Consider the following 50042-nt stretch of genomic DNA (forward strand, 5'->3'; position numbering starts at 1 on the left):
CCGATTCAGACAGGATAACGAGGAATAGAGAATGTTAGACAACACCCGCTTACGCATAGCTATGCAGAAATCAGGCCGTTTAAGCGATGACTCACGCGAATTGCTGGCCCGCTGTGGTATTAAAATTAATCTTCACACCCAGCGCCTGATTGCGATGGCAGAAAATATGCCAATTGATATTCTGCGCGTACGCGATGACGATATCCCGGGTCTGGTCATGGATGGCGTCGTTGATCTCGGCATCATCGGTGAAAACGTGCTGGAAGAAGAACTGCTCAACCGCCGCGCACAGGGTGAAGATCCTCGTTACTTTACGTTACGTCGTCTGGACTTCGGCGGCTGTCGTCTTTCGCTGGCGACCCCAGTAGACGAAGCCTGGGACGGTCCGTCGGCACTGAACGGCAAACGCATCGCCACCTCTTATCCGCACCTGCTCAAACGCTATCTCGACCAGAAAGGAGTGTTGTTCAAATCCTGTTTGTTAAACGGCTCTGTCGAAGTTGCTCCCCGTGCAGGACTTGCTGATGCAATCTGCGATCTGGTCTCTACCGGTGCAACGCTTGAAGCCAACGGCCTGCGTGAAGTGGAAGTCATTTACCGCTCCAAAGCCTGTCTGATTCAGCGTGACGGAGAAATGGCCGATGCTAAGCAACAACTGATCGATAAGCTGCTGACCCGTATTCAGGGGGTTATTCAGGCGCGCGAATCTAAATACATCATGATGCACGCGCCAAGTGAACGTCTGGACGACGTTATCGCCTTGCTGCCAGGCGCTGAACGCCCAACGATTTTGCCACTGGCCGGCGATCAGCAGCGCGTGGCAATGCACATGGTTAGCAGCGAAACCCTGTTCTGGGAAACGATGGAAAAACTGAAAGCGCTTGGCGCCAGCTCCATCCTGGTGCTGCCTATTGAGAAGATGATGGAGTAATTCCACTTATGCTGCCCGGTAGCGCTTCGCTAGCCGGGCCTACAAGACCCGTAGGCCGGATAAACAACGTGCCATCCGGCAAAAAAAGGAAGACGATTATGAGCTTTAATACCATCATCGACTGGAATAGCTGTACTGAAGAGCAGCAAAGTGAATTACTGATGCGCCCGGCAATCTCGGCGTCAGATAGCATCACCCGTACCGTGAGCGAAATTCTGCATAACGTAAAGTCGCGCGGTGACGCAGCGCTACGTGAATACAGCGCAAAGTTTGATAAAACTAACGTGAGTGCGCTGAAAGTCAGCGCTGAAGAGATTGCCGCCGCCGGCGCACGTCTTGGCAATGACCTGAAACAGGCCATGGCAGTCGCCGTGAAAAACATCGAAACGTTTCATAACGCGCAACAACTGCCGGTAGTCGATATTGAAACGCAGCCCGGTGTACGCTGCCAGCAGGTTACCCGCCCGGTAAATTCTGTTGGACTGTACATTCCCGGGGGCTCCGCGCCACTCTTCTCAACAGTGTTAATGCTCGCCACCCCGGCCCACATTGCAGGCTGTAAAAAAGTGGTGTTGTGCTCTCCCCCACCTATCGCCGATGAAATTCTGTATGCCGCACAACTCTGCGGCGTACAGGAGGTGTTTAACGTTGGGGGCGCACAAGCTATTGCCGCGCTGGCATTTGGCAGTGAATCCGTGCCGAAAGTGGACAAAATTTTTGGCCCCGGTAATGCCTTTGTGACCGAAGCCAAACGTCAGGTGAGTCAGCGTCTGGACGGTGCCGCCATCGATATGCCAGCAGGTCCGTCTGAAGTGCTGGTGATTGCCGACAGCGGCGCCACGCCGGATTTCGTTGCCTCTGACTTACTCTCGCAGGCCGAACACGGCCCCGATTCCCAAGTGATCCTGCTGACGCCGGATGCCGGTATGGCCAGCCGGGTTGCTGAAGCAGTAGAACGCCAGCTTGCAGCGCTGCCACGCGCTGAAACCGCGCGGCAGGCGTTAAGCGCCAGTCGTCTGATTGTCACCCGCTCCCTTGCGCAATGCGTAGCGATTTCTAATGCGTACGGCCCGGAGCACCTGATCATTCAGACCCGCAATGCTCGCGAACTTGTCGATGACATCACCAGTGCGGGCTCTGTCTTTCTCGGTGACTGGTCACCGGAATCTGCCGGTGACTATGCCTCCGGGACTAACCACGTGCTGCCTACCTACGGCTATACCGCAACCTGCTCAAGTCTTGGACTGGCCGATTTCCAGAAGCGGATGACCGTACAGGAATTATCGCCGCAAGGTTTCTCTGCCCTGGCCGCAACCATCGAAACGCTGGCCGCAGCAGAACGACTGACAGCCCACAAAAATGCCGTTACCCTGCGCGTTAACGCCCTGAAGGAGCAAGCATGAGCACTGACAACATTCTCAGCGTTACTGATTTAGCCCGTAAAAATGTCCGTGAGCTAACACCGTATCAGTCTGCCCGCCGTCTGGGCGGAAATGGCGACGTCTGGCTCAATGCCAATGAGTTTCCCACCGCCGTTGAATTCCAGCTAACTCAGCAAACACTGAACCGTTATCCGGAGTGCCAGCCGAAGGCGGTGATCGAGAACTACGCACAGTATGCGGGCGTTAAGCCAGAGCAGGTACTGGTCAGCCGCGGTGCTGATGAAGGTATCGAGTTGCTGGTACGTGCTTTTTGCGAGCCGGGTAAAGATGCGATTCTCTACTGCCCGCCGACCTATGGTATGTATAGCGTCAGTGCGGAAACCATTGGCGTTGAATGTCGCACCGTGCCGACTCTTGCCGACTGGCAACTGGATTTACAGGGCATCGCTGACAAGCTTGATGGCGTGAAAGTGGTTTACGTTTGCAGCCCCAATAACCCGACGGGCCAGTTAATTAACCCGCAGGATCTGCGTTCACTGCTCGACATGACGCAGGGCAAAGCCATCGTGGTCGCCGATGAAGCGTATATCGAGTTTTGCCCGCAGGCCACACTGGCGGGTTGGCTATCGGAATACCCAAACCTGGTGGTACTGCGCACCCTGTCTAAGGCGTTTGCCCTTGCCGGTTTGCGCTGCGGATTTACGCTAGCTAATGAAGATGTCATCAACCTGTTGTTGAAAGTGATCGCGCCTTACCCGCTCTCTACACCTGTGGCAGATATCGCCGCTCAGGCACTAACGCCGCAAGGCATTTCCGCCATGCGTGAGCGCGTGGCACAGATTCTGCAAGAGCGTCAGTACCTGGTTGATAGCCTGAAAACCATCCGCTGCGTAGAACAGGTTTTCGATTCTGAAACCAACTATGTTCTGGCGCGCTTCACAGCATCAAGCAGCGTATTTAAATCTTTGTGGGATCAGGGCATTATCTTACGAGACCAGAACAAACAACCTTCATTGAGCGGCTGCCTGCGTATTACTGTCGGAACCCGTGAAGAGAGCCAGCGCGTCATTGACGCCTTACGTGCGGAGCAAGTATGAGCAAGAAGTATCTTTTTATTGACCGTGATGGAACCCTGATTTCCGAGCCGCCCAGTGACTTTCAGGTTGATCGCTTCGACAAACTTGCCTTTGAGCCGGAGGTTGTCCCGGTCTTGCTAAAACTACAAAAAGCTGGTTTTAAGCTGGTGATGATCACCAACCAGGATGGACTGGGAACACAGAGCTTCCCGCAGGCGGATTTTGACGGTCCACACAACCTGATGATGCAAGTTTTCACCTCGCAGGGCGTCATATTTGATGAAGTACTGATCTGTCCGCACCTGCCGGCAGACGCGTGTGATTGTCGTAAACCCAAAGTGAAGCTGGTCGAGCAATACCTGATTGAACAGGCGCTGGATACCGAGAACAGCTACGTGATCGGCGATCGCGTAACCGATATTCAACTGGCGGAAAACATGGGCATCACCGGGTTACGCTATCACCGCGATACGCTGAACTGGGCAATGATCGGTGAGCAACTAACCAAACGAGATCGTTACGCCCACGTTGAGCGTAATACCAAAGAAACGCAGATTGACGTTAAAGTCTGGCTGGACCGCGAAGGCCGCAGCAAAATTAATACCGGCGTCGGCTTCTTTGACCACATGCTGGATCAAATCTCGACCCACGGTGGTTTTCGTATGGAAATAGCCGTCAAAGGCGATCTGTATATTGACGATCACCACACCGTTGAGGATACAGGGCTGGCTCTGGGCGAAGCCTTAAAACTGGCGTTGGGCGATAAACGCGGCATCAACCGTTTTGGTTTTGTGCTGCCGATGGACGAGTGCCTGGCACGCTGCGCCCTGGATATCTCCGGGCGTCCACACCTGGAGTACCGGGCTGAGTTTACCTACCAGCGCGTCGGCGATCTGAGTACGGAGATGATCGAACACTTCTTCCGTTCGCTCTCTTACACCATGGGCGTCACGTTACACCTTAAAACCAAAGGTAAAAATGACCACCACCGCGTGGAAAGTCTGTTCAAAGCCTTTGGCCGCACGCTGCGCCAGGCTATTCGCGTAGAAGGCGACACGCTTCCTTCTTCAAAAGGGGTGCTGTGATGAACGTGGTGATCCTCGACACCGGCTGTGCCAACCTGAACTCGGTGAAATCCGCCGTCGCACGCCACGGCTACGATCCGGTAGTTAGCCGCGATGCGGATGTTGTGCTGCGCGCCGATAAACTGTTTCTGCCGGGTGTCGGTACCGCCCAGGCGGCAATGGATCAGCTACACGAGCGTGAGCTGATTGAACTGATCAAAGCCTGCACACAGCCTGTACTGGGGATTTGCTTAGGTATGCAGCTGCTTGGTCGACGCAGTGAAGAAAGTAACGGTGTCTCCCTGCTGGGGATTGTTGATCAAGACGTACCCAAAATGACCGATTTTGGTCTGCCGTTGCCGCATATGGGCTGGAACCGTGTCTATCCACAGGCCGGAAACCGCCTTTTCCAGGGCATTGAGGATGGGGCGTATTTCTATTTTGTACACAGCTACGCCATGCCGGTGAACCCATGGACTATTGCGCAATGCAACTACGGTGAGCCCTTCACCGCAGCGGTACAAAAAGATAATTTCTTTGGCGTGCAGTTCCACCCGGAGCGTTCAGGTGCCGCTGGCGCGAAGTTGCTGAAAAACTTTCTGGAGATGTAATGATTATTCCGGCATTAGATTTAATCGACGGCACGGTTGTGCGTCTTCATCAGGGCGATTACGCAACGCAGCGTGATTACGGTAACGATCCCCTGACCCGTTTACAAAGCTATGCCGCACAAGGCGCAAAGGTGTTGCACCTGGTGGATCTGACCGGGGCAAAAGATCCGCAGAAACGGCAAATACCGCTGATTAAAACACTGGTGGCTGGCGTAAACGTGCCGGTGCAGGTAGGGGGTGGCGTACGTACCGAAGCAGATGTTGAAGCGCTGCTTAACGCTGGCGTCGCCCGCGTAGTGGTGGGTTCGACTGCGGTAAAATATCCCGAAGTCGTCAGGAACTGGTTTGCCCGTTTTGGTGCCGACGCGCTGGTTCTGGCTCTGGATGTGCGGATTGACGAGCACGGGAATAAACAGGTTGCAGTTAGCGGCTGGCAGGAAAATTCCGGGGTTTCACTGGAAGAACTGGTTGAGACCTATTTACCCGTCGGTCTGAAGCACGTGCTATGCACCGATATCTCCCGCGACGGCACGCTGGCGGGTTCAAACGTTGCACTGTACGAAGAAGTGTGTGCGAAATATCCGCAGGTGGCATTTCAATCATCCGGCGGGATTGGTGGGATTGAAGATGTCGCCGCCCTGCGCGGAACCGGCGTTGGCGGCGTCATTGTGGGTCGTGCTTTGCTGGAAGGTAAATTCACCGTTGAGGAGGCCATCCAATGCTGGCAAAACGCATAATCCCTTGCCTTGATGTTCGTGACGGACAGGTTGTCAAAGGTGTTCAATTCCGCAATCACGAGATTATTGGCGATATCGTTCCGCTGGCGAAACGCTATGCCGATGAAGGCGCAGATGAGCTGGTTTTTTACGATATCACCGCATCGAGCGATGGTCGCGTGGTGGACAAAAGCTGGGTATCACGCGTGGCAGAAGTGATCGACATTCCGTTCTGTGTCGCCGGTGGGATTAAATCACCAGAGGATGCCGCAAAGATACTGTCTTTCGGCGCAGATAAAATTTCTATCAACTCCCCGGCTCTGGCTGACCCAACGTTGATCACCCGCCTGGCGGATCGCTTTGGCGTGCAGTGTATCGTGGTGGGCATTGATACGTGGTATGACGCAGAAACCGGCAAATATCACGTTAACCAATATACCGGGGATGAAAGCCGTACCCGCGTCACGCAGTGGGAAACGATCGACTGGGTAACAGAGGTGCAAAAACTGGGCGCTGGTGAAATCGTTCTTAATATGATGAACCAGGACGGCGTGCGTAACGGCTACGATCTCGAGCAGTTGAAAAAAGTGCGCGAAGTTTGCCACGTTCCGCTGATCGCCTCAGGCGGTGCCGGAACGATGGAGCACTTTCTCGAAGCCTTCAGGGATGCGGATGTCGATGGCGCGCTTGCCGCCTCGGTCTTCCACAAGCAAATTATCAATATTGGCGAATTAAAAGCGTACCTGGCAACACAGGGCGTGGAGATCAGGATATGTTAACCAAGCAACAATGCCGCGAGCTGGACTGGGAAAAAACCGATGGGATGATGCCGGTCGTCGTGCAGCATGCAGTTTCCGGTGAGGTGCTGATGCTCGGGTATATGAACCCGGAAGCGCTGGATAAAACGATCGAAAGCGGGAAAGTGACCTTTTTCTCGCGTACTAAACAGCGCCTGTGGACCAAAGGTGAAACCTCTGGCAACTTTCTTAATGTCGTCAGCATTTCCGCTGATTGCGACAACGACACCCTGCTGGCGCTGGTTAACCCTATTGGGCCAACCTGTCACAAAGGCACCAGCAGTTGTTTTGGTGAGTCCAGCCACCAATGGTTGTTCCTGTATCAACTGGAGCAACTCCTGGCTGAGCGTAAAACGGCAGATCCCGCCAGCTCCTATACCGCAAAATTGTACGCCAGCGGTACGAAGCGAATTGCCCAGAAAGTTGGAGAGGAAGGTGTTGAGACAGCACTGGCCGCGACCGTGCATGACCGTTTCGAGTTGACCAATGAGGCATCGGATCTGATGTATCACCTGCTGGTTCTGCTGCAGGACCAGGATCTCGATCTGACGACAGTGATTGAGAATTTACGCAAGCGCCATCAGTAATAGACTGATACCGGCATGATGCCGGTATCAATTATTTCGCCGAGCGTTTAATCGTTACCGAATAAATCGCGGGTATACACCTTATCAGCGACATCCTGCAGTTCTTCTGCCATGCGGTTAGAGATAATCACATCGGCCTCACTTTTAAATTTAACCAGATCACGCTCAACCCGTGAATGGAAGAAACTCTCTTCTGCTATTACCGGTTCATAAATTATGACCGGGATACCTTTCGCTTTAATGCGTTTCATGATGCCCTGAATAGACGATGCCCTGAAATTATCCGAGCCGCTTTTCATAATCAGGCGATAGATACCGACAACTTTGGGTTTACGCGAAAGAATGGCATCAGCAATAAAATCTTTTCGTGTGCGGTTAGCATCAACGATGGCTGAAATAATATTATTAGGTACAGATTGATAGTTGGCAAGTAATTGCTTCGTGTCTTTTGGCAGACAATATCCACCATAACCGAATGAAGGATTGTTGTAATGGTTACCAATACGCGGGTCCAGACAAACCCCCTCGATGATCTGTCGTGCATTAAGCCCCAGGCTTTCTGCATAGCTATCAAGTTCGTTAAAATAAGCAACACGCATTGCCAGATAGGTATTTGCAAAAAGCTTAATGGCTTCAGCTTCAGTAGAATCAGTGAACAGCACCGGGATATCCTGCTTTATCGCCCCTTCCTGTAATAAGGCAGCAAAACGCTCAGCACGAGCAGATCGTTCGCCGATGACAATTCGTGAAGGGTATAAGTTATCATACAGTGCCTTCCCTTCGCGCAGGAACTCAGGAGAAAAGATAATATTATCCGAGTTAAATTTCTGTCGCATAGTCTGCGTAAAACCAACAGGTACTGTTGATTTAATCACCATGAGTGCATCAGGATTTATTGCAATCACATCTCTGATAACTGATTCAACGCTGGAGGTATCAAAATAGTTTGTTTTCGGGTCGTAATCTGTAGGCGTTGCAATAATAACAAAATCTGCATTCTGGTAGGCGTCGTACTTATCCAGCGTGGCTTTAAAATTTATATCGCTTGATTGTAGATACTGTTCAATTTCTTTATCGACTATCGGAGACATCCGATTATTTAGCATCTCGACACGTGAAGGGACAATGTCCAGAGCAATGACCTGATGATGTTGGGCGATAAGAAGACCATTTGACAGGCCAACATATCCGGTACCAGAAATGGTAATTTTCATTTCATGCTCTCAGTATTAACTTAATATTTAATCATGATGTTGGACATCCTGATAAGAGAATAATGTTTTAACGTTTTGTTGAATATTGTGTCAACGAAGGTTAAAACAATTCAGATTTTCTTTATCAGGGTACGCCAGAAATATTAAGTAAAGATTAAGCAATCAACGCAAATCAATCAGATTTAAGATAAAAAAAAGCCCGGTTAGAGAACCGGGCCAGTGACTATCAGAAGACTTATTCCATCCATTCGGTATGGAAAACACCTTCTTTATCAGTACGTTTGTAGGTATGCGCACCGAAGTAATCACGCTGAGCCTGAATCAGGTTAGCGGGCAATACTTCTGCACGATAACTGTCGTAATAAGCGACAGCAGCAGAGAATGTCGGTACCGGGATACCATTCTGCACAGCATACGCTACAACATCACGCAGTGCCTGTTGATATTCATCGGCAATGTTCTTGAAGTACGGGTCGAGCAACAGGTTCGCGATACCCGGATTTTTAGCGTAGGCATCGGTGATTTTCTGCAGGAATTGCGCGCGAATAATACAGCCCGCACGGAAGATTTTTGCAATCTCGCCGTAATTCAGATCCCAGTTATGCTCGTCGGATGCGGCACGCAGCTGTGAGAAGCCCTGAGCATAAGAAACGATCTTACCGAGGTACAGTGCACGACGTACTTTCTCAATAAATCCTGCCTTATCACCCGCAAGCTGAGCTTTAGGTCCAGACAGGACTTTAGAGGCAGCGACACGCTGATCTTTCAGCGAAGAGATGTAACGTGCAAACACAGATTCAGTGATCAGAGACAGCGGTTCACCAAGATCCAGAGAGCTTTGACTGGTCCATTTACCGGTACCTTTGTTCGCCGCTTCATCCAGAATGAAATCCACCAGATATTTACCATCTTCATCTTTTTTGGTGAAGATATCTTTGGTGATGTCGATCAGATAGCTGCTCAGCTCACCGTTATTCCACTCGGTAAAGGTGCTGGCCAGTTCTTCATTGCTCAGGTTCAGACCCCCTTTCAACAATGAATAGGCTTCGGCAATCAGCTGCATGTCACCATATTCAATGCCGTTGTGCACCATCTTCACATAGTGGCCTGCACCGTCGGCACCAATATACGTCACACACGGCTCACCATCTTCAGCAACCGCTGCGATTTTAGTCAGGATTGGCGCTACCAGTTCATAAGCTTCTTTCTGGCCACCCGGCATGATGGATGGGCCTTTCAGCGCACCTTCTTCACCACCAGAGACGCCGGTTCCGATGAAGTTAAAACCTTCAGCGGAGAGCTCACGGTTACGACGGATAGTGTCCTGGAAGAACGTATTACCGCCATCAATGATGATGTCACCTTTATCCAGATAAGGTTTCAGGGAGTCGATAGCAGCATCAGTGCCAGCACCCGCTTTCACCATTAACAGGATACGACGAGGTGTTTCAAGGGATTCAACAAACTCTTTTACCGTATAGTAAGGAACCAGTTTTTTCCCCGGATTCTCGGCGATAACCTCTTCCGTTTTTTCACGTGAGCGGTTGAAAACGGACACGGTGTAACCACGGCTTTCGATGTTGAGCGCCAGGTTGCGCCCCATCACAGCCATACCAACGACGCCGATTTGTTGCTTAGACATTATGTACTCCTGTCAGGTGATCTAACGAGCAGATGCATTACTCGCATAATTTCTAACATACTATCGCAAAACCCTGCATCGAAGCCATAACCTGATCTCAACAAGCACAGTTGGGTAAACATTAACTTATAGGCTATGTCTTTCATTAAGCAACAGAGATGGTTCAGAAACGTATTGATTAACACTCACAAATTCAGGTTATTTTTCTGAAGACCACCGGGGAATACGAAAAATCAATCCGGAACATAAAAATTAACAATATGCCCACGAAATATGCTATAGGTAATTATTTCTTTGAAACAATGCTTCGATATATATCATTATAATCAGATAACATCTTCTTCGATGTGAATAAACTTTTAAATCTGGCATATGCATTTGAGCCGTATCGTTTAGCCAATTCAGGATTCGAGTATAGTTCTTGCATTACCTGCCTTAATCTCACGGGGTCGTTAGGTGGAATAACAAAACCAGAGTAGCCATCAAGATTAATAAAGCTTGTACCTGTACCTATTTCACATGAGATTAGCGGCTTTCCATACATAGCACCTTCAAGTAAAGTAATCCCAAAGGCTTCCGATCTAAGATGTGAAGGAAAAACAATAGCAGTACATAGCTTTAGTAGTGCAGCCTTGTCTTCATCGGGTAATGAGCCAACAAAATGCACATTAGTAAGATTAAGTTCTTCTGCTTTAGCTTTTATATCACTTTCGATCCCTCCGCCACCAACAATAACTACGGGTAACGAAGTAGTGTGTGCTGCTTCCAGAAGAGTGTGTAACCCTTTATAATAACGAAATGCACCAATGAACAGGAAAAACCCCCCGTCAAATCTGTCTTGCCAAAATTTGAGTTTTTCGTTACTAATACTTGGATAAGATTTCTCATTTAAACCATAAGGTATGACTTTTACCTTGGATTCAAACTTCTGCAATACAATACTAGTTTTTACATAGTTTGGCGAAGCAGCAACAATACAATCAACTGATTTGAGAAAATGGTTCATTAGTGGCGAATATAGCCGAGAAAAAAACTTCTGTTTGACAATATCAGAATGATAACTGACAATTGTTGGTTTATTGATTCGACATAAAAAATGCAGCATATCCATAAAGGGAAATGGATAATGGTAATGGATGATGTCTGCTTGCTTTGCTAATTCTTTAAATTTTTTAATGCAAGATAGAGAGAATGGTGTTGAGGCTATTTCAAAATTAGTTTTTGCGTAGAAGACACGCTGCTTACCAATTTTTTGATTATCAATATCCCCGCGTTTACTTAGAGAAAGTACGGTTGATTCAACATCATATTCAGCCCCAGACTCACTTAGCTGGTAGATAACTTGCTCGATGCCACCAAAAGTATCTGGATAGTATGTCTTATAAAAATGCAGTACTTTCAACATTAATCTTACTTCACCTGTTTATATGCAGCAACCGTTTCAGTTGCACATCGTTTCCATGAAAATTGGTTAACATGTGATAATCCACTTTTAGTGGCATTATCCTGCCATTCCGTATCAGTAAGACTCTTCATAATTAAAGACGTAAGTGTCTCAACATCCATAGCATCACACATTAAAGCGCTGCTACCTGCAACCTCAGGAAGTGAAGAGCTGTTTGAACAAACAACCGGAGTCCCAGATGCCATTGCCTCCAATACTGGTAGCCCAAATCCCTCATAGACTGATGGAAATAAAAAACTAACAGCGCCTGCATAGAGTGCAGGTAAATCGCTTGACGGTGTAAATCCCAGGTAGCGCAGCCACCCTTCTCGTTTACCTTGTTCAAATCGACGATGTAAAGTATCACTGTTCCAGCCTTTGAATCCGCTAATAACGAGAGGAGTCTGCTTTCTCAGTGACAGTGGCAGGCGTTCGTAGGCATCAAGCAAAGTCGCAATATTCTTTCTCGGCTCAATCGAGCCAGTAAATAGGGAATATTTTTTAAAGGTAAGTTCGTATTTTCCGAGAACAGGAGTTATATCTTCTTCACGGCGGGGCTTAAATTCACCACTACATGCTAACTTTGCAGTAAACACCCTACTTTCAGAAATATTAAAATAATTAATCAGTTCCAATCTGGTAAAATCAGAGTCTGTAATAAATACTGATGCTCGCTTTACCGTTTGTAAAAGCTCTTTACGCATATACCTAACTCTCTCAGGAGGATGGCATTGCGGTAAAGTAAAAACAGAAAGATCATGAAACGTGACAACACAGCGCTCTACCTTAGGTGGCAGATAAAAATTCGGCCCATGATAAATCGCATCCTTATGATTTCTCAAAACATTAGTCTTCAACCACGGAGCTGTGAGCCTATATACTTCCGAAGCCAGTCGACTCTTTTTTATTAAACTTTTAAGCCCCTCTGTTGAAGAGCTATTTTCTTTAGCCACGGGCATTTGCTGAGTAAGTCGATGCCCATTTAAAAAAAGTAATTCGGATATTTCTGGATCATCAGATAAACATTTAGCCAACTCAAATGCATAGCGACCGATACCTGTTAATGGGTATTTTATTGCATCAGTTCCAAATATGACTTTCATTACTCGTTTTCCAACATCCAGCGCAGAGTATCTTCGAGTGGTGGGACATTCCAATCTGGAATAAATGATTGTAATTTAGATGGATCCCCACTAAGTGTCTTAACTTCATTTGCCCGGACAAATTCTGGATTAATCTGGATGGTCAGATGGTGTCCGGTTATTTTTTCACAAAGTTCAATAACTTTTCTCAGTGAATATGTGCGGCCAGAGCAGATGTTAATAACTTCACCAACTGGTTTCGCCTGTAATAACTTGACATAAGCATGGCTTAATGCACGAACATCTGTAAAATCACGCCAAACATCAATGTTTCCTAACTCGATCGTCGGTGATTTTGATTTAAAGTGTTTAACTATCTTTGGCAGAAGGAAGTTTTCCGCCTGACCAACACCTGTATAGTTAAATGGTCTCGTAATGAATACGGGTAGTTTATCCATCCACAATCGAGACATATATTCCATGGCCAACTTGCTGACGGCATAATCGTTCGCTGGATTTGCTGTCGCAGATTCATTCAGTTGCCCTGCGGTACCATTTCCATAAATGTTTGCACTACTGGCGAGAAGCACACCATCCAGGATGGTGCTGCAGGTACTCAAAGCCTGCAATAAATTGCGCGTTCCAAGTAAATTGACGTTATAGAAAGCATCTGCATCACCATGTCCAACATAAGCGATAGCGGCCAAATGTATAACAACGTTTGGTTGTATGAGCTGAATAACCTCCCGCAATCTCGCAGTATCCATTAGATCAACCTGGTAATAATCAGGCCCATCAAAAGGCATTGCGCCAATACCAAATACCCGATATCCGGCAGCGGATAATTCCGCTGCCACATAGCGGCCGGTAAAACCATTAATCCCTGTCACCAGAGCATGTTTGCCGGCGCCGAACATCAGAATGAAAACCCTTGCTGGTTACGACGTAAATCAGCCTCAACCATCAACTGGCACAACTGCTCCAGCGAGGTTTTTGGTTCCCACCCCAGAATTTCTTTGGCACGAGCTGGATTACCGATTAGTAGATCGACTTCAGCAGGACGGAAGAATTTTGGATTTACACGAACCAACGTCTTCCCAGTTGCTGTGTCAATACCCACTTCTTCCTCGTCCTTACCCTCAAAACGCAGTGTAAATCCAGCAGCTTTGAAAGCCATGCTGACGAAGTCGCGCACAGTCTCTGTACGGTTAGTTGCCAGTACGAAGGTATCGGGTTTTTCTGCCTGCAGAATACGCCACATCCCTTCTACATACTCTTTGGCATAACCCCAGTCACGCTTGGCGTCCATGTTACCGAGTTCAAGAACGTCAAGTTTTCCAAGCTTAATTTTTGCAACAGAATCAGTGATTTTACGCGTTACAAATTCCTGACCACGTAATGGTGATTCGTGGTTAAACAGAATTCCACTTGATGCAAAAATATTATAGCTCTCACGGTAGTTCACGGTCATCCAGTGAGCATACAGTTTAGCTACGCCATATGGGCTGCGCGGATAGAACGGAGTATCTTCTTTCTGCGGAACGGCCTGGACCAGACCAAACATTTCTGACGTTGATGCCTGGTAAAAGCGAATTTTAGGATTAACAATACGAATAGCTTCCAGAAGATTTACAGGGCCGAGACCGGTGATTTCTGCTGTAGTAATCGGTTGTTCGAAAGATACACCGACGAAGCTCTGCGCAGCTAAGTTATAAACCTCAGTAGCTTCAGTTTGCTGCAGCAAGCGGATACTAGCAGACAGGTCAGTCAGATCGTATTCAACCAAAGTCAAGTTTGGGTGCTGTGCAATGCCCAACTCTTCAATACGCCAGAAATTGACAGAGCTGGTACGTCGGTATGTTCCGTATACTTTATACCCTTTACCAAGCAGCAGTTCTGCCAGATAAGCACCATCTTGACCCGTAATACCAGTAACAATCGCTATATTCATAATAATCTATCAATCTCTTATTAATAATTAGTGACAATGTAACAATGTAAAGAGAAGTCTTATCGAACTACTTTACGACAAATATTCACAAAGTCGTTTTCAACCACTTTCCAGCTAAATTTTTGAGCTGTTTCAAAACCATTACTCCCCAGGCGCTCGCACAAAGCCGGGTCGTTTCTTAAGCGCACCAAAGCATCCTGTAGCTCTTCGTGACCCACCATCAGGGCATTTTCTTGATCAATAGCCATATCATGAAAAGCCACACAAGATTTATTGGCTACCACCGGCTTTCTGGCCAGCCAGGCTTCGAGCAACACTATACCAAAGCTTTCGCTTGAACTCATATTTACCAGAGCCAGGCAAGACATCAATGCACCACGCACCACTGAACGCGGCTGCCTCCCCAAATAAGAAACGTGTGGGGATGTGATCACCAATCCGTCATCATCTGGACCAATCATTACTAATCGAAGTTTTTTACCAGACTGGTTAATAGATTCAACAGCCTGGATTACTGAACGATAACCCTTAGCTCCGGATTTACGCCCCAGGACCAGAACGAATTCATCATCGCTGCCGTACACGCTTTCAAACTCATGGCGATCGCTCTCCAGGAACTCTTCATCAGTATCGGCACCAGCCGGAAGATATTCAGAGCAGCACCCTTTTTCAGCATAGAAAGCATTCGCAGCTTTAGGCACAGCGAGGACTTTTGTTGCATTTCGTGCAGCATGAATTAAATCTGGGAAATGGTAATAGTCATCATCCAGATGCGCGTGCGGTATCAATAATGAAGGCACATTATGCTGTCTCGCTAACTCAAGAGCAAATACCGCTGGTTTGAAAACAATGTTGTGCGTTACTACCAAATCGTACTTACCAATGTTAGTAGCAATATAATGTTCCATCGACGAAGAGTGCGGACCTCTGATATCTGTCAGGTTGACACCTAATGGAAAACGTGTTTTCTCTGCAGCCGCAGACAGTACATCAAAAACAGTCTCTGGTGGTATCGACTTAGCGTCGGCAAGCGTTGGCTGGGCGAGGTCGATAGATACGTTATCGATTATCAATCCATTCAGAATAAAACCTAACGGTCGAGGGTCCTGCCCCCCAATAAATCTGCTGGATGTGACAATTTCTAGTAGACCTGCGTCAGCTTCAAATTCAAGTATAAAGTTATGCTCTATTTCCTGACTAAGATAAATGCATCCACTTGTAGACTGTAAAGTAACTAATGATTTTTCCGGAGAATAGCCGGTCAATTTTACCTTACTCGTTTTTACAACATTGATTGCACAGGAAGAGTAGCTCCAGCGATAATGGTTTGGTACCTCCCCTTCCAGATCTGCCCATCCCCATGCAAGTCCATCCAACGACAATTTATTGGTATGCTGAACAATAGCCTTCTCAAATGCAGGCTGAACACGCCACGCCAAATTCAATGCCTCACTTAAGTCTGAGGCAGGAACATTATCTACAGGGAATCTAGCAAAGCGAAGGTTAGGCATTTCAATTGGTGCGCCAACCCCAGCATCAAACTCATATTGCTCAGCGAAACGTGCATGGTTATTTGTTTTGCTAACCTCGGTGGTGACGACATCAATTTCGAATTCTTGTGTATCACCAAGCGCCTTCAGGAAGCGTTTTAAATGTGCCTCTGCACCGCCCAATTCAGGATAAGTATAGCGATAAGTGACGAAAAGCACTCTACGCTTTGGCTTCTCCAGATTCACGAGCAAATCAACAAATTTCTTAGCAATACCCACCATTGAGAGCTCGTCAAGGAAAATGGCTTTGCGCTCATCTTTCATTTCATCAGTGAAAACTCCATCTGAAATAGATAAAGTATTTATCACATCTGGAAAACCTTCAGGCTCTGCAAGAGCGATATGTTTTTGAATACTGTCAGGGTAACCACGCAAACCGAATTTTGAGCTAACAACAAACAATCCATTAGCAAAGAAATCTGCCAGTTTAATATTAGAACCGCTTCCGGAAATAACAGGGTTTACCGCAAATAGACTATTTTGAAGGATAGCGCATTTCGTTTCTTCATCAACGATGCCCCACATAACTACATTCTTACCCGGCACAACACTGATAGAATTACAAACCGAACCAACAATATTAAACTGAACATCAGGACATTTAGGTGCCACTTCTTTTAATAAAAAGTTGACTGCATCCACATTAGGCATATGTGCTGAGCCAAGGAACACTGCTGACTTTTTCGAAATTTTAGACGTTACATGTTTATAGACACTATCGGTGATATCTACCGGCAGTTGAGAGCCATTGCGCACAACGATCATTGGCCCTGCTGTTTTTTTACCAACTAAAAGACTATATGCATCATCATCAGAAACGGCGATTGTTGCAGCAGAATACTCAACTGCTTTCTTTTCAACCGACGTAACGATATCAATTAAATAGTCTTTCTTAGGATGCCATTCTAATAGAGAAGTCTTTAGATTTCTTTCATCATTCTGTGAGGAATGAATAAATCTGTCATGATAAAAAATGGGCAACGGTGCCATATATGGATGTTCGACAATAATGAACCGAGCCGATTTTTTAAGAATATTATAGATAGCAACTAATAGGTTATTTTGAGCACAGTGCACACTTGCAATAATATCATCACAAGCAATATGAAATTGTGCATTTAGCTCATCAACCTCTCTACGATGATCTGGCGATTTAGGAACAGCTATTACATGGGTATGTTCGTTGTATTCACTAACAGACAACCTGTTATCGTCTGAAAAACAAAGAAAAACGACTGGAGAAATACTATTAACAGCTTGATAGAGTCCCCGTGTACGAGTTCCTCCACCACCAACAGTTGCAAACGAGTTATAATCGTTAAGGACTAAGGTGTAACTGCCTGGCTGCGATACCAACCTATCGAGTTCAGGAAGGAAGTTAGTAACAATCGCATCCCACGTATATTTTTCACTAGCAAGTGACTTTCCTGCAAGACCGATCTCGACGGTATTCTCAAAATTTTCATCGGCGAGATACTTATTCAATAACGCCGGAAAATCATTCAGTGAGCCCTCAATGACATTTTTGCCTGACTCAGTATTAAACCCTCGCATACCAAAAGGAGTCGATAAGATCGGAAGTGCATAAGAAAAATAGTCTAATGCTTTGATATTAGAACCACTACCAGACTCCATCGGGTTCAATGCAATACTTGCATTTTCAAATAGCCGATTTTTTTCAGCATCAGAAACACGGCCATGTCTTATAACATTTGGGACGTAATCGCCCGTTGGCAAACAGTTTCCGATAATATCAAATATAATATTAGGACATTTAGGTGCGATTTCATTTGCAATGTAAGTTGCAGCTCTCACATTTGGTAAATGTGCGCTGCCGACAAATACAGCCGAATGTTTGCTTCTTTTTATTCGACGGGGTATAGTTCGGTGATGGTCTACCATGCCATTGGGTGAATAAAACATTACAGATTCTTTATGTGGCGCGATTTTCTTAAATGATTCATAATCACTTTCACCGCAATACATAATCAAATCGGCATTACTTAAAAGCCTTTTTTCGGCTTTAGCGACTAGTTCAACTATAGGCTGTGATTTTTTAGATTGATGAAGTGTATGATAAAGATCCGTTTCACAATTTTGAGAATTATAAATCCTCGGTTTATTATCAATACCTATAAAAATATCGTAATCAATAGTAAATGGGCAGTCATGAATAATAATATCTGCTGAATCATATTCATTAAGATACGCAGCCAGAAAAGCCGTAGGATATTTTGCGCTAGCAGCTATAGCAGGTGCTGAAAGATCTCCGTGCCCTTCAGAAATATAATTCTTCAGCTCACTCCAGCATTGATCAAAATAATTATCTTTTGGAATTCTTTTCTCAACAAATGTCGCTGTATGATAAATTATTTCGACACTTCCGCCTGGATGAGTTGAAGTGAGTAAGGTTATATGGTGATAATTACTTAATGTTTTATAAAAATTATAAAGTTTAGACTCACCACCATTAGAGATTGGTACAAATGCCGGATAAAAATTAAGAGCAAGTATTTTTTTCATTGTCTATGCAACCATCAATTAATAGAACCATGATTCAAGTACTGATTTTTTATTTTCATGGATACCATTCTTTTTAAGAACAAAAGAGACTTCTTGCTCTGCTACTTTATCGTGTTCTTTAGGTGAAGCCTCATTCAAAAAAAATGTTAAAGAGGGAGTGTTATCATAGTTCCCTTGCACTTTCCTCTTTATTCTACTTTTTAATTTTGGATAGCGATTCAAAAAAAGCACAACACGTTGCTTCAGCAGTGGACGATTTTCGAAAAATATTCTCGCAGCAGAAATTATGTTTTTACTTATCTTTTGCAACATGATTTTCTCCTGAAATCACCCACGGAACCGTAACAATTTTCTTACTAATTTTGATAGCAACCTCACAGGATAAGTTATTTTCCAGGAGGTACTAGCATAGACTAAATTAAGCTCGTTCCGTAATTGGTTTTCAATATGATTCTTATCTATTATTCCAGCGATACTATTATTAGTATCATCAATTTTCTCACAAAGATTATCGATTTTAGCTGAAAGTTTCACATCCAGTTCATGATTATGAATAGATGAGTTAGTGTCACAAGTATCAATTCTATTCTGGATAAGCTTAATTTGCCAATTCATATGGTTTAGTGCTGATGACATATAGCTTTCCAGAATGGCAGAGACAGGGATATCTTCATTAGCCTCACTCTCATCAAGGAAGGCTGCATATATATTCTTAAAACTCCATTGATGACTCGGCAGAAGCCACACCTTTGCGATCCAGTTTTTATATTTTTCTGGGAAATCATGAGGAGATATAAACTGTGGCCGCTGACTCCCTTGTTCCCGAATGCTATGATGTGCAATTTCTTTAATAAGGGCAAAGAATGACAGTATTTGTCCATAGAGATCATCACCATCAGAAATTCGAGTAGAGATAGAACCATAATCGATTACATGAACCTTCCCATCATCCCCCAATAAAATATTCCAGGGACGAAGATCGTTATGATATAAACCATTTTCCTCAAGAAGACTTATCTGTTCAAGAATATCTGCAACAATCTTCTCATCATCGTATTCATCACCTGCCATAATAATATCTAATAACAGACGACCTGGTGTTGAAGTTCTAACTAACCATGACTCACTCTCATTGCTACCATAGCAGAGCAAATCTGAAGAACGAAACCCTTCGATTTTTCTTTCCAGGAAAACTGACTCATTCTTTAACTCATTAAAATTACAATTGGTAGAGTCTTTTAGAAAAATCTTGATAATTTTGTTATCTGAGAAATAGTAACGCCGTTTGTCCCCGTGATAATAATTATCCAACTGGTGTGATCTACGCATTGCGTGCTCAATAACGCCGTAGTTTCCACCAACGCTCCAGTATTTATTACTGGCGAAATATAAAGGACGCTCTACTACCGATAAATGTGTACCGTGCATCGATAAATTATGGTTAAAGGTGTAACTCTCAATCAGTTGACGAGGTTCTTCTGGTTGAGCGTCTGCCCAGTACAATGGTTCGGAATTTAATGCAAACTCGAAAATGCCAGTTTCAATCTTACTGGACAACTCTTCAAAAAGTCCAAAAACATAATCAGCTCCATGCTCATAGACTAAATGATGGAATACGCTTAACCCAAGAACAAGATCGTATTCTTGTTCTTTAACGCTTTCCCGGATAATTGTTTCGATGCTACCTAGCAAGAACTCAATATTAAGACCATTGTTCTCATCTGCTAATTTATTGCAGACATTAATATTTGGTTGGCTGTAATCTACAGCTGTAACACTAGCTCCTCGAGCAGCTAAGTTCAGACTAAAGAATCCTTGCGCACAGCCTAAATCGAGTACTTTTAAAGGGCGTCCTTTATCCTTGGAAATATAGTCATAAAACGATGTTATAGTTTCTAATCTATCGAAGCAGGCACGAGTTCGAGATGCTTGCGCATTAAATTCAGGATGCTTAAAAATTGGCTGATAAACCTCTGGTAATTGCTCTACCAGTTCTGAAATTGATTGTTCTTTATATGTCATTAAATAAATTCCTCGATTTGTTCAAAATCAGCCTGCATATCAACCAATCCCCACATATGGACACGGTTTGTAACTTTTAATAATATTGAATCGTATCTTCTATCGATAGGATCCGTTGTTTTTGTCGGATCCCCTGACGAAAGTCCTAATGAGAGTAGGTAGGCACCTTCATTTAAGCATAAGTTCATACTGAATTTATAAACTACAATATGACCAGACTTCCCAGTAGGTAATATTTTCCCTTTTGTGGAAAGATATGAATTACTTCCATAGATAAATACACCTTCAAGACTTTTGAGTAAAATCCCCGGAGTAACATGCTCAAAATCGTCTTCAAAAAGTACTTTCACATAAACATCTAATTTATCATTAGTATTGATTACAGTTGGATATTCTACACCACCGCTTACCGTCAGGTAATCGATGATTTTTGCACCACCTTGTCCCCAGCGATGCTCATCTTTCAGGTATCCAGGGCGTGTATGATAGAGATCTTCTGAATCTTGATTGATTTTAATTACATTGCTTACGTTATCTTTATTATTTGCAATATTCTCTTTCTTTTTACCAAACAAGTCATCCATATATAGATTAACGACTTCTCTGGAAGGACCATCAGCATAAACTTTGCCTGCTTTTAAAAAGATAGCTCTGTCACATTGCTTGGAGATGTCCATTACAGCATGGGAAACAAGTAACAGAGTCATACCCTGTTTTTTGTACTCCGCAATCCTCGAATAACATTTCGCCTGAAAATACACATCGCCCACTGATAAAGCTTCATCGACAATAAGTATATCCGGTTTTGTCGCTGTGGCTACCGAGAATGCAAGACGGGCTTGCATCCCAGAAGAATACATTCTTAGTGGTTGATCAATATATTCTCCGATCTCTGCAAATGCTTCAATCTCAGGAAATAAACTATCAATTTCTTCAGTGGAATAGCCCAGCAGTTGACCAGCCATATACACATTCTGGCGACCTGAAAAATCTGGGTGGAACCCAATACCTAGCTCTAGTAGTGCTGCTATGCGTCCATTTACTTTTATTTCACCACTGCTAGGTTGCGTAGTGCCAGTGATTAACTTTAGTAATGTACTTTTACCTGCGCCATTTACGCCAATGATTCCTACTGACTCGCCGGCTTCGATTGTAAAGTTAATATCATTAAGGACAGACTTGGTTTTGTGCCTCTTTTTCTTGGTAAACCCACACCACTCAATTAATCGCCCCCATTTATTTGGGTAACTTTTGTATTCTTTATATAATTGTTTAACAGTAATGCTACCCATTATAATTCATCCACCATTTCACCAATATGTTTTCTAAACAAATGCAAACCGATGAAACAAAGTATGATACCAAGACTAAGTGGGTAGATTAATCCAAACCAACTTGGGAAAACGCCACTCACCAAAATCTTTTGACATGCATCAATCACACTGGCCATAGGATTTATTTTCATTAGAGGATGGATACTTGCAGGCAAAATTGTTGCTGGATATATAATTGGCGTCAGCCAAAACCAGAACTGCAACACAATGCCAAAAAACTGCCCTACATCGCGAAAAAATACATTTAAAACACCAGTAATAATACCTATTCCCATAGCAAGTATTATCATAACAATTAGTACTGGGATAAGAGAGAAATAGGCAAGACTAGGAAAGTCATTAGTTACAATTAAAAATATCGTAAATAAAGAAAATATGATAAAAAAATTGACTAATGCACTACCAATTACAGTAACAGGTAAACATAATTTGGGGAAATTAATTTTCTTTATAAGATTGGCGTTATCCAAAAACATATTTTGAGATCTAAGAACAAGATCTGAGAACAATCCCCATGTCAAAATGCCTGCACATATATAAATACTATAAGCATATTGTGAATCAACGCCGGGTAATTTTGCCCGCATGACTTGAGAAAATATAACTGTATACACCACTATCATTGATAGTGGATTTAATACACTCCAGGTTACCCCAAGCAAGGAGTTTCTATACTTTGACTGGAATTCTCTTTTAATGTTACCGAGAATAAAACCCCGATATTCCCATATCAACTCTATAACCTTCACTGTTTCACCTTTACTTGATGAAGACTTCTAAATCAGAAACTTTTAGTTTAACTTTTTCAGTATTAGATTTTGTTTCAACATTCAAACGCAATAATGGTTCAGTATTTGACGTACGGATATTAAATCGCCAGTCAGAAAACTCCATACTCAACCCATCGACTTTATCGATTTGCTCCGCCATCAGCGCGTATTGCTGCTCTATTGCCTCAATCATTACACTTGCATTGTTGACCTTATAGTTAATTTCACCGCTACAAGGATATGCATTCATACGCTCGCTCACTAGCGTCTCAAGCGATAAGTTGCTTTTAGCAATCAACTCTGCCACCAGAAGCCACGGAATCATCCCACTATCGCAATATGCAAAATCACGGAAGTAGTGATGAGCACTCATCTCTCCGCCGTAGATCGCATCTTCCTTACGCATACGCTCTTTGATGAAGGCGTGCCCCGTTTTAGACATCACAGGAATGCCGCCAGCTTTAGTCACAATATCGATGGTATTCCAGGTCAGTCGCGGGTCATGGATGATCTTCGCGCCTGGTTCTTTTTGTAAGAATGCTTCGGCTAACAGACCTACAATGTAATAACCTTCGATAAACTGCCCTTCCCCATCAAACAGGAAGCAACGGTCAAAATCGCCGTCAAATGCGATCCCTAAATCTGCGCCATGTTCTTTAACAGCATCGGCAGTATCTTTGCGACATTCTGGTAACAGAGGATTAGGGATCCCATTAGGGAAAGTGCCATCCGGCTGGTGATGAACTTTAATAAATGAAACGGGGACACTAGCAGCAACGAAACGTTTTTCAATCGCATCAATGACGTGGCCAGCGGCACCATTGCCAGAGTTAACCACAAGCTTCATTGGACGAGTGAAGTTCGCGAAATCAATGTAGCCCATTAAGTGATCGACATAAGCATCAAGGATAGAAATCTTCTTGTAGCTTCCGCGCTGTTGGGCATCAACAGGCGCGAAATTATTTTCTTCGGCTAAACGCTGCACATCGCGTAGTCCTGTGTCACCACTGATAGGTTTCGCATTTTCGCGAACCAGTTTCATTCCGTTATAATCCATCGGATTATGACTGGCGGTAACTTCGATGCCGCCATCTACACCAAGATGGAAGGTTGCAAAATAGATCTCTTCTGTCCCGCTTAAACCAATATCGAGGATATCGGTACCCGCATCCATTAGGCCATTCGCTAATGCCAGTTTCAGGCTCTCGCTGGTTAAGCGTACGTCACCGCCCACCACGATTGTTTTAGGCTTGAGGAATTCACCGTATGCGCGACCAATGCGATACGCAATATCTTCATTTAATTCTTCGCCTAATTTTCCACGAATATCATAGGCTTTAAAACAAGTCAGCTTAGACATAGATCTTTATACCTTCAAAATTAGCAACGACCATACTGGTCTTTAATACGAATAATGTCATCATCCCCTAAATAGGAGCCGGATTGGATCTCAAGCAGTTCCAATGGAATCTTGCCTGGGTTTTCCAGTCGATGTTGTGCTCCGATGGGAATAAAGGTTGATTGGTTTTCAGTCAGCAGGAATTTTTGATCTTTAATCGTTACTTCACCCGTGCCTGAAAGCACAACCCAGTGTTCGGTCCGGTGATGATGCATCTGCATCGAAAATGCTGCCCCCGGTTTAACGGTGATCCGATTTACATTAAAACGCTCGGTCTGTACCACCACATCGCATCGCCCCCACGGACGGTATATTTCCCGGTGACGCTTATATTCACTGCGATGATTAGCTTTAAGATACTCAACAACTTTCTTAACATCCTGCACCTGATCTTTATCAACGACCAGTACGGCATCTTTTGTATTAATGATCACCAGATTATCGACACCGATAGCGGCAACCAATTTTTCATCAGTGTTGATATAGCAGTTATTTGCGTTGTGCATGAAGGTATCACCCGTCAGGACATTACCTTTTTTATCTTTAGGGCTCACTTCCCATAGTGCCGACCAGGAACCCACGTCACTCCAGTCTGCATCAAGCCCAACGACGACAGCGTCTGTCGTTTTTTCCATGACCGCGTAGTCAACAGACTCATCCGGACAAGCGATAAACAGATCGCGATCAATCTTGATAAACTCATCGCTATCTTTGCAACCGCGGATTGCCGCCTTGCAGGACTCAAGAATATCGGGTCTGAATTTTTCCAGTTCTTCAAGATATTTCTTGGCCCGGAACATGAACATTCCGCTGTTCCAGTAATATTCACCAGACGCTAAATAACTTTCCGCGGTTTCTTTGTTCGGTTTCTCCACGAAACGGCTAACCTGGTAAGCGATATTCTCACCAAGAACTTCTTCCTTACCGCGGTGAATATAGCCATAACCTGTTTCTGCACCGGTTGGTACAATCCCAAATGTAACAAGGCGCCCCTGCATGGCAAATTTAAATGCTGACTTTACCGCCTGGTGAAATGCCGGTTTATTGTTAATGATGTGATCTGCGGCTAATACCAGAAGAATTGGGTCATCGCCATTCTCTATTGCACTTAATGCTGCCAGCGCTATTGCTGGTGCAGTATTGCGGCCAACGGGTTCAAGAATGATATTATGCGAGAGCTTGTTAATTTGTCTTAGTTGCTCAGCAACAAGAAATCTGTGTTCCTGATTGCAAATGACTACCGGTTCCCGTGCATCGACATCATCCAGACGGAGCACTGTTTCTTGCAGCATTGAACGCTGTCCATACAAACGAAGAAACTGTTTTGGGTAGAGCTCGCGCGACATCGGCCATAAACGACTACCGGTACCACCGGCCATTATCACAGGAAGTAACATCTTGGGTCCTTAAATATCAATGCGTTATACTAAACCAACGAAAAAGTTTCATCGTCGCTCAATGACAAATGGGCACGCTACCGCACTGGCTCTACAGCTACCAGGGCACTGCTCATTTTATGTTGGGCAAACAAATTACTGATAACCCTCAACGAATAAGGGATATCTCAACCGAATATTCTCTTATTTATTCACTGTGTAGACAAGAAAAATGTCCTACGGCGGACCGGTAATTTCTTACCGATCTACCTTTTTTAGTATTTGAAATTTATAAAAAAACATTTATAGCTGCATTCTGCGGGTATCAGACAAATCATGACTCTTTACATATACTGCTACGATACTCGGTTCAAATCACAGGCAACGAGGGTAGCAATGGCACTAGCTCAGCAGTTTTAAAATTTGATCCCTGAACTTCGGCCCTTCTTTCAGGTTGCGCAGTCCGTACTTCACAAATGCCTGCATGTAGCCCATTTTCTTACCACAATCGTAGCTATCGCCGGTCATCAACATGGCATCAACAGACTGTTTTTTCGCCAGTTCAGCGATAGCATCCGTAAGCTGAATACGCCCCCACGCACCAGGCTGCGTACGCTCAATTTCTGCCCAAATATCAGCAGAAAGCACATAGCGCCCTACGGCCATCAGGTCCGAATCAAGGGTTTGCGGCTGGTCGGGTTTTTCAATGAATTCAACGATGCGGCTGACCTTACCTTCGTTGTCCAAAGGTTCTTTGGTCTGAATAACGGAATACTCGGAAAGATCGCCAGCCATACGTTTTGCCAGCACCTGACTACGCCCGGTCTCATTAAAGCGGGCCACCATTGCGGCCAGGTTGTAGCGCAGCGGATCCGCACTCGCCGTATCCAGAACGACGTCAGGTAAGACCACCACAAAAGGGTTGTCCCCTATTATCGGGCGTGCACAAAGAATAGAGTGGCCCAGGCCGAGTAATTGTGCCTGACGGACGTTCATGATAGTCACACCGGGAGGGCAGATGGACTGCACTTCGGCCAGTAACTGGCGTTTAACACGCTGTTCAAGCAGCGATTCAAGTTCATAAGAGGTGTCGAAGTGGTTCTCAACCGCGTTCTTAGACGCATGTGTTACCAGAACGATTTCTTTGATACCTGCAGCTACAATCTCGTCGACAATGTATTGAATCATCGGCTTATCAACGATCGGTAGCATTTCTTTTGGGATGGCCTTTGTGGCAGGCAACATGTGCATCCCGAGGCCCGCTACCGGAATAACTGCTTTCAAATTAATCATTAAGTCATTCACCTATTCAATAGTTGCTGAATTATAGCTTTTTAGCTTGTTTTAGCCAGTATGAATTACATTGCTCAGTTAGGACGCATGTTACGCCGCTTATCGGCAGAATGCAGTAATCATAATCTTAGCCGGGTAGGTTTTTAGCCAGGAATGGTCGTAAAATTACCGGCCCGGTAGTCGAAAATTCACTGCCGTGACATTCACAACCTGGTGGTTTACGTTGTCAATATCAACCGAGCTTTGCCCAGCTTCATTAACTGCATGAATGTTGTTCAGCGAGAGCAAGGTCTCCTGTTTGGCCATAAACTTACCGCGTACATCTTTGCGCAGATCAAAGTGCATTTTCAGCGCTGGCCCGATGGTAGATTGCTGCATCACCTTGATATTTCGCAAGAAAAGATGCTGAGGTTTGTTGTGCAGCTCCAGCGTCGCGCGCTTCATCTCCACGTTGGTAATGGCCACAAATGAAGTTGCATTACCTGAGGAAATCTGAATACCACGTAATTTATAATCGAGATGTGTGTTATCCAGTTGAATATTATTTAACTTAAAGTTTTGTGGGATGGACAAATATCGTCCTTTGATCACACCGTACCCAATCAACATCCCTGCGCTATTTTTCATATTGATATTATCGATAACGAAATTATCACATCCATAAATAGCGACTGTAGCATTGTCGATACCCGCTTTCTTGCTGAAATTCGGGGTGATATTTCGCGCGGTAATATTACGAATGATAAAATGTTTGCCGTTCTCGACATGGACTAACTGCCGACAATCCGAGCCCGTTATATTGGCTACCACAAATCTTTTCACCGCCAGTTCGTCTGGATAGGTGTTGTCGTATGTACTACCTGCCAGCCCAATACCGATACCCCAGTTAACATTTCCGTTCGTACAATTGATGCGTTCTATAACATGGTCTGAAATCACGATGTCACTGTCGTTTATCGCGACATTCCACTCGATGGCGTCACCCTGTAAATCACTAAAGCGGCTGTTGGTTATCCGTACCCCATCCATCTGGTTATGAAACCCCTGTCGCAGGATCCCGTAATTCGCATCAGTGACGGTAATGTCGTCAATGGTGAGGTTACGCATCGCTCGCGGCGTTTTCCCCCCGATATAAATTTGTGCCACAGGGGCGAAACCGCTCATGGCTATGCCTTTTATCACACAGTCGGATCCCCGAACATCAAGGGTAATATTTCGCAAGCGCCCCCCCTGCTCCCCTGTCACGCGACAGCCATCCTGCAGAATAAAGCGCCCACGACTGCTGCTACTGACCCCGCCTTGCAGATGCAACGTTTTACCAGGCGGGATCCCGATCGCGGTATTGATATTCCTGCACTCCAGACCAGCAGGCACGACAACGGTTTGCGCCTCTGAAAACGCCTGCCTGAAGGAAGCCACCCAATCCTGTGGATTGTAATCCTGAATGTTGACGCTGCCCGGTGATTCAAGCGCCCGGGCAACGGGAGAATGCAGTACGACAAGCGCAGAGCCTGCCGTCAGAAAAGTACGTCGGGAGAGTTTTTTCTCTGGCATACAACCTCGATTTACATCGTTTGCAGCAGACTGGCTAGCTGTTTGTTGATCGCAAGCTGGTTAAATTCAGCGGCTATTTTTTCGCGGGCGCACGCCACCACCGGCTTCACTTGCTCACTGTCTAGCACGCTGACCGTCGCTAATCGCTCCGCCAGGGCCTGAGCATCATTCTCTGGTGCCAGCCAACCGGACCTTCCAGATTCCACCAGCTCAGGGATCCCACTGTGCACAGTAGAGACGACCGGTATCCCTACGGCCATGGCCTCCATCAACGCCACCGGGATCCCTTCCATGTCACCATCAATTCCCGTGACGGAGGGCAACAGGAAGACATCCGCCTGCTCAAGCATCTCTTTAACCTGATGGCTGGGTTTAAATCCTGACATTTCAATCACGTCATCCAGTTGATATTGCTCGATAAGCGTACGTAATCGACGCTCCCAAGGGCCAATTCCCAGAATGCGATAACGAAATGAGATACCCCGCTCTTTCAACTGGCGGCACGCTTCGATAGCGACATGCAGCCCTTTTTTCTCAGTTAACCGTGCAACGGAGAGAATTTCTAGCGGCGTGCCTAGCGCTTTCACCTCACGGGGTGTAAAACGCGTCATATCAATCCCCATACGCGATACCGCTATTTTATGCGGTGGGCATCCCATATTCCGCAAACGTCCGGCCCAGAGATTGCTGATGGGCAACATCAAATCACCGCGCTGAAACAGCTTCTGATATTCGGGGGTATAGCGGGAAAGGATGTCCCGATGTGAAACGTCAATACCATGGAAGACAGTGGCTATTTTGCCGCGGAGCACGCCGAGTTCACGTAGTTTGGCCGCCGTTACGCCAGCGGGTCCAAAGTGCGCAATAAAGACATCGGCCTGGAATGCTCGTGGGGTTAGCGCACAGATGGACGCTAAAATCAGATTACGCGCCTCATCACCATAGCGTGGAACATTGAGCGCTTTCCAGGTCGCTGTCCGGGTGATGCCTTGTAAAACCGTCGTGGTGCGATATTTCAGCTTTGCCAACCTGTCAGCCGGTTCTTTCAATAACCATCGTGTTTTTTCGCCCAGGCGGTAGTCCATATAGGATGCATGGGTGTTATCAAGATCGCCCTGATATAACGCGATAATTTCAACATCATGCCCCATATCGATAAACGCGGTGATCTGATTCAGCACAAAGGTTTCAGAGGACAGCGGAAATTTAAGCAGGAAAAAGCTGACTTTCATTTCCCCTCCTGAATACGCGTTAATACCGATTGCACCATACGCCTACCGTGTTCACGTTCACGCTTAACCGCCTCCGCCACCCTGACGTTAAGTTCAGCGAGCCGTCCCAGGTTATCGGCAACCTTGCCTTCAAGACTACCATCCAGCAGATGGCGGATATCAACCGCCATTTCCGCTAACCCCAGTTGCTGCATAATTCCCGCCGATTTGTGCTCATAATTAATGGCTATCGCCGGCGTCATAAAGTTCATCGAGATAATGGCAGAGTGCAGGCGTGTGCCCACCGTCAGGTCACATGCGCCTAATATTTTTCCCATTTCGAGATCGTTTAGTTCATCCATGACCACGTGATAACGGGCCGGATCGTTAACGTACTGACGCAGGTTCAGTGCAACCATGCGATCATCTTTGTTGTAACTATCAATACCGGTACAGGTTGAGAGCGCCATCACCTGGTAACCTTCATCAAGGATCCGATTAACCACGCCGGCAAAGGCTTGCTCATAGGCCTGTTGTGTGGTTCCAAGACGCTTATCAAACGGCGCCAGTTCACGTAATGTAATGGCGACAGTCTTCTGCTTTGCAGCCGTTTGTAGCCAGTGCTGTACGGCATAACCCGGGTCAAAGTCATCGTGATGGTTATCTACCAGCCAGGCGGTATCCACACCCGACTCGACTTTCTCTGTCGTTATTTCACTGCGTTTCATCAGTTCCAGACTGACCGATTCGCGTAAAATTAACGCATTGCAGTGCCCAAAAACGTAGTTCGCCAACTGATTGAACTGTGCATCCTGAAATGGCCCTACGCTGTGACCAATCATGTACAGCGGTTTTTTAGCCATAAACGAACACAAGGCATGTTCAAACTGCGTCACGCCATACAGATCGACAAAAAACGATCCGCCGACCTGGATAATGGCGTCATAACGCGACAACAAGCGGACAAAGTCAGTAAACCCCTGAGCGATAGCGATATTGCGCAGATTCCCGGAATCGGTGACGCGCGAGAGCAGCACCTGATGCTGATAGCGACGACGCAGCACTTTCTTTACGCGGCCCATAACGCCTGCAGCATTGTTATGCTGCTTCATCTGTGAATACAGTGGATCGCCCATCACCGGTCGGTTTAGTAACCAGGAGGAACTCACCGGGTAGCGGCTCATCACATCCACTTCAGTCTCTGGCTGGAGCGTATGAATGGCATCCAGCAAACCGCGCAAAATGGCGCTGTCCCCGCGATTACCGCAGGTGTGGTTGCCCAGAATCAGTAATTTCATCATGACCTCTTAAAATCAGTGCGGATGACGGTTTTCCCGTCTCCGGACGACAACAAACGCAATTCACTCTGCGCGGAACAAGGCTTTCATTTTTTCACCACGGCAGAACTGGCGTTTGATTTCCACCACCAGCGGATGACGCGACAGCACAATCATCACGACAAACACCAGCGCGCCAGCGGTTATCTGTAGGCTCAGCAACGCACTTAACGGCAATTTATTTTGCAATGTCATTCCCAGCGCGTAGCTCACCACCAGCGTGGGTAAAGAGAGATAGAACGGTAGCCACAGGCTGAGCATGTACTGCCGATAGCTCGGTCCCAGTACCGGTTTGATCATCACGAAATAGCTCAGGATGGTGTTTATGACCTGTACCAGTAAAAAGCCCAGCGTGACGCCAATCACACCCGCCATATTTCCGCCAACCAGGATGGCGGGGATAAACAAAAAGGTTTTGAAAATATTGAATTTGAAGCTGATATCAACCCGTGCTTTGGCCATCAGCAGTGAGCCTATCGGATTACCGACTGAGCGCAGCAGACCCACAATGCACAGCAGTTGCAGCACAGGAACAATACTGTTCCACTTTTCGCCAAACACCAGCGGTACGACGTTATTTGATACCACCATCAGTCCCAGTAGAGCCGGGAAATTGATAATGCCGACAACAGATAGCAGCTTGTAAAAATTGACCCGTAGTTTTTCGGTATCGTCCTGAATTTTGGCAAACGCAGGAAACAGTACTCGGGTAATTATCGGATTCAGTTTGATTGGCGGTACAACTGCCACGTTCCAGGCAAGATTGAAGCCTCCCGCCACGCCAGCACCCAGGGTTCTGGCCAGCACCAGCGTCGAAAGGTTGGTGTTCACATAATTGATAATGCTGTCCGCCGTCAGCCACGCCCCAAAGCGCAGATTTTGCGACACGGATGAAAGTGAAAAACATAGCCCTGGTCGATATATTTTGCGACCAAAATAGCCAAATAGCAGTGTACGTAGCGTACTATTCACCAGATACCCAACAATGGCAGTCATAGCGATCGGCCAAAAATGCGCGCTAACCACGGTAAAAGTAAAACCGGCCAGTACTGAACTGGTTTCAATCATGCCAATTTTGTTGAAGGCCAGTTCTTTTTGCATCAGCGCACGGAACTGCTGCCCATGCGGGATCACCACAAACGCCAGCGCTAAGGTTTTAATCAGTGGCACCAGCTCAGGGTTATTAAGCGCATTGGCAATGGTTTCGCTGAGCGCAAACATAGCAATACATACGACTATCCCCAGCCCAACGTTTAACCAGTACAAGGTGGTTAGTTCAAGATAACCTATCTCTTTGCGCTGAATAATCGAGTTGGCGATGCCAAAATCAGACAGCGTATCGGCCAGCGCTATAATCACCAGCGACACGGTTAATAACCCGAACTGATGATTATCAATAATCCGTGCCATAACCGTCATCTGAATGAGCCCCAGACCGATGATGATTACCGTAGCAATGGCTGACCATTTGGCACCGTTGAGGGTTTTTTCTCGTAAACTCATATTAATATGCCGCTTTATTGACGAAGCCTTTAAACACCGTCAGAAAAACGATTTTAATATCGAACCACACGCTCCATTCGCGAATGTATTCGAGGTCAAACTCTACGCGTTTTTCCATTTTTTCCAGCGTATCGGTTTCACCACGCCAGCCGTTGATTTGCGCCCAGCCGGTAATGCCTGGCTTCACCTTATGGCGCAACATGTACCCTTCTATCAACTGGCGATACTGTTCGTTATGCGCCACCGCATGTGGACGCGGCCCGACAATAGACATCCCGCCTGTCAGCACATTTATAAACTGTGGTAATTCATCCAGAGACGTCCGCCGCAGGAAGTTACCCACGCGGGTCACTCGCGGATCGTTCTGCGTGGCCTGGGTAACCACCGTATCGTTTTCCATTACCTTCATGGAACGAAACTTCCAGACTTTGATCGGTTTCCCGTCCATCCCATAGCGGGTCTGACGAAAAATTACCGGCCCCTTTGAGGTCAGCTTCACCATCAGCGCAATGGCGCATAGCACAGGAGAAATAAGCAGCAGGATTAGCGATGCCAGCACAATATCCTCCGCGCGCTTCAGCAGACGATTAATGCCTGAAAGCGGTGTGTCATACAGCGGTACCACAGGAACACCGTTCATTTCTTCAATCCGCGAGTGCAGAATATTGAAGGTAAAGACATCAGGAATCAGGAGCACTGAACAGGTGGTATCAGCCAGTTCGCGTACCAGTTTTTTTACCCGCGCCCCATCGCTCATCGACATAGCGATATAGACGTTATGAATGCGTGAAGCTTTGGCATCATCCACAAGTTGCTGCAGATTTCCCGCCCAATCCCGGGCGTTTTTCCCCGGTATGGGGTCGTGATAAACACCCGCGACCTCAAACCCCAACCACGGCTCATGGCGAAAGCTGTCCAGCAGCACCTGTCCGGCAGGAAGGTCCCCTGCTACCGCTACCCGACGCGTGTTATAACCACGATTTCGCAACCATCCCGCCCCGTAGCGAATAAACGCACGGCACAGCACCAGGCCAATACTTGAAAGCAGATACCATGCCAGCCATAGAGCGAACCGGTTATCAAAATCGTTATTAAAGGTAATCAGACCCGCGCAAAAAATCAGACTCAGCGTCCAGTTTTGCAGCAGCAGCACCAACTCAGTTGAAATTTTTACCCCGCGCCAGGAGCGGTAAAAATCCGTTATCCCGCCCAGCATCTGAAAAACGACCAGCGTGATTAACGCGACCAGCAGGTGCATATACAGGAAAGGCAAACCGCTCAGTTCGCAGACTATCCATAATCCACCAAACATGATGGTGATATCTGAAAAGCGTTGCACCATCGATATTAACGACGCATTGGTTTTGGCTCGTTCGCGCTTTTTTAGATGTGTCATCGTGGTTCCTGTTAGTCACCACTTGCCCTTATCGGGCAAGGGAAATACCAGCATTACTGATTTAGCAATGCCAGGAGAGTGCGCGTTCGCACGTTCAGGCGTACATCACCAACTGACCCGTAACAAATATCACAAGTAGTAACGCGGATTATTTGGCTCATGTTATCTCCTTCTTCAGGCAACAGTTAGCCCGGGCCTGATTGCCTAAATAAATAAGTAACAAAGTCCAGATTCTGTTATTTTTATTTCATAAAAGTTCGCAGAGAGTCAGTTAACAAAAATGAATAATAGATTTCTATATATGCTCATGATGTGTGCCAAATCTTACAATATCATCTTCTTCAAGGTAGACTCCGGAACGAACTTCAATCATCTCCAGCGGAACCTTTCCTGGGTTTTCAAGACAATGAATAGTACCCTGAGGAATATACACTGATTGATTTTCACTTAATAATTGGACCTCATCACAGATCGTGACCTTTGCCGTTCCCGCAACAATAATCCAGTGTTCAGCGCGATGATGGTGCATACGTAATGCAAAGCCCTGCCCGGGTTTTACGGTTATCCTTTTAACCTGATAACGATCACCTTCATCAATAGAATCATATTTTCCCCAGGGTCTAAAAACCTCACGGTGAATATGATGTTCCGAGCGGCCATCCGCCTGAATTTGCGCAACGATTTTTTTTACATCTTGTACATCCGTTTTATTTGCGATTAATACTGCATCTTTAGTTTGGACGACAATCAGATCTTTTACGCCGACGGTTGCTACCAATCCCGACTCGGCGTAGACATAACTGTTCTCTGTATTATGGTCAATGACATCGCCATGATAAACATTGCCCTCGTCGTTACGATCGCTGATTTCCCAAAGTGATGACCATGACCCCACATCGCTCCAGCCAACGTTCATCGGCAGGACTACGGCATCCGTGGTTTTCTCCATCACGGCATAGTCGATCGATTCCTCTGGGCAAGCCTGGAAATCGTCCCGACTGACACGGATAAAATCATTGTCCAGTTCAGCGTTATCCATCGCTAACAAGCAGGCCTGTAGAATATCCGGGCGATATTTTTCAAGCTCTTCAAGATAGCGTCGGGCCTGGAATAAAAACATACCGCTATTCCAGTAATATTCACCAGCAGAAATATATTTTTCGGCTGTTTCAAGGTCAGGTTTTTCCACAAAAGCATCAACATTGAAAGCAACAGAATCAACTTGAATCTGGGTACTACTGACTTCACCGCGTCGAATATAACCGTACCCTGTTTCCGGTGCATCCGGGACGATACCAAATGTTACCAGCTTGCCATTTTCGGCTAACGGAATAGCTGAGGTCACTGCATCGTGGAAGAATTTATTTTCTTCGATAATATGATCAGCTGCCAGGACCAGCAACAACGGGTTATGATCGGAATTATTGTTACATGCTGCGATTGCTGCCAGCGCGATTGCTGGTGCGGTATTCCTGGCTTGTGGCTCAAGAATAATATTCCCCGTTAGTTTATCGATTTCTTGCAATTGTTCAGCAACAATAAATCGATGCTTTTCATTACATATTACCAGCGGTGGTGAACAATCCAATCCATCAAGGCGACAAATTGTCGATTGCAACATTGTATTTTGCCCATCCAGACACAAGAACTGCTTTGGATATAATGTTCTGGATAATGGCCACAAACGGCTACCGGACCCACCTGCAATAATTACCGGATGAATGTTATTCTGACTCATAAGTCAACCCTTCAAATGATTAATAAATTGATTTAAGACATTATCTTTTTCAAGTGCAGACTCTGCATAGGAACGTGCAATCATATTGTATTCAGGCATAGTGATTGCATCAGTAATTCCGGCCACAAGCATCTCAACTGATTCTGGCTCAATACAGATAGCAATACCGGGATGTTTCTGACAAAGCTGCCCCAGTTCGGTGTGGATCTCTGCTGTAATCACGGCATTTCCCCCGACCGCCAATATGTTCGTTAACTTCGAAGGAAGGACCGCATCTGCAGCGCCACGTCTTTGGATGACTAAATGGCAATCTGCCAACCTTAATAACGCTGGCAACATTTCGTATGGTTGCAAGGGATAGAACTTAACATTCGTTAGGGCTCGTTCCTTGACCATTTGTTCCATCCTAGATTTCCCCCCTCCCTGACCCACAATAACGTATATCCATGGTTTATCCTGAGTCTGGCTTGCAGCCTCAACGATATTTTCAACGCCTTGTTTCTCACCAATATTGCCGGAATACAGAATAATTTTTTTATCGGTTGGCAAATCAAACTGCTGACGAATTTGCTCTATATCAGCACTATCCACCTTGCTAAATCTTTCCACTTCGGACCAGTTCGGGAAAAAGATAAGCTTTTCTGCAGAAACGCCTTTCTCCTGCGCTTTTTGCATCATAGAGCGGGAGATCGTGGAAACATTATCCACATTCAACAAACTGCTACGCTCAAATGCTTTGGCTACTCGCGCAATCATTGTGGAATTTCCGGTTGCCGCCAATCCCAGCCCCAACATCGCATCAACTTCATAATCCTGAATATGCAGCACGGTGCGAGAGCCAGACAGTTTTGCCAGCAAACGCATCCCTGGTGTACAGAATAGCGTGGGTACCACGCCGATAATGTATTCAGGCTTCCACCGATACTGAGCCAATAGGGGAAAAAGACTGCTCAGGGCAAAACTGCCCAAATGTAACAACCGCTTTAACGTTGAAGGTTGAGTTGGTACATATAATGGACAGCGCCAGACAGTGGTGACACCAACTTCCCGACGATAGCGCCAGGAAGAATAAGGTTCGCCGACTTGCCACTGCGGATAATAAGGAGGTGCCGTGACCACCCGAACCTCATGCCCCTGGCTCGCCATCCACTCCACCATCTCTCCCGTGTATTTACCAATTCCGGTCAATTCGGGAGAGTAATTGATGCCATAAACCAGAATTCTCATATCCCGGGCACCCGATCTTTCATCGCTGGGTAGAAATATGCCTGCGTATTCTTATGCACACTCCCATCGGCAATCAGTTCATCCGTTTTAGCCCAACGCCAGGTATCATGCTGTTTTGACGGCAACATTGATGTACTGGTATTAATCTTCAGTCGAAAACCCAGCACCACATAATGCGTTGAAAATGAAGAACCAGAAAAATTATCCTCATAAAAGTGCTGCCAGACACCAAAAAACTGACCGTGTGTTATGGGAAACTGCTGACCTAATTCTTCTTCCGTCAAACGCATAAATGCTTGTTCCAGCGATTCATCTTTTAATACTCTGCCGCCGGGCACAAACCAATATCCTTGAGCAGGCCTGTTAGTTCTTTTCCCAACTAAAAACTCCCCAAACTCATTCTCAATGATAAAATCCAGAGAGATCAACGGCGTCGTGCGCACCGCATTAGCGAAGTCTTCATTATTGAGAAACATTACTCACCCCGATACCGCTGCTGATTATCAAGGAACCAGCGATAAGTATTAACCAACCCCTGTTCAAGTCCTATTTCATGATGCCAACCGAGTCTTCTCAGGCGACTGACATCAAGCAGTTTTCGTGGTGTCCCATCAGGTTTAGAAGCATCAAAAATAATATCACCGCGAAAACCAACAACTTTTGCAATGGCGTCGGATAGTTCACGAATAGTGCAATCTTCACCCGTGCCTACATTTACATGAGAAAGCATTGGCTCTGTATTTTCCTGCCAAACCTCATTGTCTAACTCCATCACATGGATGCTTGCTGCCGCCATATCATCAACATGCAAAAATTCACGCATGGGTTTTCCACTGCCCCAAACCTCAACATACTTGTCATCCCGTTGGGTGGCTTCATGAAAACGACGCAATAACGCAGGGATCACATGGGAATTATCTTTATGGAAATTGTCGTTAGGTCCATACAGGTTCGTCGGCATCACTGAACGGTAATCCCGGCGATGCTGCCGGTTATAGGACTCACACAGTTTTATTCCTGCAATTTTAGCGATGGCATAGGGCTCATTTGTCGGCTCCAGTGATCCCTGCAACAACTCGCTCTCTTTGATTGGTTGCTGCGCAAACTTAGGATAAATACATGATGAGCCTAAAAATAATAACTTCCCGACATTTGAATTATGAGCCGCATGAAGGATATTACTTTCCATCATCATGTTTTCATAAATGAAATCAGATGGATAATTATTATTAGCCATAATCCCGCCAACTTTTGCCGCGGCAAGATAAACCTGGTCAATATTCTCACTGGTAAAAAAATCATTAACCGCCGTTGTGTCTAATAAATTGAGCTGTTCACGGTTACGGATGATTAACTCGACATCTTCACGTTGTGCAAGTTGTCGGTAAATAGCAGAGCCCACCATTCCCCGATGTCCCGCAATATAAACACGTTTCTTCTTCATCATCATTAGCTCTCCAGTGCAATAACAACATCGTAACCATGGGACTTCAGCAGTGAATGTTTCTTCGCTGCTTCCAGATCGTGAGCAACCATTTCAGAAACCATCTGGCGCAATGTGATCTCCGGTTTCCAGCCCAGTTTTTCGTGTGCCTTTGTCGGATCGCCCAACAGCGTTTCAACCTCTGCAGGACGGAAATAGCGCGGGTCGACAGCGATCATCACATCCCCCGGTTTCACCCCTGGCGCATCATGCCCAGTCACCGAAACCACAATGCCTTTTTCATTCACGCCCTCACCTTCAAAGCGCAGCTTAATACCGAGTTGGGCAGCAGCCATTTCCACAAACTGACGGACGGAATACTGCACGCCAGTGGCGATCACGAAGTCTTCCGGCTGTTCCTGCTGCAGCATCATCCACTGCATCCTGACGTAGTCTTTGGCATGTCCCCAGTCACGCAACGAATCCATATTGCCGAGGTACAGACAGGACTCCAGCCCCTGAGCGATGTTGGCAATTGCACGGGTAATTTTGCGTGTGACGAAGGTTTCGCCACGACGCGGAGATTCATGGTTAAACAGAATGCCGTTACAGGCATATATGCCATAAGATTCACGGTAATTGACGGTGATCCAGTAGGCATACAGTTTGGCGACAGCATAGGGCGATCGCGGATAGAACGGCGTCGTTTCTTTCTGTGGGATCTCCTGAACCAGACCGTACAGTTCAGAGGTGGAGGCCTGATAGAAACGGGTTTTCTTTTCCAGACCCAGGAAGCGAATCGCTTCCAGCAAACGCAGCGTGCCGATCCCATCAACATCAGCAGTATATTCTGGCGAATCAAACGACACCGCCACGTGGCTCATTGCGCCCAGGTTATAGACTTCATCCGGCTGAATCTCTTGCAAAATGCGGGTCAGATTAGAGGAGTCCGTCAAATCACCATAATGCAGATGGAATTTGGGATTACCCGCATGTGGATCCTGGTAAATATGGTCTACCCGTTCGGTATTAAATGACGAGGCCCGGCGCTTAATACCATGAACTTCATAACCTTTTTCCAGCAGAAACTCTGCCAGGTAAGAACCATCCTGCCCGGTTACGCCAGTAATGAGAGCGACTTTTGACATGTTATTACCTCTTAAAATTTCCCTTCAGGGAGTAACGTTCTCGACGCGTTTACGCGTAACTACTGCGGGGTTACCCCGACATATGGCATTGGCCGGCAACGATTTAAAAACGCTGCTACGTGCACCCACGACGGTGCCGTCGCCTATCGTCACGCCAGGCGCGACAAAAACATCTGTCGCCAGCCAGCATTTCTCGCCAATCACAATTGGCGTGGCACTAATATCAAAGTGTTGGCTGGCATAATCATGACTTCCGGTGCATAAATAGCTTTTCTGCGAAATAACCGTATGAGCCCCAATCGTAATATTACCCAGCGTATATAAAACCGCGTCATCCCCTACCCAGGCGTAATCACCCAGTGTTAATTTCCACGGATAAGTAATTTTTACTGAAGGCCGAATAACTACGTTTTTTCCTATTTTTGCGCCAAATATCCTTAATAAAAAAACACGCCAGCGGTACATCACCTGTGGTGACCAGTGAAATAATGTTGCTTGTATCGCCCACCATAATTGCACTTTAATTGCACCACCGCCGCGAAAACCTTTCGGCACCGCGAAGCCGTTTAAATCCTGCATAGTGTGACCTTACGTTTTACCATATAAGTGTTTTGTCTTACCGGTTGTACGCAGACGTATGTATTCAGAAAATTCAGCCCAAAAACCGGGCATGCGCAATATTTGACGTTGGACTCTTTTGGCATCCCGACACAATTCCAGATTATTCGTAGTCGATACGCCGCCCATGGAAAACTCCGACACTAAACCAGTCAGTTTTTTAAACGCGAACCCGGACTTGTATAATTTTGCTGCCAGCGCATAATCCGATGATATTTTATATTGCAAATCATAATGCCAGGTTTGCAGCCCCGTCAGCGGAAAAAATATTGCCTGATGACTGGCTGGCAAACTGTGGTAGATATACCAACCCGGTTTAGCCCGGCGCGTCATTTTTTTACCATTACCAAAATCCAGCAAAGCATCGCCAATCACCATCGCTTTATCACTCTGCGTTTTTAACTGGCGGATAAAATGTACAGAATCGGCATGCAGAATATCTCCAGAGTTGAGAAAGAGTGCAAAGCGCCCGCGCGCCATAGCGATACCTTTGTTCATTGCATCGTAGAGACCGTTATCAGGCTCGCTGACAAAACGTAACTGGTGCTCTCCATTGAGATTTTCCAGGAACGCCGGAGTACCGTCTGTAGACCCCCCATCGATAACAATCCACTCAAAGCGGATATCGCTCGCCTGCGCAAGATGCGCCAGTGACGCATGGGTTTTGACGATCCCGTCCAGATTGCGAAAAGCGACGGTGATAATACTCAGCAGCATGTAAATTACCTCGCGATATTCAGCGCCTTGCGCAAAATAAACGGACATACAATTAAAAACGCATATTCCGGACTAAATACTGAACCGGTGAAAAACAGCGACAACGGTGTAAAAAGATAAAGCTGCACCCGATAATTCTGATTATCACCAAACGCATTCATCATCATTTTCGTTACTTTTCTCATGTACCACAGGGATAATATTACGGCGAACCACGAAAAATAGATAATTAGCAAATACAAACCATTGTCTATCGTTTTACCTACATCTGCACCGTTAAAGATTCCGAATGATGCAACATATTCATAAAGTGAGCCAAATCTCACTACACCATCGACATTCAGTAATGAATAGCCAACCATGACCAACGGTCCTACTATGCGATAATAAGATGAAGAGCCTTCAGTACCTAAATCACCAAGACGAGTCGTGATGTAGGGGAAGGCAAATATCACGCCCACCATAAACACACTCAGCGAAATAATTGCCAAGGGTAACTTCTTTTTTATCGCATCCTTATTCAGATACTGAAACGCCCACTCCAGCAGGTAAAACAAAATAAATGTCATCACCCCTGAAAACGATCCTGACAATATCACCCCTGCCAGAATCATAGCATCGGTCTTGGGCGTTTTGATACCAAACTGTTTGATGCTGAGCCAAATTGAGATTAACGCCAGAGCGAAAAATGCAGGCTCAAAATAGAGTGCGGTGGTACGCTTCCCACCAAATTTAATAAAGTTCAGCACATAGCTATTGCTGTAAATAAGATATTTCGAAATAGCTTCCATTATACTGCTGCCACCGCTGAGAATGATCTGTGCCATTTCAATGGCAGCCAGACCGACCACTAACCCCACCACCAGCCAGAATAAACGCAAAATTTTAGGATAGTTATGTGGCGAAATGGTTTTAAAGCGAATACTCCACACCATGCCAATAATGATCACGGTATAGATAAACAACATGGCAGATGTTACATACTTGCTGGCATCCAGCGATTGGCCAAACAGGTAGTTAAACACCGCCAGCCCCCCACCGACTCCCAACGCAATCAACAGCTTTTTAATATTGATACGGTCAACAAACAGCAGTAGCAACAGTGGTAAAAAAGTGACAACGGTGACAGGGAAACTTTCACCCAGTTGCGCAAGCTTGACGTTAACCAGCAGATAAAGCAGCGGCAACACCAGATAGCTACAGACCCTGATAGTACGAGACATATTCCTCCAGCATCTGTTGTCCGCTGTATGCTGTCCGGCTCTGCTGGCTAAAGGTAGCCAGCGAGGTGTCAAATACCGCCTGTGCAATTTCTGATTTTTTCAGTTGTACCAGATGCAAAACATCCGCTTCACTGAATGTTTTGCCGCCTGTTTTTGCCAGCACTTCCTGTGCCGCCTCACTGTGCGTGGCGATAACCGGTACACCGATAGAAAGCGCTTCGCACAAGATTAGCGGATAGTTATCAACCCGCGAACTGAACACCAGCCCATCCATCTGATTTAGCGCCCCCATCAAGGTTCGTTTGTCACTTTCAAACCCATGGTTGATGACGTTTGCTCCGGCAAACGGGGAAAACTTACCGAAGGTATGCAGCTCTATTTTGTCACCGAGCGCGATAAGCGCCTGGACCAGTTGCTGGCTGGTTTTGCCGTCATAGCGCAAATCATGGGCCACCACGGCAATTTTCGGTCTGCCCAGCGGCTCATGCTGAACCGGCAAGTCAGCAAGAATCGCTTCCGTCGCCACATCGATACCGTTATTGATGATGTGACAACACCCGGCACCGTACAGGCTGTTAAATGCTTCCGCCACATGTTGACTGGGCGAGATAAACTGGCAGCCAAGCGCCAGCATCGTACGAAACATTTGACGTTTCCCGGGCAGTTGCTGATGCGCTTTATCAACGTTAACCGGGGGATAGTTGCTTAACGTTGGACATTTCTGGCAGCCCGTTTTCCAGCCTTCGCAGCCATCGGTAAAGGCGCAGCGTCCGGTAACACTCCAGTGATCGTGCAGCGTCCACACAAAGGTGATATCGGGCTTATGTGCCTTCACCTTTTGGCAAAACGCCACTACCTCTTCGAGGTTCAGCCAGTAACTGTGCAGCACATGGAAATGCAGAACCAGCGGGCCCGCAGTGCGGATGATTGTGCGATACATACTGTCGAGGTTGCCAAACAGATCGCGGTTTGCGAGGCGAAACAGGGCAATATTCGCCGCCGACGTCAAACGCGGCGCATGTTTAATCACGTGCGGATAATTTCCGTGACTGGCGCTTCTCTTGCCTCCTTTGCCATAACCGTATACAAACCGCGACACCCACCCTTTTTCCAGCGCGCGCAGGTGTAAATCCAGCGCGACCCCGGCCGCCCCGCCTTCGGCAAGCCGAACATTAAATTGCAGAATATTCATTGCATTACCTTTGCTCTCACATGTTGACTCAGCATACTTAACGTCCTCGCAGACCGTCAGCCAGGCGTTTGCCGTTACGGATGGAAAGCAACGTCAGCAATGTGCGCCAGTTCATCCGCTTGTTACGGATCTGATAAAGAGTAAACAGCTGATATTTTTTACTCGCCCGGTCAAATTTACCTTTGTGTTTGCGATAGAACTGGAAGTAACCGGAGAACTTATGTGGGGATGAGGTAATACGCATCTCGCCGTGATTCACATGCAGGATCTGCGTCGCCTCTTTTACCTTCCAGGGTTTACCGTAGGCCACGACCATGCGCAGAAAAATGTCGTAATCCTGCGCGGCTTTTAACGTCGTATCAAACAGGCATGCTTTGAAACGCCAGGCCCAGCTAAAGACCTGATTACCAATGATATTGCGTTTATAAAATCGGCGACGTGAGTACATCGATTTTGGATACAGCGGCAGACTGGCTGGCTGTGAATAAACCTCACCTTCACAGACATAATCATCAGCGTATAGAAAAGCATGCGTTACCAGTTGATGACGAGACTGAAGGAATGAGCTCAGGCGATTCGGCGTCCACTCATCGTCATCATCAATCCCCGTAATGTACTGCCCACTGGCCTGCATGATGGCCTGATTGCGTACTGCGCACGCGCCGGAGTTCATCTCGTTATGCGTATAGCTCACGCGTGGATCGTTTAACGCCTCAACAAACTGTTGCAGCTGCTCATACTCGGCAGAGCAATCATCGACAATGATCATTTCCCAGTGACTATAGTCCTGGCGCAGCACCGATTTAATCGCCCGGATAGCCAACTGCTGGCGGTTCCAGGTGGGCATATAAATAGAAATTAGCGGGTTGTCTGTCGTCATTTTTTGTCCCAGATAAAGTTGCCAGATGGCGCTACGCTTATCAGGCCTACATTCGATATGCGTTGCTGTTAGTTGTCTATTTCGAATCCGACGTGTATTCGTATTCGTAGTAACCGTAATCCTGATACCCGCTGGCGCGCCGGAAAATGGAGTTGAGGATCACCCCTTTCACCTGAATTCCGTTTTGCCCGAAACGACTCAGACTGGTTTCCACCTCTTTCAGCGTATTGACCGCGTAACGCGCCACCATCAGCGTGGTTCCGACGTGGCGACCAACGATAGCCGCATCGGTCACGGCCAGTATTGGCGGCGTATCGATCAGCACCAGGTCATAGTTCGCACTGGCCCAGGTCATCAACTCGCCAAAGCGCTCGCTCATCAGCAGTTCTGAAGGATTAGGGGGAACCTGCCCGCGAGGGACCAGGTCAAAATGTGCAATTGAAGTTGGTTTTGCGCAGGAGGGAATGTCACCCTTGCCGCTAAGGATCTCAGACAGACCGTTGACGTTATTGGTCCCGAGCAGCTCATGGGTATAGCCTTTACGCATATCACAGTCGATCAGCAGTACGCGCTTGTCGGTCTGACTGATAACCGCAGCCAGGTTGGCACAGACAAATGTTTTGCCGATCGACGGGCTGACCCCGGTAAGCATCAGCACATTATTACGTGATTGCATCATGGCGAAGTGCAGGCTGGTACGCAGGCTGCGCACCGCTTCTATCGCGAGATCGGTCGGATTCCCCACAGCCAGTAACTGACTTTGCTTGTAGCGTTTCACACCTTTGATGGTCTGAACGTTATCACGCGCTTTTTGCCATTCTGACAGGGGAATGCTGGCATACACGCTGATGCCGTGCTCTTCAAGCGCCTGCGGGCTTTCAATACCGCGATTGAACAGCGACCGTAGCAGCACGCCAACCACTGAAAGCATCAAACCAAGTAGGATACTGCCGAGAATAATCAGCGCCGTTTTCGGTTTCAGGACACCAGGCTGGGCAATGGCAGGATCGACAATGCGCACATCGCCAACCGTACTGGCTTCCGTGATCTTCAGCTCCTGCTGTTTATTCAGCAGTTGCATATAGACCTGCTGGCCGGACTCCACGTCACGCGTCAGGCGGACAATTTCCTGCTGCGTTTTCGGCATCGCCGTCACGCGCCCGTTAAGCTTGTTTTTTTCATCTTCCAGCGCCTGGCGTTTTTCCAGCAACGTGCGATACGCCGGGTGCGCTTTGGTGAACAGTTTGGAGATTTCAGCTTCTTTAAAGGTCAGTTCATTTAACTGAGCATCAATATTTACCATCGAGTCCAGCACCGCTTTGGCCTCCAGCGGTAAATCGACGGAGTCTTTATCCTGACGAAATGCATTCAGTTTGTTTTCAGCAACGTCCAGACGGTTGCGCACCTCCGGTAATTGTTTTGCCAGAAACGCCAGGCTTTTAGCGGCCTCTTCAGATTTACGCTCCACGTTTTGTTGCAGATAGTTGCGGGTAATACTGTCAAGGATCTGGCGGATTTGTTCACGATCTTCCCCCGTGAAGGTCAGACTCAACACCCCGGTATCTTTACCTGTTTCCGTCACCATCAGGTTATTTTGCAGATTGTTGATCGTGCCAAGCGTGGAGAACTTACTGACGGTAAATTCGCTACCCGGACTGGCATGAATCGCCTCAACCAGCATCGTTACACCGTCATGGTTCAGTAACTGCCCAACCTGGCCACGAGCGCTAAAGCCGCCGTCACTCACCAGTTGATAACTTTTGTCGTTCAGTACGTTCAACGTGAAGGTCTGTTCATTCATTGACGTTGGAAAGGCGAAAGTCGTTACATTGACCGTTTCATTCTGGCGGCCCATCAGACGGTCCCAGCCGGCACCAAAAAGAGGAAATGAATCTTTAGTGACGGAAATATCCAGATTAAGATCGTCTACCGTTTTGCCCAATACCCGCCGTGACTGAATAAGCTGAATTTCCGCTTCAGAAGCAGGTGGCTTGTTGGATAACGCCGAGCCAATATCCTGAACTAACGAGCTGCCGGTGTTTTGCTCTATTTGTACCAGCGCATCGGCACTGTAGATCGGCGTGGCAAACAGGGTGTAGAGCGCCGCACATAGCGCAAATGCGGCGGTTATGCCCAGTACCCACCAGCGTGCTTCGACTACGGTCCCCACCAGACGTCCGATATCGATTTCATCGTTGCCTGTTGCCGACGTGGCAGACTGTTTTTCTTTTTCTGTCATTATTTTCCCTGCTCCGCATTCAGTGCCTGGGCCCATTGGTGGGCAGACCGCTCAAGTAGTGCATACACCGCATCAAACGCATCACGGCTTTTACGATACGGGTCAGGTATTTCGCGTTCGCTGTCCCAATGACCAAACAGCATTACTTTGCCGCGCATCTCCGGCACCATTTCACACAACGCCGTAATATGGCGTTTTTCCATGGTCAGGATCAGGTCATACTCCCGACACATCCGTCCCGAGATTTGTCGTGCACAATGATTTTCCAGCGACAAGTTATGTGCCTGCGCCACACTGATAGCGCACGGATCGGCGCCCTTGCCTACCAGCGCGCCGAGACCAGCGGAAGACACCGTCAACGCCGGATGAAATTGCCTTAACAAGCGCTCTGCCGTCGGAGAACGGCAAATGTTCCCCACACAGACAACTAAGATTTTGTTAAACATGGCGATTACCAGTTGTGAAGGTCGCTGGCCGTATCCGTCATATAACGAACACCGCTAATGGTCGGCAGCAACTGATTGATCAAACGGTTCCAGCGAGCAACCGGCGCGGTCGTGACATACACCACATCGTAAGGCTGGAGTCGGAAAGAGGTCGCCATCACCAACGATGTCGCGTCAGACATATCAAGCTGGTAGATATTGGCTATCTTGCCGTTATGTCCACCCTCGCCTTTTAATGGACGAATAACAAAGATGCCACTGGCATTGGAGGTGGTCAGGTCGATGCCCTCCGCATTACCCAGCGCTTCGGTGAGTGTCATACCGCTGAAGTCCATCTTGAGGGTGCTCTGTTTTTTCACCTCACCCATCACGAACACTTTCAGGTCGTCATTTCGTGGGACAAACAGAATATCGCCAGGATAGAGCAGACGGTTCTGGCTCAGATCGCCATTTTGCATTAGCGCTTGCAGTGAAATGCGTTGCTCCTGCCCTTTGTGAGTCAGCACAACGTTGCGCCAGTCGGCCGCTTCTGTGAGGCCGCCTGCGGCATTAATAGCATCAAGGATAGTAAGAGGTACGTTGGTGATGGCCTGCTGACCGGATTTATTCACCTGCCCGGAGACATATGCCTTTTGCGAGCGGAATGCGGCGATATTAACGTCCACCTGCGGGTCTGCGATGTACTTCGCTAAGCGCCCGGTAATATCACTACGAATTTCTGCCAACGTTTTTCCCACCACGCTAACTTTGCCAATGTAGGGATAAAACATGGTGCCATCAGGTTGCACCCAGTTTCCTGTATCGCTTGAGCTACGATACTGTCCCGCAGGCGTGGTGAGTTCGGGATGATCCCAGACAGTGACATTCAGGACATCGCCGGGTCCGACCCGGTACTGATACCCGGAGATCTCCTGATCCAGCGACATATTAGGTTGAGCAACATTCGGTCGCGGACGCAATTGTTCAACCAGTCGAGGGGTAAGCGGATAAACATTCACCATCCGGTTGATATCAAAATCGGCATCCTGCTGCTTAATCACATCTTTGCCCATGGTAGACATATTGCTGCCCGGAAACACGGTACAACCGTTGATCAATATTACCGACACCAATACTGGCATCAATTTAAGTTTGGATTTCATCATTGATTATTTATCACTTTGGCAGAGTCATTATCACGTGCGTTTTAAATAGCGATTACGCCTGTTTGCATTCACCTTGCCGTTAATTGAATAGAAATTTAACTGGCATCAGTCCTAAAAAAAATGAATCCATCTGCAGTCTCTTGACAGAATAATTTAGGTTTATCATCAGGCGACCAGGCACGCTACCGCCCCTGGCTTTATTGGCTACCAATGCACTGATTAATTTATATTTTTACCATCCTCGCTGTCGTCATCATATTCATAGCGCCTGCCCATCAGTAATAGCATGGTGCGATACTGGCAACATATTTCTCTTTTGATTATTACGGGAAGAATTGTTGCAGCTAACCGAATAGCAGGCAAGATAACAAGCCCTGAAACGTAGCCTTTTAAGATTAATATTAAGCATAAGGTATGTATATTTTTAGGATTTTATTGATGTTGACAATGTTAATATATAAATATCCAGCCTGCGATATTTCCTAAATATAACTGCATAAATAAAGCCATTTCTTGCAGTTACCTTCCGACTATTCTCTCGCCTCTGTCCTGATATAAAGGGCAGAGAAATCCCTTCTCGCCATTGCATTTTTCGTCGGTTTTACCCATGATCGAATTGTGACAATTGTCATATAACTATGGGTATAGCATTTACTATGGAATGGATTGCCGATCCGTCAATCTGGGCCGGACTCGTCACGCTAATCGTGATAGAACTCGTTCTTGGCATTGATAATCTTGTTTTTATTGCCATCCTCGCGGAGAAACTCCCGCCATCCCAGCGGGATAAGGCGCGTATTACCGGGCTACTGCTGGCGATGGTTATGCGCCTGCTGCTGCTGGCATCAATATCATGGCTGGTGACGCTGACCACACCTCTGTTCAGCATTCGGGACTTCAGCTTCAGCGCCCGCGACCTGATCATGCTGTTCGGCGGTTTCTTCCTGCTGTTTAAAGCCACTATGGAGCTCAACGAACGGCTGGAAGGGAAAGACAGCGACAATCCCACCCAACGTCGGGGTGCGAAATTTTGGGGCGTGGTCGCGCAAATTGTGGTACTTGATGCCATTTTCTCACTGGACTCGGTGATCACCGCTGTTGGTATGGTTGATCATCTGGCGGTCATGATGGCGGCGGTGATCATTGCCATCAGCCTGATGATGCTGGCCAGTAAATCGTTGACCCGCTTTGTTAACAGCCACCCAACTATTGTTATTCTGTGCCTGAGCTTCCTGTTGATGATTGGTTTCAGCCTGGTCGCGGAAGGCTTTGGTTTTCGCATACCGAAAGGCTATCTGTACGCGGCTATCGGCTTCTCGGTCATGATAGAAGCCCTGAACCAGTTGGCTATTTTTAACCGTCGTCGCTTCCTGTCGGCTAACCACACGTTACGCCAGCGTACCGCCGAGGCGGTGATGCGTCTGATAAGCGGTCAAAAAGAAGATGCCGAGCTGGATGCCGAAACTGCCGCTATGTTGGCGGATCATCATGAAGGCCAGATTTTTGCACCTCAAGAACGGCGGATGATTGAGCGCGTACTGAACCTTAATCAGCGAACCGTCAGCAGCATCATGACGTCACGCCATGATATCGAGCATATTGATCTCAATGCTCCGGAAGCAGAAATTCGCACACTACTGGAGAAAAACCAGCATACGCGCCTGGTCGTAACCGGAGAAGATGAACAGGAAGAACTGCTCGGTGTGGTGCATGTGATTGACCTTCTGCAACAGTCGCTGCGTGGCGAACCGCTCGATTTGCGCGTCTTACTTCGCCAGCCGTTGGTATTCCCGGAAACCCTGCCGCTTCTTCCTGCGCTGGAGCAGTTCCGAAACGCCCGGACGCACTTCGCTTTTGTGGCCGATGAGTTTGGTTCGGTGGAAGGAATTGTGACGCTCAGCGACGTGATGGAAACCATCGCGGGTAACTTGCCAAATGAAGTCGAAGAGATCGATGCTCGTCATGATATTCAGAAAAATGCCGATGGGTCGTGGACGGCAAACGGCCATATGCCGCTGGAAGACCTGGTGCAGTATGTCCCGATCCCATTAGATGAGAAACGTGAGTACCACACCATTGCCGGGCTGTTAATGGAGTATCTGCAGCGCATCCCGAAAACCGGAGAGGAAGTACAGGTTGGCGACTATTTGCTGAAAACCTTGCAAGTAGAAAACCATCGAGTGCAGAAAGTCCAGTTGATACCACTGCGCAGTGAAGAAGAGATGGATTACGAGGTATAAGCGACATGCCGGATGGGGCTGAAGCCGCCATCCGGCACCAG

At 46.7% G+C, this 50042-nt stretch carries 41 protein-coding genes; 9 read left to right on the plus strand and 32 right to left on the minus strand.

The genetic code is table 11. The features are described from left to right. Positions 1-31 precede the first annotated feature (31 nt). The 8 genes from hisG (at position 32) to hisIE (ending at position 7164) form a co-directional block, all read left to right on the plus strand. Positions 32-931, plus strand: a complete 900-nt coding sequence (hisG, locus tag FDX03_RS16135; RefSeq protein WP_116360223.1) for an ATP phosphoribosyltransferase — start codon at positions 32-34, stop codon at positions 929-931. Between the two features lie 98 nt (positions 932-1029). After that, the gene (gene hisD, locus FDX03_RS16140; protein ID WP_137346228.1) at positions 1030-2334 is read left to right on the plus strand and encodes a histidinol dehydrogenase; all 1305 of its coding nucleotides are present in this window, start codon (positions 1030-1032) and stop codon (positions 2332-2334) included. Continuing rightward, positions 2331-3410, plus strand: a complete 1080-nt coding sequence (gene hisC, locus FDX03_RS16145) for a histidinol-phosphate transaminase (protein WP_061067700.1) — start codon at positions 2331-2333, stop codon at positions 3408-3410. The genes hisD and hisC overlap by 4 nt, the downstream gene beginning before the upstream one ends. Then, positions 3407-4474 (plus strand): bifunctional histidinol-phosphatase/imidazoleglycerol-phosphate dehydratase HisB, encoded by a 1068-nt coding sequence (gene hisB, locus FDX03_RS16150; protein WP_137346229.1) that lies wholly within the window; start codon positions 3407-3409, stop codon positions 4472-4474. The genes hisC and hisB overlap by 4 nt, the downstream gene beginning before the upstream one ends. Continuing rightward, positions 4474-5064, plus strand: a complete 591-nt coding sequence (gene hisH / locus FDX03_RS16155; protein ID WP_048212020.1) for an imidazole glycerol phosphate synthase subunit HisH — start codon at positions 4474-4476, stop codon at positions 5062-5064. Before hisB ends, hisH begins: the two co-directional genes overlap by 1 nt. Continuing rightward, positions 5064-5801 carry a 1-(5-phosphoribosyl)-5-[(5-phosphoribosylamino)methylideneamino]imidazole-4-carboxamide isomerase gene (hisA, locus tag FDX03_RS16160; protein WP_137346230.1) on the plus strand — a complete coding sequence of 246 codons (738 nt, stop codon included), beginning with the start codon at positions 5064-5066 and terminating at the stop codon, positions 5799-5801. Before hisH ends, hisA begins: the two co-directional genes overlap by 1 nt. Further along, on the plus strand, positions 5783-6559 hold the full coding sequence (hisF, locus tag FDX03_RS16165) for an imidazole glycerol phosphate synthase subunit HisF (RefSeq protein WP_048212022.1): 777 nt from the start codon (positions 5783-5785) through the stop codon (positions 6557-6559). The genes hisA and hisF overlap by 19 nt, the downstream gene beginning before the upstream one ends. After that, complete coding sequence (gene hisIE, locus FDX03_RS16170) at positions 6553-7164, plus strand: bifunctional phosphoribosyl-AMP cyclohydrolase/phosphoribosyl-ATP diphosphatase HisIE (RefSeq protein ID WP_048212023.1); 612 nt, start codon at positions 6553-6555, stop codon at positions 7162-7164. Before hisF ends, hisIE begins: the two co-directional genes overlap by 7 nt. Before the next feature lie 47 nt (positions 7165-7211). Here hisIE and ugd read toward each other — a convergent pair whose 3' ends face one another. From ugd to FDX03_RS16330, 32 genes are all read right to left on the minus strand, one after another. After that, positions 7212-8378: a UDP-glucose 6-dehydrogenase gene (ugd, locus tag FDX03_RS16175; RefSeq protein ID WP_137346231.1), complete on the minus strand. Its 1167-nt coding sequence runs from the start codon at positions 8376-8378 to the stop codon at positions 7212-7214. A 235-nt stretch (positions 8379-8613) separates the two neighbouring features. After that, on the minus strand, positions 8614-10020 hold the full coding sequence (gene gndA / locus FDX03_RS16180) for an NADP-dependent phosphogluconate dehydrogenase (protein ID WP_101741457.1): 1407 nt from the start codon (positions 10018-10020) through the stop codon (positions 8614-8616). 286 nt (positions 10021-10306) lie between these two features. Continuing rightward, positions 10307-11425, minus strand: coding sequence for a glycosyltransferase family 4 protein (locus tag FDX03_RS16185; protein ID WP_137346232.1), 1119 nt, complete (start codon positions 11423-11425; stop codon positions 10307-10309). Between the two features lie 5 nt (positions 11426-11430). Continuing rightward, a complete protein-coding gene (locus FDX03_RS16190) occupies positions 11431-12567 on the minus strand; it encodes a glycosyltransferase family 1 protein (protein ID WP_137346233.1) in 1137 nt (378 codons plus the stop codon). After that, complete coding sequence (locus FDX03_RS16195; RefSeq protein ID WP_116360235.1) at positions 12567-13463, minus strand: GDP-mannose 4,6-dehydratase; 897 nt, start codon at positions 13461-13463, stop codon at positions 12567-12569. Before FDX03_RS16195 ends, FDX03_RS16190 begins: the two co-directional genes overlap by 1 nt. Continuing rightward, positions 13463-14497, minus strand: a complete 1035-nt coding sequence (gmd, locus tag FDX03_RS16200) for a GDP-mannose 4,6-dehydratase (protein WP_137346234.1) — start codon at positions 14495-14497, stop codon at positions 13463-13465. Before gmd (FDX03_RS16200) ends, FDX03_RS16195 begins: the two co-directional genes overlap by 1 nt. A gap of 59 nt (positions 14498-14556) precedes the next feature. After that, positions 14557-18570, minus strand: a complete 4014-nt coding sequence (locus tag FDX03_RS16205; RefSeq protein WP_137346235.1) for a glycosyltransferase — start codon at positions 18568-18570, stop codon at positions 14557-14559. A gap of 18 nt (positions 18571-18588) precedes the next feature. Then, the gene (locus FDX03_RS16210; protein ID WP_137346236.1) at positions 18589-18882 is read right to left on the minus strand and encodes a hypothetical protein; all 294 of its coding nucleotides are present in this window, start codon (positions 18880-18882) and stop codon (positions 18589-18591) included. A gap of 15 nt (positions 18883-18897) precedes the next feature. Next, entirely contained in the window at positions 18898-20592 is a 1695-nt protein-coding gene (locus tag FDX03_RS16215; protein WP_137346237.1) for a methyltransferase domain-containing protein, read from the minus strand. Then, the gene (locus tag FDX03_RS16220; RefSeq protein WP_137346238.1) at positions 20592-21884 is read right to left on the minus strand and encodes an ABC transporter ATP-binding protein; all 1293 of its coding nucleotides are present in this window, start codon (positions 21882-21884) and stop codon (positions 20592-20594) included. Before FDX03_RS16220 ends, FDX03_RS16215 begins: the two co-directional genes overlap by 1 nt. Continuing rightward, a complete protein-coding gene (locus FDX03_RS16225) occupies positions 21884-22675 on the minus strand; it encodes an ABC transporter permease (RefSeq protein WP_137346239.1) in 792 nt (263 codons plus the stop codon). Before FDX03_RS16225 ends, FDX03_RS16220 begins: the two co-directional genes overlap by 1 nt. A 10-nt stretch (positions 22676-22685) precedes the next feature. Then, entirely contained in the window at positions 22686-24056 is a 1371-nt protein-coding gene (cpsG, locus tag FDX03_RS16230) for a phosphomannomutase CpsG (protein ID WP_137346240.1), read from the minus strand. A gap of 20 nt (positions 24057-24076) precedes the next feature. Continuing rightward, positions 24077-25492, minus strand: a complete 1416-nt coding sequence (locus FDX03_RS16235; RefSeq protein ID WP_061067686.1) for a mannose-1-phosphate guanylyltransferase/mannose-6-phosphate isomerase — start codon at positions 25490-25492, stop codon at positions 24077-24079. Positions 25493-25873: 381 nt separating this feature from the next. Beyond that, positions 25874-26764, minus strand: a complete 891-nt coding sequence (gene galF / locus FDX03_RS16240) for a GalU regulator GalF (RefSeq protein WP_061067685.1) — start codon at positions 26762-26764, stop codon at positions 25874-25876. 165 nt (positions 26765-26929) lie between these two features. Further along, positions 26930-28318 carry a colanic acid biosynthesis protein WcaM gene (gene wcaM, locus FDX03_RS16245; protein ID WP_061067684.1) on the minus strand — a complete coding sequence of 463 codons (1389 nt, stop codon included), beginning with the start codon at positions 28316-28318 and terminating at the stop codon, positions 26930-26932. An 11-nt stretch (positions 28319-28329) separates the two neighbouring features. Beyond that, a complete protein-coding gene (wcaL, locus tag FDX03_RS16250) occupies positions 28330-29550 on the minus strand; it encodes a colanic acid biosynthesis glycosyltransferase WcaL (protein WP_137346241.1) in 1221 nt (406 codons plus the stop codon). Beyond that, a complete protein-coding gene (gene wcaK / locus FDX03_RS16255; RefSeq protein WP_048212030.1) occupies positions 29547-30827 on the minus strand; it encodes a colanic acid biosynthesis pyruvyl transferase WcaK in 1281 nt (426 codons plus the stop codon). The genes wcaL and wcaK overlap by 4 nt, the downstream gene beginning before the upstream one ends. A gap of 63 nt (positions 30828-30890) precedes the next feature. Beyond that, positions 30891-32369: an MOP flippase family protein gene (locus FDX03_RS16260; protein WP_061067682.1), complete on the minus strand. Its 1479-nt coding sequence runs from the start codon at positions 32367-32369 to the stop codon at positions 30891-30893. Between the two features lies 1 nt (position 32370). Then, on the minus strand, positions 32371-33765 hold the full coding sequence (wcaJ, locus tag FDX03_RS16265; protein WP_061067681.1) for an undecaprenyl-phosphate glucose phosphotransferase: 1395 nt from the start codon (positions 33763-33765) through the stop codon (positions 32371-32373). 295 nt (positions 33766-34060) lie between these two features. Next, complete coding sequence (gene cpsB / locus FDX03_RS16270; RefSeq protein ID WP_115602246.1) at positions 34061-35503, minus strand: mannose-1-phosphate guanyltransferase; 1443 nt, start codon at positions 35501-35503, stop codon at positions 34061-34063. Positions 35504-35506: 3 nt separating this feature from the next. Beyond that, positions 35507-36730, minus strand: a complete 1224-nt coding sequence (locus FDX03_RS16275; RefSeq protein ID WP_137346242.1) for a WcaI family glycosyltransferase — start codon at positions 36728-36730, stop codon at positions 35507-35509. Beyond that, positions 36727-37206, minus strand: coding sequence for a GDP-mannose mannosyl hydrolase (locus FDX03_RS16280; RefSeq protein ID WP_137346243.1), 480 nt, complete (start codon positions 37204-37206; stop codon positions 36727-36729). The genes FDX03_RS16275 and FDX03_RS16280 overlap by 4 nt, the downstream gene beginning before the upstream one ends. After that, on the minus strand, positions 37206-38174 hold the full coding sequence (locus FDX03_RS16285) for a GDP-L-fucose synthase (RefSeq protein ID WP_115602422.1): 969 nt from the start codon (positions 38172-38174) through the stop codon (positions 37206-37208). The genes FDX03_RS16280 and FDX03_RS16285 overlap by 1 nt, the downstream gene beginning before the upstream one ends. 5 nt (positions 38175-38179) lie before the next feature. Beyond that, positions 38180-39301 carry a GDP-mannose 4,6-dehydratase gene (gmd, locus tag FDX03_RS16290; RefSeq protein WP_115602248.1) on the minus strand — a complete coding sequence of 374 codons (1122 nt, stop codon included), beginning with the start codon at positions 39299-39301 and terminating at the stop codon, positions 38180-38182. 24 nt (positions 39302-39325) lie between these two features. Then, entirely contained in the window at positions 39326-39880 is a 555-nt protein-coding gene (wcaF, locus tag FDX03_RS16295) for a colanic acid biosynthesis acetyltransferase WcaF (RefSeq protein WP_137346244.1), read from the minus strand. 9 nt (positions 39881-39889) lie between these two features. Continuing rightward, entirely contained in the window at positions 39890-40636 is a 747-nt protein-coding gene (gene wcaE, locus FDX03_RS16300) for a colanic acid biosynthesis glycosyltransferase WcaE (RefSeq protein ID WP_137346245.1), read from the minus strand. 5 nt (positions 40637-40641) lie between these two features. Further along, complete coding sequence (gene wcaD / locus FDX03_RS16305; protein ID WP_137346246.1) at positions 40642-41859, minus strand: colanic acid polymerase WcaD; 1218 nt, start codon at positions 41857-41859, stop codon at positions 40642-40644. Continuing rightward, entirely contained in the window at positions 41834-43051 is a 1218-nt protein-coding gene (wcaC, locus tag FDX03_RS16310) for a colanic acid biosynthesis glycosyltransferase WcaC (protein WP_137346247.1), read from the minus strand. The genes wcaD and wcaC overlap by 26 nt, the downstream gene beginning before the upstream one ends. Positions 43052-43088: 37 nt before the next feature. Then, a complete protein-coding gene (gene wcaA, locus FDX03_RS16315) occupies positions 43089-43931 on the minus strand; it encodes a colanic acid biosynthesis glycosyltransferase WcaA (RefSeq protein ID WP_005128312.1) in 843 nt (280 codons plus the stop codon). Positions 43932-44007: 76 nt separating this feature from the next. Then, entirely contained in the window at positions 44008-46170 is a 2163-nt protein-coding gene (wzc, locus tag FDX03_RS16320) for a tyrosine-protein kinase Wzc (RefSeq protein ID WP_137346248.1), read from the minus strand. Next, positions 46170-46616, minus strand: a complete 447-nt coding sequence (wzb, locus tag FDX03_RS16325) for a low molecular weight protein-tyrosine-phosphatase Wzb (protein ID WP_137346249.1) — start codon at positions 46614-46616, stop codon at positions 46170-46172. The genes wzc and wzb overlap by 1 nt, the downstream gene beginning before the upstream one ends. Positions 46617-46621: 5 nt before the next feature. Beyond that, a complete protein-coding gene (locus tag FDX03_RS16330) occupies positions 46622-47761 on the minus strand; it encodes a polysaccharide export protein (RefSeq protein WP_048212045.1) in 1140 nt (379 codons plus the stop codon). A gap of 656 nt (positions 47762-48417) precedes the next feature. Between FDX03_RS16330 and FDX03_RS16335 the strand changes: the two genes are divergently transcribed. Further along, positions 48418-50001, plus strand: coding sequence for a TerC family protein (locus FDX03_RS16335; protein ID WP_048212046.1), 1584 nt, complete (start codon positions 48418-48420; stop codon positions 49999-50001). The last annotated feature ends 41 nt before the right edge of the window (positions 50002-50042 follow it).

The organism is Citrobacter sp. wls827 (assembly GCF_005280875.1).
GTDB lineage: Bacteria > Pseudomonadota > Gammaproteobacteria > Enterobacterales > Enterobacteriaceae > Citrobacter > Citrobacter youngae.

What these genes read in the sequence shown, in the direction of transcription:
- FDX03_RS16275 (WP_137346242.1), bottom strand. Translation starts at nt 36,730, where the DNA reads ATGAGAATTCTGGTTTATGGCATCAATTACTCTCCCGAATTGACCGGA.
- FDX03_RS16260 (WP_061067682.1), bottom strand. Translation starts at nt 32,369, where the DNA reads ATGAGTTTACGAGAAAAAACCCTCAACGGTGCCAAATGGTCAGCCATT.
- wzb (WP_137346249.1), bottom strand. Translation starts at nt 46,616, where the DNA reads ATGTTTAACAAAATCTTAGTTGTCTGTGTGGGGAACATTTGCCGTTCT.
- hisB (WP_137346229.1), top strand. Translation starts at nt 3,407, where the DNA reads ATGAGCAAGAAGTATCTTTTTATTGACCGTGATGGAACCCTGATTTCC.
- hisH (WP_048212020.1), top strand. Translation starts at nt 4,474, where the DNA reads ATGAACGTGGTGATCCTCGACACCGGCTGTGCCAACCTGAACTCGGTG.
- wcaL (WP_137346241.1), bottom strand. Translation starts at nt 29,550, where the DNA reads ATGAAAGTCAGCTTTTTCCTGCTTAAATTTCCGCTGTCCTCTGAAACC.
- wcaD (WP_137346246.1), bottom strand. Translation starts at nt 41,859, where the DNA reads ATGTCTCGTACTATCAGGGTCTGTAGCTATCTGGTGTTGCCGCTGCTT.
- wzc (WP_137346248.1), bottom strand. Translation starts at nt 46,170, where the DNA reads ATGACAGAAAAAGAAAAACAGTCTGCCACGTCGGCAACAGGCAACGAT.
- FDX03_RS16195 (WP_116360235.1), bottom strand. Translation starts at nt 13,463, where the DNA reads ATGTTCGGCGCCGGCAAACATGCTCTGGTGACAGGGATTAATGGTTTT.
- gmd (WP_137346234.1), bottom strand. Translation starts at nt 14,497, where the DNA reads ATGAATATAGCGATTGTTACTGGTATTACGGGTCAAGATGGTGCTTAT.
- hisIE (WP_048212023.1), top strand. Translation starts at nt 6,553, where the DNA reads ATGTTAACCAAGCAACAATGCCGCGAGCTGGACTGGGAAAAAACCGAT.
- FDX03_RS16220 (WP_137346238.1), bottom strand. Translation starts at nt 21,884, where the DNA reads ATGGGTAGCATTACTGTTAAACAATTATATAAAGAATACAAAAGTTAC.
- wcaE (WP_137346245.1), bottom strand. Translation starts at nt 40,636, where the DNA reads ATGCTGCTGAGTATTATCACCGTCGCTTTTCGCAATCTGGACGGGATC.
- wcaM (WP_061067684.1), bottom strand. Translation starts at nt 28,318, where the DNA reads ATGCCAGAGAAAAAACTCTCCCGACGTACTTTTCTGACGGCAGGCTCT.
- hisA (WP_137346230.1), top strand. Translation starts at nt 5,064, where the DNA reads ATGATTATTCCGGCATTAGATTTAATCGACGGCACGGTTGTGCGTCTT.
- FDX03_RS16335 (WP_048212046.1), top strand. Translation starts at nt 48,418, where the DNA reads ATGGAATGGATTGCCGATCCGTCAATCTGGGCCGGACTCGTCACGCTA.
- wcaF (WP_137346244.1), bottom strand. Translation starts at nt 39,880, where the DNA reads ATGCAGGATTTAAACGGCTTCGCGGTGCCGAAAGGTTTTCGCGGCGGT.
- wcaK (WP_048212030.1), bottom strand. Translation starts at nt 30,827, where the DNA reads ATGAAATTACTGATTCTGGGCAACCACACCTGCGGTAATCGCGGGGAC.
- wcaJ (WP_061067681.1), bottom strand. Translation starts at nt 33,765, where the DNA reads ATGACACATCTAAAAAAGCGCGAACGAGCCAAAACCAATGCGTCGTTA.
- cpsB (WP_115602246.1), bottom strand. Translation starts at nt 35,503, where the DNA reads ATGAGTCAGAATAACATTCATCCGGTAATTATTGCAGGTGGGTCCGGT.
- FDX03_RS16330 (WP_048212045.1), bottom strand. Translation starts at nt 47,761, where the DNA reads ATGATGAAATCCAAACTTAAATTGATGCCAGTATTGGTGTCGGTAATA.
- FDX03_RS16210 (WP_137346236.1), bottom strand. Translation starts at nt 18,882, where the DNA reads ATGTTGCAAAAGATAAGTAAAAACATAATTTCTGCTGCGAGAATATTT.
- FDX03_RS16285 (WP_115602422.1), bottom strand. Translation starts at nt 38,174, where the DNA reads ATGAAGAAGAAACGTGTTTATATTGCGGGACATCGGGGAATGGTGGGC.
- wcaA (WP_005128312.1), bottom strand. Translation starts at nt 43,931, where the DNA reads ATGACGACAGACAACCCGCTAATTTCTATTTATATGCCCACCTGGAAC.
- hisD (WP_137346228.1), top strand. Translation starts at nt 1,030, where the DNA reads ATGAGCTTTAATACCATCATCGACTGGAATAGCTGTACTGAAGAGCAG.
- wcaC (WP_137346247.1), bottom strand. Translation starts at nt 43,051, where the DNA reads ATGAATATTCTGCAATTTAATGTTCGGCTTGCCGAAGGCGGGGCGGCC.
- FDX03_RS16190 (WP_137346233.1), bottom strand. Translation starts at nt 12,567, where the DNA reads ATGAAAGTCATATTTGGAACTGATGCAATAAAATACCCATTAACAGGT.
- FDX03_RS16215 (WP_137346237.1), bottom strand. Translation starts at nt 20,592, where the DNA reads ATGACATATAAAGAACAATCAATTTCAGAACTGGTAGAGCAATTACCA.
- gmd (WP_115602248.1), bottom strand. Translation starts at nt 39,301, where the DNA reads ATGTCAAAAGTCGCTCTCATTACTGGCGTAACCGGGCAGGATGGTTCT.
- gndA (WP_101741457.1), bottom strand. Translation starts at nt 10,020, where the DNA reads ATGTCTAAGCAACAAATCGGCGTCGTTGGTATGGCTGTGATGGGGCGC.
- ugd (WP_137346231.1), bottom strand. Translation starts at nt 8,378, where the DNA reads ATGAAAATTACCATTTCTGGTACCGGATATGTTGGCCTGTCAAATGGT.
- cpsG (WP_137346240.1), bottom strand. Translation starts at nt 24,056, where the DNA reads ATGTCTAAGCTGACTTGTTTTAAAGCCTATGATATTCGTGGAAAATTA.
- hisF (WP_048212022.1), top strand. Translation starts at nt 5,783, where the DNA reads ATGCTGGCAAAACGCATAATCCCTTGCCTTGATGTTCGTGACGGACAG.
- FDX03_RS16205 (WP_137346235.1), bottom strand. Translation starts at nt 18,570, where the DNA reads ATGAAAAAAATACTTGCTCTTAATTTTTATCCGGCATTTGTACCAATC.
- FDX03_RS16280 (WP_137346243.1), bottom strand. Translation starts at nt 37,206, where the DNA reads ATGTTTCTCAATAATGAAGACTTCGCTAATGCGGTGCGCACGACGCCG.
- FDX03_RS16235 (WP_061067686.1), bottom strand. Translation starts at nt 25,492, where the DNA reads ATGTTACTTCCTGTGATAATGGCCGGTGGTACCGGTAGTCGTTTATGG.
- galF (WP_061067685.1), bottom strand. Translation starts at nt 26,764, where the DNA reads ATGATTAATTTGAAAGCAGTTATTCCGGTAGCGGGCCTCGGGATGCAC.
- hisG (WP_116360223.1), top strand. Translation starts at nt 32, where the DNA reads ATGTTAGACAACACCCGCTTACGCATAGCTATGCAGAAATCAGGCCGT.
- hisC (WP_061067700.1), top strand. Translation starts at nt 2,331, where the DNA reads ATGAGCACTGACAACATTCTCAGCGTTACTGATTTAGCCCGTAAAAAT.
- FDX03_RS16185 (WP_137346232.1), bottom strand. Translation starts at nt 11,425, where the DNA reads ATGTTGAAAGTACTGCATTTTTATAAGACATACTATCCAGATACTTTT.